The 45,436-nt window shown below is 56.6% G+C and carries 45 protein-coding genes, 1 tRNA gene and 1 pseudogene (1 of these 47 running past the window's edge); 18 read left to right on the top strand and 29 right to left on the bottom strand.

Translation table 11 applies throughout. The annotated features are described in order from the left end of the window. Positions 1–370: 370 nt before the first annotated feature. Positions 371–943, bottom strand: coding sequence for a plasmid pRiA4b ORF-3 family protein (locus PHQ58_RS08425; protein WP_300109741.1), 573 nt, complete (start codon positions 941–943; stop codon positions 371–373). Positions 944–1,290: 347 nt separating this feature from the next. On the opposite strand from PHQ58_RS08425, the gene PHQ58_RS08420 reads away from it, so the two are divergent. Continuing rightward, positions 1,291–1,443, top strand: coding sequence for a hypothetical protein (locus PHQ58_RS08420; protein ID WP_300109738.1), 153 nt, complete (start codon positions 1,291–1,293; stop codon positions 1,441–1,443). Between the two features lie 94 nt (positions 1,444–1,537). Here the strand turns inward: PHQ58_RS08420 and PHQ58_RS08415 are convergent, their stop codons facing one another. After that, on the bottom strand, positions 1,538–1,660 hold the full coding sequence (locus PHQ58_RS08415; protein WP_300109735.1) for an AlpA family transcriptional regulator: 123 nt from the start codon (positions 1,658–1,660) through the stop codon (positions 1,538–1,540). 153 nt (positions 1,661–1,813) lie between these two features. Between PHQ58_RS08415 and PHQ58_RS23635 the strand changes: the two genes are divergently transcribed. Both PHQ58_RS23635 and PHQ58_RS08410 read left to right on the top strand, forming a co-directional pair. Beyond that, positions 1,814–2,107 carry a helix-turn-helix transcriptional regulator gene (locus PHQ58_RS23635; RefSeq protein ID WP_367187289.1) on the top strand — a complete coding sequence of 98 codons (294 nt, stop codon included), beginning with the start codon at positions 1,814–1,816 and terminating at the stop codon, positions 2,105–2,107. Between the two features lie 23 nt (positions 2,108–2,130). Continuing rightward, positions 2,131–2,475, top strand: a complete 345-nt coding sequence (locus PHQ58_RS08410) for a hypothetical protein (protein ID WP_300109732.1) — start codon at positions 2,131–2,133, stop codon at positions 2,473–2,475. Positions 2,476–2,776: 301 nt separating this feature from the next. Here PHQ58_RS08410 and PHQ58_RS08405 read toward each other — a convergent pair. The 5 genes and pseudogenes from PHQ58_RS08405 to PHQ58_RS08385 all read right to left on the bottom strand — a co-directional run bounded on the left by PHQ58_RS08405 (position 2,777) and on the right by PHQ58_RS08385 (position 5,398). After that, positions 2,777–2,852 (bottom strand) — tRNA-Lys (locus PHQ58_RS08405). 102 nt (positions 2,853–2,954) lie between these two features. Beyond that, a pseudogene (locus tag PHQ58_RS08400) lies at positions 2,955–3,311 on the bottom strand (IMP dehydrogenase); the annotation flags it as partial. A 250-nt stretch (positions 3,312–3,561) separates the two neighbouring features. Then, positions 3,562–4,143, bottom strand: a complete 582-nt coding sequence (locus PHQ58_RS08395; protein ID WP_300109730.1) for a PEP-CTERM sorting domain-containing protein — start codon at positions 4,141–4,143, stop codon at positions 3,562–3,564. Positions 4,144–4,343: 200 nt separating this feature from the next. Then, the gene (locus PHQ58_RS08390) at positions 4,344–4,778 is read right to left on the bottom strand and encodes an SHOCT domain-containing protein (RefSeq protein WP_300109728.1); all 435 of its coding nucleotides are present in this window, start codon (positions 4,776–4,778) and stop codon (positions 4,344–4,346) included. A gap of 14 nt (positions 4,779–4,792) precedes the next feature. Then, complete coding sequence (locus PHQ58_RS08385) at positions 4,793–5,398, bottom strand: hypothetical protein (RefSeq protein WP_300109725.1); 606 nt, start codon at positions 5,396–5,398, stop codon at positions 4,793–4,795. A gap of 310 nt (positions 5,399–5,708) precedes the next feature. On the opposite strand from PHQ58_RS08385, the gene PHQ58_RS08380 reads away from it, so the two are divergent. Together PHQ58_RS08380 and PHQ58_RS08375 are read left to right on the top strand one after the other, a co-directional pair. Next, entirely contained in the window at positions 5,709–6,158 is a 450-nt protein-coding gene (locus tag PHQ58_RS08380) for a tyrosine-type recombinase/integrase (RefSeq protein WP_367187290.1), read from the top strand. A 290-nt stretch (positions 6,159–6,448) separates the two neighbouring features. Then, entirely contained in the window at positions 6,449–8,143 is a 1,695-nt protein-coding gene (locus tag PHQ58_RS08375) for a hypothetical protein (protein WP_300109722.1), read from the top strand. Between the two features lie 404 nt (positions 8,144–8,547). Here PHQ58_RS08375 and PHQ58_RS08370 read toward each other — a convergent pair whose 3' ends face one another. Both PHQ58_RS08370 and PHQ58_RS08365 read right to left on the bottom strand, forming a co-directional pair. Beyond that, positions 8,548–9,525: a GMP reductase gene (locus PHQ58_RS08370; protein WP_300109719.1), complete on the bottom strand. Its 978-nt coding sequence runs from the start codon at positions 9,523–9,525 to the stop codon at positions 8,548–8,550. A gap of 199 nt (positions 9,526–9,724) precedes the next feature. Next, a complete protein-coding gene (locus tag PHQ58_RS08365) occupies positions 9,725–10,435 on the bottom strand; it encodes a hypothetical protein (protein ID WP_300109716.1) in 711 nt (236 codons plus the stop codon). A gap of 66 nt (positions 10,436–10,501) precedes the next feature. On the opposite strand from PHQ58_RS08365, the gene PHQ58_RS08360 reads away from it, so the two are divergent. Together PHQ58_RS08360 and PHQ58_RS08355 are read left to right on the top strand one after the other, a co-directional pair. Beyond that, on the top strand, positions 10,502–12,919 hold the full coding sequence (locus PHQ58_RS08360) for a UvrD-helicase domain-containing protein (protein WP_300109713.1): 2,418 nt from the start codon (positions 10,502–10,504) through the stop codon (positions 12,917–12,919). Positions 12,920–13,032: 113 nt separating this feature from the next. Then, complete coding sequence (locus PHQ58_RS08355; protein ID WP_300109710.1) at positions 13,033–13,878, top strand: GNAT family N-acyltransferase; 846 nt, start codon at positions 13,033–13,035, stop codon at positions 13,876–13,878. A gap of 19 nt (positions 13,879–13,897) precedes the next feature. On the opposite strand, the gene PHQ58_RS08350 is transcribed toward PHQ58_RS08355, so the two are convergent. The 5 genes from PHQ58_RS08350 to PHQ58_RS08330 form a co-directional block, all read right to left on the bottom strand. Beyond that, positions 13,898–14,188, bottom strand: coding sequence for a zf-TFIIB domain-containing protein (locus PHQ58_RS08350; RefSeq protein ID WP_300109707.1), 291 nt, complete (start codon positions 14,186–14,188; stop codon positions 13,898–13,900). Between the two features lie 72 nt (positions 14,189–14,260). Beyond that, positions 14,261–15,004: a cytochrome c3 family protein gene (locus PHQ58_RS08345; protein WP_300109704.1), complete on the bottom strand. Its 744-nt coding sequence runs from the start codon at positions 15,002–15,004 to the stop codon at positions 14,261–14,263. After that, positions 15,001–15,579 (bottom strand): hypothetical protein, encoded by a 579-nt coding sequence (locus tag PHQ58_RS08340; protein ID WP_300109701.1) that lies wholly within the window; start codon positions 15,577–15,579, stop codon positions 15,001–15,003. The genes PHQ58_RS08345 and PHQ58_RS08340 overlap by 4 nt, the downstream gene beginning before the upstream one ends. Further along, positions 15,580–16,860: a 2Fe-2S iron-sulfur cluster-binding protein gene (locus PHQ58_RS08335; RefSeq protein ID WP_300109698.1), complete on the bottom strand. Its 1,281-nt coding sequence runs from the start codon at positions 16,858–16,860 to the stop codon at positions 15,580–15,582. A gap of 169 nt (positions 16,861–17,029) precedes the next feature. Further along, entirely contained in the window at positions 17,030–17,779 is a 750-nt protein-coding gene (locus PHQ58_RS08330; RefSeq protein ID WP_300109695.1) for a 1-acyl-sn-glycerol-3-phosphate acyltransferase, read from the bottom strand. Between the two features lie 210 nt (positions 17,780–17,989). Between PHQ58_RS08330 and PHQ58_RS08325 the strand changes: the two genes are divergently transcribed. Then, positions 17,990–19,945, top strand: a complete 1,956-nt coding sequence (locus PHQ58_RS08325; protein ID WP_300109692.1) for an alkaline phosphatase PhoX — start codon at positions 17,990–17,992, stop codon at positions 19,943–19,945. An 81-nt stretch (positions 19,946–20,026) separates the two neighbouring features. On the opposite strand, the gene PHQ58_RS08320 is transcribed toward PHQ58_RS08325, so the two are convergent. Genes PHQ58_RS08320 through PHQ58_RS08310 form a run of 3 tightly spaced genes read right to left on the bottom strand, consistent with a single transcriptional unit; the run spans position 20,027 to position 22,105 of the window. Then, entirely contained in the window at positions 20,027–20,818 is a 792-nt protein-coding gene (locus PHQ58_RS08320; protein WP_300109689.1) for a BPSS1780 family membrane protein, read from the bottom strand. Next, the gene (locus PHQ58_RS08315) at positions 20,815–21,810 is read right to left on the bottom strand and encodes a homoserine kinase (RefSeq protein ID WP_300109687.1); all 996 of its coding nucleotides are present in this window, start codon (positions 21,808–21,810) and stop codon (positions 20,815–20,817) included. Before PHQ58_RS08315 ends, PHQ58_RS08320 begins: the two co-directional genes overlap by 4 nt. A gap of 4 nt (positions 21,811–21,814) precedes the next feature. After that, positions 21,815–22,105: a hypothetical protein gene (locus PHQ58_RS08310; protein ID WP_300109685.1), complete on the bottom strand. Its 291-nt coding sequence runs from the start codon at positions 22,103–22,105 to the stop codon at positions 21,815–21,817. A gap of 53 nt (positions 22,106–22,158) precedes the next feature. On the opposite strand from PHQ58_RS08310, the gene polA reads away from it, so the two are divergent. The 3 genes from polA to PHQ58_RS08295 all read left to right on the top strand — a co-directional run bounded on the left by polA (position 22,159) and on the right by PHQ58_RS08295 (position 26,064). Beyond that, positions 22,159–24,999 (top strand): DNA polymerase I, encoded by a 2,841-nt coding sequence (gene polA, locus PHQ58_RS08305; protein ID WP_300109682.1) that lies wholly within the window; start codon positions 22,159–22,161, stop codon positions 24,997–24,999. Between the two features lie 26 nt (positions 25,000–25,025). Continuing rightward, positions 25,026–25,688 carry a hypothetical protein gene (locus tag PHQ58_RS08300; RefSeq protein ID WP_300109679.1) on the top strand — a complete coding sequence of 221 codons (663 nt, stop codon included), beginning with the start codon at positions 25,026–25,028 and terminating at the stop codon, positions 25,686–25,688. 154 nt (positions 25,689–25,842) lie between these two features. Continuing rightward, complete coding sequence (locus tag PHQ58_RS08295) at positions 25,843–26,064, top strand: hypothetical protein (protein WP_300109677.1); 222 nt, start codon at positions 25,843–25,845, stop codon at positions 26,062–26,064. Between the two features lie 26 nt (positions 26,065–26,090). Here the strand turns inward: PHQ58_RS08295 and panC are convergent, their stop codons facing one another. From panC to PHQ58_RS08270, 5 genes are all read right to left on the bottom strand, one after another. Further along, a complete protein-coding gene (gene panC, locus PHQ58_RS08290; RefSeq protein ID WP_300109674.1) occupies positions 26,091–26,939 on the bottom strand; it encodes a pantoate--beta-alanine ligase in 849 nt (282 codons plus the stop codon). Positions 26,940–26,996: 57 nt separating this feature from the next. Then, complete coding sequence (gene panB, locus PHQ58_RS08285; protein WP_300109671.1) at positions 26,997–27,896, bottom strand: 3-methyl-2-oxobutanoate hydroxymethyltransferase; 900 nt, start codon at positions 27,894–27,896, stop codon at positions 26,997–26,999. 56 nt (positions 27,897–27,952) lie between these two features. Continuing rightward, positions 27,953–29,584, bottom strand: a complete 1,632-nt coding sequence (gene nadB / locus PHQ58_RS08280; protein ID WP_300109668.1) for an L-aspartate oxidase — start codon at positions 29,582–29,584, stop codon at positions 27,953–27,955. Between the two features lie 18 nt (positions 29,585–29,602). Next, complete coding sequence (locus tag PHQ58_RS08275) at positions 29,603–30,451, bottom strand: ScpA family protein (protein WP_300109665.1); 849 nt, start codon at positions 30,449–30,451, stop codon at positions 29,603–29,605. A 70-nt stretch (positions 30,452–30,521) separates the two neighbouring features. Continuing rightward, a complete protein-coding gene (locus PHQ58_RS08270) occupies positions 30,522–30,731 on the bottom strand; it encodes a DUF3460 family protein (RefSeq protein WP_300109662.1) in 210 nt (69 codons plus the stop codon). Positions 30,732–30,863: 132 nt separating this feature from the next. Here PHQ58_RS08270 and hyfB point away from each other — a divergent pair, with 132 nt between their 5' ends. From hyfB to PHQ58_RS08240, 6 genes are read left to right on the top strand one after another with little or no spacing between them, the layout of a single operon-like run. Continuing rightward, positions 30,864–32,888 carry a hydrogenase 4 subunit B gene (hyfB, locus tag PHQ58_RS08265; protein ID WP_300109659.1) on the top strand — a complete coding sequence of 675 codons (2,025 nt, stop codon included), beginning with the start codon at positions 30,864–30,866 and terminating at the stop codon, positions 32,886–32,888. Continuing rightward, positions 32,885–33,835: an NADH-quinone oxidoreductase subunit H gene (locus PHQ58_RS08260; RefSeq protein WP_300109656.1), complete on the top strand. Its 951-nt coding sequence runs from the start codon at positions 32,885–32,887 to the stop codon at positions 33,833–33,835. The genes hyfB and PHQ58_RS08260 overlap by 4 nt, the downstream gene beginning before the upstream one ends. Then, the gene (locus tag PHQ58_RS08255; RefSeq protein WP_300109653.1) at positions 33,832–34,491 is read left to right on the top strand and encodes a formate hydrogenlyase; all 660 of its coding nucleotides are present in this window, start codon (positions 33,832–33,834) and stop codon (positions 34,489–34,491) included. The genes PHQ58_RS08260 and PHQ58_RS08255 overlap by 4 nt, the downstream gene beginning before the upstream one ends. 2 nt (positions 34,492–34,493) lie before the next feature. After that, positions 34,494–35,948 carry a hydrogenase 4 subunit F gene (locus PHQ58_RS08250; RefSeq protein ID WP_300109650.1) on the top strand — a complete coding sequence of 485 codons (1,455 nt, stop codon included), beginning with the start codon at positions 34,494–34,496 and terminating at the stop codon, positions 35,946–35,948. A gap of 4 nt (positions 35,949–35,952) precedes the next feature. Beyond that, positions 35,953–37,536, top strand: a complete 1,584-nt coding sequence (locus PHQ58_RS08245; RefSeq protein WP_300109647.1) for an NADH-quinone oxidoreductase subunit C — start codon at positions 35,953–35,955, stop codon at positions 37,534–37,536. Then, positions 37,536–38,051, top strand: a complete 516-nt coding sequence (locus PHQ58_RS08240) for a formate hydrogenlyase (RefSeq protein WP_300109750.1) — start codon at positions 37,536–37,538, stop codon at positions 38,049–38,051. Before PHQ58_RS08245 ends, PHQ58_RS08240 begins: the two co-directional genes overlap by 1 nt. A 149-nt stretch (positions 38,052–38,200) precedes the next feature. Here the strand turns inward: PHQ58_RS08240 and PHQ58_RS08235 are convergent, their stop codons facing one another. Beyond that, a complete protein-coding gene (locus tag PHQ58_RS08235) occupies positions 38,201–38,860 on the bottom strand; it encodes a PEP-CTERM sorting domain-containing protein (RefSeq protein ID WP_300109644.1) in 660 nt (219 codons plus the stop codon). Positions 38,861–39,234: 374 nt separating this feature from the next. Here PHQ58_RS08235 and PHQ58_RS08230 point away from each other — a divergent pair, with 374 nt between their 5' ends. Continuing rightward, positions 39,235–39,426: a hypothetical protein gene (locus PHQ58_RS08230; RefSeq protein WP_300109639.1), complete on the top strand. Its 192-nt coding sequence runs from the start codon at positions 39,235–39,237 to the stop codon at positions 39,424–39,426. A 389-nt stretch (positions 39,427–39,815) separates the two neighbouring features. On the opposite strand, the gene PHQ58_RS08225 is transcribed toward PHQ58_RS08230, so the two are convergent. The 6 genes in view from PHQ58_RS08225 to PHQ58_RS08200 are tightly spaced (at most 51 nt apart) and all read right to left on the bottom strand, a layout consistent with a single transcriptional unit that may run on beyond the window. Next, positions 39,816–40,580, bottom strand: a complete 765-nt coding sequence (locus PHQ58_RS08225; RefSeq protein ID WP_300109635.1) for a 4Fe-4S dicluster domain-containing protein — start codon at positions 40,578–40,580, stop codon at positions 39,816–39,818. A gap of 51 nt (positions 40,581–40,631) precedes the next feature. Beyond that, positions 40,632–42,260: an NADH-quinone oxidoreductase subunit C gene (locus PHQ58_RS08220; RefSeq protein WP_300109632.1), complete on the bottom strand. Its 1,629-nt coding sequence runs from the start codon at positions 42,258–42,260 to the stop codon at positions 40,632–40,634. Positions 42,261–42,264: 4 nt separating this feature from the next. Continuing rightward, on the bottom strand, positions 42,265–43,743 hold the full coding sequence (locus PHQ58_RS08215) for a proton-conducting transporter membrane subunit (RefSeq protein WP_300109629.1): 1,479 nt from the start codon (positions 43,741–43,743) through the stop codon (positions 42,265–42,267). Beyond that, positions 43,740–44,369: a hypothetical protein gene (locus tag PHQ58_RS08210; RefSeq protein ID WP_300109626.1), complete on the bottom strand. Its 630-nt coding sequence runs from the start codon at positions 44,367–44,369 to the stop codon at positions 43,740–43,742. Before PHQ58_RS08210 ends, PHQ58_RS08215 begins: the two co-directional genes overlap by 4 nt. Next, entirely contained in the window at positions 44,366–45,298 is a 933-nt protein-coding gene (locus PHQ58_RS08205; RefSeq protein WP_300109623.1) for an NADH-quinone oxidoreductase subunit H, read from the bottom strand. Before PHQ58_RS08205 ends, PHQ58_RS08210 begins: the two co-directional genes overlap by 4 nt. Then, on the bottom strand, positions 45,295–45,436 hold the 3' end of the coding sequence (locus PHQ58_RS08200; RefSeq protein ID WP_300109620.1) for a proton-conducting transporter membrane subunit. The gene runs 1,877 nt beyond the window's last position; the window shows 142 of its 2,019 coding nt (coding positions 1,878–2,019); its start codon lies off the right edge, out of view — the gene reads right to left on this strand; it ends in the stop codon at positions 45,295–45,297. Before PHQ58_RS08200 ends, PHQ58_RS08205 begins: the two co-directional genes overlap by 4 nt.

Below are 45,436 nucleotides of genomic sequence, written 5' to 3'. Positions count from 1 at the left end.
CACTCCAACAACTGCGGCACTCCCCGCGGTTTCCTCCCCCGAGGCTTGTACGACGCCTGCCCTTAGGTTTACGTGAACTCATCCACGCCAGTGCTCACGGGCAGGCATCCTACAAACCTTAACTTTATCGGCTGCCGCTATCAGCGAATTCGATACCATATTGCTGACTGTCAGGCTACTGGAGTGACTGACTGGTCTGGAGCGAGCATTTCGGGCAGACCTATGTCAGGAACCGCTGCACTGCCGAAGTACATCTGGCTCCAAAGCTTCCACTGATTTTGCGGGTCGAGTTGTCATATAGGGGCACAGATCAATGACCTTGATTGCCAATTGAGGCCATCACTGAACGTGATTACAGAATAAGGGGTTGTCATTGCCCTTGGTCTGTGCCACCGATCACGATCCAGTGATTCCAAAACATGTGTGCGATGGCCGCGTTGGCCGCATTTCGGTCAAAACGCCCTGGGTCAAAGTCCATTCCAACCCACTCTTTGAATTCAATTGCTTCAGTTTCGTCTGGTGCTTCAGTGATGTCTTTGAGAAAATCCTGGTATGTCCAAATGCCACCGCAGTTCTCGGGCGGGCAGGCCCTTTGGCTATCCTCAATCCAGGCGCTACCCACATCACAGGTGGATTTGGTCGACGGTGTGACAGCCACAACGGTGAAACTGTGCCGCCAGCCATCACCAAAGTCGTACATGTACATGTAGGTTTTGCCTTCTTTGAACAAGTCCTTGAGCGTGAACAGTGATTCGTCCAGGGTATTCTGGAAATCGCCGAATTCGTCGTCTTCCATATTGGCATAGCGTTTGCCTTCTATTTCAAATTCGTGCAAGTGCGAGTCTGTCCAGCCCACGGCTGCATGCAAAACATGATGCAGCACATCCAGCGTGGCACGACCACCAGTGGTGCGTTGGCTGTGGATGATCTGATCAAGCGCCATTACGGACTTGGCCAATCAATATGCAACCTATCTGGCGATGTGGCTTGGAAACCCTGGCCATGGTCACAACGTGAGCCTGTCACCGCCAAAAAATCACCCAAACCACTGGTGCAAATCACAGTCTTGCAGGCTCACATCCTGATTGCCTGGGGCGTCACACTTGTCGCCATACAGCGGCCACCCGCTTCTGTGTGATGTAACCCGCCGAAAAAGGAGAACCCCATGACACAGCCCACAATTATGTTTTCGCCCCGCACCTCCGCCATCTCCGCCCAGGGTGGCGTGCTTGACTTATTGGTCCGTGTGCAGGCTCCCAGCCTGCACACACCAAAACCACAGTGACTCCGATGCGCCTGGCTCTGGTGGTAGACCGCTCTGGCAGCATGGTTGGCCAACAGGCCGTTGCCCGCGACATCACGCTGTTGATGCCTGTGTCGGGCAGCTTTTTGGGTGCGGCTGACGCGTTTGTAGGGATCGAGGTCGAGGTCCGGGTGACCTGACCTACCTATCAGGCTCTCGTACAGATCACCTGTGGGCAGTGCCCGATTTGCAGTGGGTAGGGACATGCTGCTTCGCTTGATTAAAACGAAACCATCAAAACCTGAATATTTGAATATTTCCAGCAAGCAACCCACTTGTTAGCTTGATCGGCGGTGGGAATTTTCCCTCTGCTATTCCGGCATACCAATGTGATCTGGAGGCTGGAATTAGCTGCAATACTTAACCGAGTTCACTTGAGAAAGGGACATTTCATCCCTGCATGCCTGCACCTGAGTTCAATACAATCCCATATCACACTCAAGGGGGTAGAGCCACATCGTTCCGACAAGTGCAGGTAGCAAGTCCCTTAGTCAGCAACCATGGCTGCGCATGAAAAGCATCTATATCACGAATTCGGAAAACAGCGATGAAGTTATCGAAACGGGGTCAATCCTATTGTCAGAAGCGCAAGCTTTAGAGTTGCTGAACCTTGGTCGAACCACATTCCGCGAGGGTATCAAAAAAGGCTTGTACCCACCACCAGTGCAAGTTGGTGCGCGCCGCGTAGCTTGGCGGTACAGTGACCTTTACGATTGCGTTCAAGCTTTGCCCGAAGTTGAGTGGAGAGGGCTAAAGCCTGGTGAATTCAGATTTGTAAAGAGACCAGCACCTATCATCGGTTAAGCCACTGCCACACATGCTGATAGTTGCTTGGCATCGACACCAAAGAGGTAGACGATGAACTACTACGCTACGGTATCAAAATCGCAGAACGCATTGAGAACGTCCACCACGTCGATAAAGACGACTACGAAAACCGGGGCATAAAAGACCCGCAAATCGGTCTAGTTTGCATTGATCTGCATAAACGCGGAAAACCTATCAGCGCGAATAAAGTCATAGACGAAATAAATTTTTTGCTGCGAACGGGGGTTGCTGAATTCGATTGTGGTGCCACCAAACAAAGAATTTTTGATCGCTTGGCTGTCCTCAGAGCCAACGGTCAAATTTCGGATGCCATGAAGGCGGGTAGGCCACCAGCACCAATATAGGCACCGCAACCGGCACCGGTTCAGGTACAGAAGGAACCTCAACCGATTGAAGTCATCAAAGTCACCGATTGGCAAGATGAGTTTGTTCAAGAAGAACGTGCGCTCAATGCACTGACTAAAGATGCTGCCGCCAGTCTGGCAACAGAAAATTGGTTGCCAGACGGAAAACCGTCTTTTTTAATTCATTCTGCTACTGCTTCACCTTGAAATAACGGTCTGGCAATAGTCTGGCAATGAATAAATCCAGAAGTAAAAAAGCACTTGCCAGTTTCCTGTAAGTGCTTGTTTTTATTATGTTTTTTGGTGGGAACTGAGAGATTCGAACTCTCGACCTACGGATTAAGAGTCCGCTGCTCTACCAGCTGAGCTAAGTTCCCATTCGCAACGATTTAAACGTTTATCGAAGCTCTAAATTATAGCGACAAATCAGGGCTTAAATGACCACGGGATTTCGACGCCAAGAGCGATTCAGGGTGCATCTACATCAGCAAATGTTCACCGGCGTTGTCACCGCCGAGCGTGACGTAATTCACCTTGCGGATGTCCATCAGCTTTTTGCCGCCTGAGTAGCTGATGGAGCTTTGCACGTCTTGCTCCATCTCGGTCAGGGTGTCGGCCAGTTTGCCCTTGATGGGCTCCAGAATGCGCTTGCCCTCCACATGCTTGTACTCACCCTTGTTGAAGTCGCTGGCCGAGCCGTAATATTCCTTGAACAGCTTGCCATCCACCTCCACAGTCTGGCCGGGGCTTTCCTCAAGGCCGGCAAAGAGTGAGCCAATCATCACCATGGTGGCGCCAAAACGAATGCTCTTGGCAATGTCGCCGTGGTCACGGATGGCTCGCAGTTTGCCCTTGTACAAAGCGCTGGGTATATCCGTTGAAGTCACAAGTCGGCTAAGTCAATCGGGGCAGGCTTCAAGGGTCCGGCCGCGCTGTTGGTGAGGGCTGTGTTCTGTATGCCGTGAGGATACGGGGAGAGTAATCAAAAGGGTGTGATAGGTAGGGCCAAGATGCTTAATCGAAATACTCTCCATCAAGACCGAATACATTCTGGATCATGGTCTTGATTCGATGATCGTGTTTGGATTAACCCAGATTCCGCTGCTTGCGTCTAGTGAACAAGCCAACCATCGTCAGTCCAATCAGAAAAAGCACAATGGTCTCTGGTTCGGGAACTGTGATTATGTTGAACTTGAGTTCAGCTGGCGCCCATAGGGAACTGAATTGCAACTCGAAGCTGTTTGGACTCGTTAAAGTGATCGTATTCAAGCCAGATCCGCAACAAAAATAGTCGCCTGTGTAAGTGAGGCTATCAAAGCTGACACTACTGATAGTTGTTGATGCAAAACTGTAGTCAACAACGAACATAGGGGTCACACCGGAACTCCAAACGCCGTGATACCCGAGAATAATCGTCAGGCCATTGTCACTGAAATCGCTGTAAACAGTAGTCCCCGTTCGAGACAAGCTCGGTGTGAACTCAAATCCAGGTCCGATAATCGCTGAAGCGGAATCAGGCGACGGGTAGCCTAATACAAAAAGGTTTCCCCGATAGGAAGCCGTTACTGTGTCTCCAATTAGTCCCGCACTGGTGGTTATCGGAAGAAGAATGAATAAACCCGAAAATAACAGTGTCTTGAAACGGATGGTCAGCGCAGATAGTTGCATTTTGTTATTACTCCTTTAAGGCGGGCCGTAACATTAGCGGCACTAAATTATTCGGTTCCAAGATCGGTTTGCCTTCAGCCTGCGGTTACGCCCTCCGGTGTCGACGTGTTGAAGCTGTTAGGTTCGGAGTTGGTTCGGTGGGAATGTTACCTAACAAGTACTAATGTTGAAAGACAGCACATTAATCACAAGAGGTCGAATCAAGCAGTCCCTAAGATTGTTCCCTTTTGTGTATCGAACTCTTCTTGAGTAAGCGCTCCTGATTCCCTTAATTTCGCTAAGGCTGTGAGTCTATCAATTGAATCACTGGAGGGATGTGGCGAAGCTTGACTGATGGTTGAATTGCTCGTTGATTTTTGACTAGACTCATGCTGACTTTTAGTTAAGTAGCCTTTTTTTAACAATGATTTTTTATGTAATTCATTCCCCATGAATCCATAAACAATCCAGAGAACTGGAATGGCAAAGCCAGCTGTGACGATTGATATTATTATGGATATAACTGCTTGGGCATATAAACCTTTAATAAGCATCCAAATAATCCCAAAGAAGAATGCAGGCCAAGAAAAACCATACCATGTTTCCTCTTGAGTACCATTTATAGGATGAAATAGATTGTCGCTCTTCGTTGACATTTTATACCTTAATTTTAGAGTTTGGCATTACTTACTCTTTCCAGTAGTCTCTCTAATACTTCTTTTGTGGCCTTTGTAAAAGACTCTCCGGCCAAATTTCCTGCTTTGTCACACATTGACCCTGCTTCACCCTCGGCGCTTCGACTTGAATTTGCAGCAGTATTAACAAGAACTTTTCCGGAATTATCTTTCACGACTACATTCATGCCAATTTCAGTTGTTGCTGTGCAATTTATTGCCCAAAAGCTTTGATTGCAACTAAGTCTTGTTTGAAAATCTTCCAAGCGATAAAAAATAGAACCTGAAAAATCCGCCAATGGTGCGCCGCTGTTGCTGACTTCAGAAGCTTGTTCAAAAGCCGAACGGGTGGCATTTCTAATTGATTGCGTCAACGGATCACCAACCGCCATCGGGTAGGTATGAGCACTGCAGGCATGGCTTGACATTTTTATTTCTTTAGTGATGCTTTTTATATTATCATCAATTATCAAATTGTATTTTCCTGGAATTTTCGCATCTCTAGTTGTGTATACATTCACACTGCTTACACTAGCTGGATCAATTCTGTGTGCGCAGCCAACCATTGTGATACTAAATAAGCTTAGAGCTAAAATTTTCAACATTATCTTCCTTAGAATATACTAACCGGAGTTGCATAAATTGCATTTGATTAATCAGATGGTATCTGATGCTTTTTTTGACCACCATTTCGATCAACGGTGACACTTAGGACGTAACCTTTTTTAGGATACAAAGTAGAGGTTGAGTTTGTACCTGTTATTGGCTATTGGATATCCCCCAAATGGGGGGTATTGATAACTCATTGAATGTTTATTGATCTTGATCAAGTCTTTTTGTCTTTAGGAATAGCTGGCCATCACCTACTGTCCCTCACCATTGACCATGTACTAACCACGATCATCATCTCAGCTGACGCCACGGCACGCTGACCTGAATATGGAAAATCGCACCATCAGCATTCCCGCCAGCAACAACAAAAGCCGTCGCCTGAAAACCATCCCCATGGGTGACTTGGCGGCTCAGGCCATCTTGAGTCAAGCCGCCACCAAAGGCGATTGCGAATTCGTGTGGATCAACCCCAAGTCCGGCGACCGGTACAAAAACATTAACAAGGCATTTGATGTGTTGCGCAAGAAAGCAGGTTTGCCGACGTTTAAGCTGCATGGATTGCGTAGGACCTTTGCCACCACGCTGGCCAACGCTGGCACGTCGATCAATGTTATCCAGCAGTTGCTTACCCATGCCAGTCCTGTTACGACAGATCGCTACATCAGGGTGTCGGCAAGCAATTTACTGGCGGCGACTCAAGGCGTGAGTTTCGTGTTGCAGTCAGCGATGGCGGGGGCAGTGGCACCGTAGCTGGTCGGGGTTGGGGGCGGGAGTGTGGTGTGCAGCGGTCCCGAGGTGACCCATGGTGGCCCCAGGTGGTGCGTTTTGGGGCGAGGTATGGGGGTGGTCATCGGGAGGGGCACCCGGCTGGCCATGGTGCCCAATTTTAGGGAGGTGGGGCTAGTCACTTTTTTTGAGAAATATACGGACAGGAGCAGGTGACGTAGCCGATTTATCCCAAAAAAAAATAGATGTGATACTTGTCCTTCTGGGTTTGAGTTGTTTTCAAAAAACCCAGGAAACTTAGATGAATCCACTCAATGAAAAACCTTGTCGGAACTGTTGTCAGATGGATGCTCCACCACTTCCTTACCTTGCTGTTGATATTTTCAGTACTCATTGTTGGCAAGGTAGCTTTGTCCGAATGGGACACCTTTCAGTCTTTACGTGCAGAGTTCGCCCTCCTTATTAAATCGGACCAAAGCATCAGCGCTAAGGTCGCAGACATGGTTAAAGCTGCGACAGAGCGAGGGAATGGTATGCGGAATGCTTCACTTCAGATGCTCCAGCAACGTGTTTCGGAGGTCGATCAGCAGATCAACGTCAAACGATTGGAAAAGCAACAGTTCAGCCGCTTTGGGCAATTGTTGGCGGGAACGCCTATCGTTCAGACGCAATTGGAGGGGATGCGCGTTGATACAGAAATCCGCATTCTCGAAATTGAACGTTCTTACCTGCTAGACCTGAAGTCGCGGTTAGTTGCAGAAAACACAGACCGTGAAAACCGCGAAAAACTTGCGGCGGTGCATCAAGCTCATAAAACGTTCTACCAGAGATGGCAGCAGATCGGGGCTGAAATAGATGCATTCGATAAGCTTCACCCATGGGCCAAATTCACAATTGGATCAACTGAATTCATTAAGCGCGGAGAGCTAGAGCAACAACAATCGATATATCTAAATCGTACCAAAGAAGCTGATTTAGTTTACCAACAGTTAAACACAATAGTATTAAACACTCGGCCATTAGCGCAATTTCCAGCATTCAAAATAGACAAGAAGCAGGTCGATGTCATTTTGCAACCAATTCGCACTAGGCTCGATGAACTGAATCTGCACCTCGCAAACAACTGGTTCGAAAAACTAATGAAACCGATTGAAGAGGTCGCACCTACGGCGTTCTTGATCCTCTTTTCAATCATCCTCACCCCGTTCGCGATCAAGGCACTGTTCTATTTCGTGTTGGCACCGCTGGCATCACGTCGTCCGCCGATTTGCATGCTGCCTGACTCTGCCGGAGGGTTGGTGCTGGAGGCAGGTCATTCTTCAGTCTCGCGAACGATAACGGTGAATGGTGAGCAAGAACTACTGATACATCCCGAGTTTCTGCAGAGTTCATCGATTCAAGGCGAGAAAGACACACGATGGCTACTTGACTGGAGATATCCGCTTACCAGCCTGGCATCGAATATGGTTGCGCTAACACGTATCCGAACCAATTCACCTGCAACCTTTGTACTCTCGGCAACAAACGATCCGTTCAGTGAAATTGGCATCTTGTCGATTCCTAAGGGATCAGCATTAGTAATGCAACCGCACAGCTTGGTGGGCGTAATACAGCCAAGGGGTACGGTAGTTCGCATTACGTCGCATTGGCGACTCAATAGCATACACGCTTGGTTAACCTTGCAGTTGCGATATTTGGCGTTCCACGGCCCTGTGGATTTGATATTACAAGGCTGTCGTGGAGTACGCATAGAAAAGGCAGATTCCGGGCGTAGTATTAACCAGGCAGCGACGATCGGCTTCAGCGCGAATTTGTCATATGCGACGCGTCGCTGTGAAACTTTTGGTGCTTATTTCCTGGGCAAGCAAGAACTGCTAAATGACACATTTAAAGGCGAGAACGGGTTCTACGTGTACGAGGAAATGCCCCATTATGGGAAAAAGACAGGGTTGACTGGTCGGGGATTAGAAGGACTCACCGATTCATTGCTTAAGGTACTTGGGATCTGACGTTGTTGTTTTGAAAAGGCTAAAGCAGCTTCGCAGCATTGCTCTTCAAGTGGAGGTGAAATGCCTGTTTCGGTGTGGTGTGAATGTTTCTTGTCGGTATGAAAAAGTCACTTCGGTTCCGAATGGAACTTATCCAGACTACTCGACGCACTCATCACATTCCCGACCACAAAGAGTTGTGATGCAGCAAGTAGTTCTGAAATGAGTTCGGGAGGAGACTGCACAGAGCGGTGCAGTTAAAGAATGGGAACGGACTCTAGCGTCTTAAGAGTCCGCTGCTCTACCAGCTGAGCTAAGTTCCCATTCGCAACGATTTGAACGTTTATCGAAGCTCTGAATTATAGCGACAAATCAGGGCTTAAATGACCACGGGATTTCGACGCCAAGACCGATTCAGGGTGCATCTACATCAGCAAATGTTCACCGGCGTTGTCACCGCCGAGTGTGACGTAATTCACCTTGCGGATGTCCATCAGCTTTTTGCCGCCTGAGTAGCTGATGGAGCTTTGCACGTCCTGCTCCATCTCGATCAGGGTGTCGGCCAGTTTGCCCTTGATGGGCTCCAGAATGCGTTTGCCCTCCACATGCTTGTACTCGCCTTTGTTGAAGTCGCTGGCCGAGCCGTAATATTCCTTGAACAACTTGCCGTCCACCTCCACGGTCTGGCCGGGGCTTTCCTCAAGGCCTGCAAAGAGTGAGCCAATCATTACCATGGTGGCGCCAAAACGAATGCTTTTGGCGATGTCGCCGTGGTCGCGGATGCCGCCGTCGGCAATGATGGGTTTGGTGGCCACCCGCGCACACCACTTCACCGCGCTCAATTGCCAGCCACCGGTGCCAAAACCCGTTTTGAGCTTGGTGATGCAGACCTTGCCTGGGCCAATGCCCACCTTGGTGGCGTCCGCGCCCCAGTTTTCCAGGTCGATCACGGCCTCTGGCGTGGCCACATTGCCGGCAATGATGAAGGTGCCAGGAATTTTTTCGCGCAGGTAACCAATCATGTTTTTCACGCTGTCCGCATGGCCGTGCGCGATGTCGATGGTGATGTACTCGGGGGACAGACCCTGGGTCACAAATTGGTCAATCGTGTCGTAGTCAGGTTGTTTGACGCCCAGCGAGATTGACGCATACAGCCCAAGGGCCTTCATGTTTTTCACAAAGGCCACGTTGTCCAGGTCAAACCGGTGCATCACGTAAAAGTAGCCGTTTTGCGCCAGCCAGATACAAGTGGCCTCGCTCACCACGGTCTTCATGTTGGCAGGCACCACCGGGATGCGAAAGCGCCGCGGGCCCAGTTCGACACTGGCATCGCACTCGGATCGGCTCTCCACGCGGCATTTGCGGGGCAGCAGAAGGATGTTGTCGTAATCAAAAATTTCCATTGGATCAGGCTCCTTGCGTGACGCCCCATCAAGGGCCACAGAAGGTGGCGCGGTCAGGGTGGCGTCGGGTTGAAAGAGAGCGCTTGGAATGCCGTGCCGGTCATTCAGCCCAAGTACTGTTAAAAACAGACAGGCAAAAAAAACCGGGCTGCAATTGCTTGGGCCCGGTGTCTGATTCTATCGAGGTTATGCGCCGGGGCTACTGTTTATCTTCAGGCGGGCAGGTAGACTCTGCAGCCAAGAGCACGCGGCCAACGGCATCCTGTACCCAGCCCACCACGCGCAGGCGTTCAGGCCTGGCGCCCTGGGGAATGTTCATGGGCCGTAGCTCCTTGTAATTTATTTGCTCTGTATTTTGTAGTGGGTCACGCATTTTCCATGAGGGCTGCAGCACGTTTCTTGCCAAATTTCTCGGTACTGGCGAGTTTTCATAAGCTTGGGGCAAGGTTTCCACCATCACCAACCAGGCTTGCAATGGTGTTGCCACCTGAACACCTGGCGGCAGGGTGAGTTCAATGGAGGCGCCCAGATAACCACTTACTGCCGGGCCATGTGCCACGCGCAGAGTGGCGCCTGGTAAACCGGACACGGTGGTGATTTGGCTGCTCTGGGTTTTGGGCGGTGCATGGTTCAACTCTGTCAGCCGCATCAAGGCGTCGCTGTTGGCGGCTGGCGCCAGTGCCGCGTCTTCACCCTGCGAGCCCGGCACGATCCAGTCCATGGCCAGCACGCCAGGCGCAGCTATCGGGGTCGCGGGATCAACCCAGCAGGACTCGCAATTGGCGTTGATGAAGCGCTCAAGCAGTGCCGTGGGCGCTGGCTGGCCGTCGCTGCTGCAGGAAGATTGACTGTGCGCCAGGGGCGAGCCCAGTAACAGTGCGGCCAAAAGACCAGTCACTCGCCAGGTCACGGCAAAGGAGTGGGGTTGGTGATTTAGCGGGTGTGTTGTCATCAAGCGGCTTTCTACAATGAACCCATGTTTTCTGCAATTACACAACAAAGCCCCCCGGACGCCGGCCTGCTACACAACCTTAACCCTGAGCAGCTTGCGGCTGTCACGCTGCCCGCTGAGCACGCGTTGATTTTGGCTGGGGCCGGGTCCGGTAAAACACGGGTGTTGACCACCCGCATTGCCTGGCTGCTGCAAACTGGGCAGGTGTCGCCCGGCGGCATTTTGGCGGTGACCTTCACCAACAAGGCCGCCAAGGAGATGATGACGCGTCTGGGTGCGATGCTGCCGGTGAATGTGCGTGGCATGTGGATTGGCACGTTTCACGGCTTGTGCAACCGGTTTTTGCGTGCCCACTACAAACTGGCTAATTTGCCGCAGAGTTTCCAGATTCTCGACACGCAAGATCAGCTTTCCAGCATTAAACGCCTGTACAAGCAGTTTGGTATTGACGATGAACGGTATCCAGCCAAACAAATGCAGTGGTTTATTGGCGGCTGTAAGGAAGACGGCCTGCGCCCCAGTGCGGTAGAGGCGCGTGACGACGAGACGCGGAAAAAAACCGAGATATATCAGCTCTATGAGGAACAATGCCAGCGCGAAGGTGTGGTCGATTTTGGCGAGCTGATGTTGCGCAGCTACGAACTGTTGCGCGACAACGATCCAATTCGTGAGCATTACCAGCGGCGCTTTCGCCACATCCTGATTGATGAATTTCAGGACACCAACAAGCTGCAATACGCCTGGATCAAGATGCTGGCGGGCACCGGTGCACACAGCAGCGTGGAGGGCGCTTTTACGCCCAGCGGTTGCGTTCTGGCAGTGGGTGACGATGACCAGAGCATTTACGCCTTTCGCGGTGCACGCGTGGGCAACATGGCCGACTTTGTGCGTGAATTCCATGTGCAGCACCAGATCAAGCTGGAGGAAAACTACCGCAGCGGCAGCAACATTTTGGACAGTGCCAACGCGCTCATTAGCAACAACAGCAAGCGCCTGGGCAAGAATTTGCGCACCGCGCAAGGGCCGGGCGAGCCCGTGCGCGTGTATGAGGCTTCCAGTGATTTCGCCGAGGCCAATTGGATGGTCGATGAGATGAAGCAGCTGGTGCGCGAAGGCCATGAGCGCAAGGAAATCGCGGTGCTGTACCGCAGCAATGCCCAAAGCCGGGTGATTGAAACCGCGCTGTTCAATGCAGGTATGCCGTACAAGGTGTATGGCGGCCTGCGCTTTTTTGAGCGTGCTGAAATCAAGAACGCGCTGGCGTATCTGCGCCTCTTGGAAAACCCGCGTGACGACACCAGTTTCATGCGCGCGGTGAACTTTCCGCCGCGCGGCATCGGTGCACGCAGCCTGGAGCAGTTGCAGGATTTGGCGCGCGCCACGGGTTGCGCCTTGAGCGATGCCGTCAGCGGCCTGAGCGGCAAGGCTGGTGCCAACATTGGCGCGTTTCTGGCAGGTATTGACGTGCTGCGCGAGCAAACTGAAGGCTTGAGTCTGCGCGAGATCATGTTGGCCACGCTGGACCACAGCGGTCTGATCACCCATTACAAGGCTGACCGCGAAGGTGCCGACCGTGTGGAAAATCTGGAGGAACTGGTCAACGCGGCTGAAAGTTTTGTCAGTATTGAAGGTTTTGGTCGCGATGCGGTGGCGCTGCCGGTGGATGAGCTGGGCAATGCTTTGACTCAATCACCTGCTTCGCAAGGCCTGGACATGAACCAGCCGGTGCTGGATGTTCCCGCGCCCGATGCCGACACCGGTGAAACCTTGTCGCCGTTGGTGGCGTTCTTGACCCATGCCGCCCTGGAAGCCGGTGACAACCAGGCGCAAGCCGGGCAGGACGCCATTCAATTGATGACGGTGCACGCCAGCAAGGGTCTGGAATTTGACTGCGTGTTCATCACCGGCATTGAAGAAGGCCTGTTCCCGCACGAAAACTCGATGAACGACCGTGATGGCCTGGAAGAAGAGCGCCGCCTGATGTACGTGGCCATCACCCGCGCCCGTAAGCGTTTGTACCTGAGCCACTCGCAAACCCGCATGTTGCACGGCCAGACGCGTTACAACATGAAAAGCCGCTTTCTTGAAGAGCTGCCTGAAGACGCCTTGAAATGGATCACGCCCAAGCACCCAGGTTTCAACAAAACAGCCAGTTTTTCTGATGCTATGCATTCTGGAGCTGGTAGCGCTTATTCCAAAAGGGCTACAGGCCAATTTGGTACTGATTATTCAAAATACACCGCCGCGCCACCAGTGCCACCACAAAAGGCGTCACCCGGTGGGCTGCAGATCAAGCAAAAAGTGTTTCATGCCAAGTTTGGTGAGGGCAGTGTGCTGAGCCTGGAAGGCAGTGGGGATGATGCCCGTGCACAAATCAACTTTCCACGCCATGGCATCAAGTGGCTGGCACTGAGTGTGGCGAAGTTGACGCCGGTGCCTTGATCGGGCAGTGAGGTGGGCGCTGGTGGTGCCCTTGTCACAGTTTTGCCATCAAACCGCCATGAAGCTGTCACTGGCCACAGAGATCATCACGTCGTTCAACCAAGGAGTACGACATGAGAGATCTGCCCAACCCCACCTTTGCCTTGTCCCCGGTGTCCATGCCCAGGGGGTCACTTCATCGACCTGATACCAGTCCACTTAATGCGATTTCTACGGTTGCCAAGCAGGAGCGCGGCGGACTGTCGGTGTCATGGGCACGCCACGGCGATGAAGTTCTGGAAGCGCAGCGCCTGAGATACCGCGTGTTTGTCGACGAGATGGGGGCGCGTCTGACGACGCCGCTGGCTGGGCATGACATTGATTTGTTTGACAACTATTGCGAGCATTTGCTGGTGCGCGATGCCGCCACACAAGAAGTCATTGGCACCTACCGCGTGCTCACCCCTGCGCAGGCCAAACGCGTGGGCAGCACCTATAGCGACACTGAATTTGATTTGACCCGCTTGCGCACCTTGCGTGAGCGCATGGTGGAGTTGGGTCGCAGCTGTGTGCACCCGGACCACCGCCACGGCGGCGTCATCATGGCGCTGTGGGGCGCTTTGGGTGAATTCATGGTGCGTAACCAGCTTGACACCATGATTGGTTGCGCCAGCATTCCAATGCTGCACAACGGCATGGTCAGCGGCAATGTGGCCGCCAGCATCTGGCAGCAGCTTAAAACAACCCACCTGGCGCCGATTGATTTTCATGTGCGCCCGCGCTTGCCACTGCCAGTGGAGCAGCTTGATGGCAGCCTGATCGTGGAGCCGCCCGCGCTTATCAAGGGCTATTTACGCCTGGGTGCCAAGGTGCTCGGGGCGCCGGCCTGGGACCCGGATTTCAACACCGCAGATTTGCCGATGCTGATGCGCATCCACGACCTGCCTGCGCGTTACCGCAAGCATTTTTTGGGTGCTTGAGGCAAGGCTATGACGGGTGTCAGTCAAATAGCTCTTTCCAGATCGATTTTTTCTGATGGCTTCTGTGGCTGTCATGGTGGTTGCCGTGATGGCCGTGGCTGTTGTCGTAGTACTGGGGCACCGGTCGTATAGGCGTTTGCGGCACGGGTGCTTGGGTCGGTTGGGTTGTCTCGCGCATGCTGCGCTCAATGATCTTGTCCAGCTCACCGCGGTCCAGCCAAACGCCTCGGCACAGGGGGCAGTAGTCAATCTCAATGCCAGAGCGCTCTGTCATTAACAGGTCTGGGGTGGTGCATGTCGGGCATTTCATAGGAAGTCCTTTTGATAAATGGGTGTCACTGACGGTGGTTTCCAACGGATGATGGCGTGAACACGGCGCAGATCAATCCCGCTCGCGGTCGCCTTTGCGATCTTTCCCGCCTTTCTCTTGGCCGCCTCTGATGTCGTCTTCATCGGCGCTGCGGTGGCATTCCACGCAGTTGTCAAATTTACTGATGCCTTCTTCAATGTGTTTACGCCGGATGTTGTCAGGTGTGTGCTCGTGGCAGCTGTAGCAGGTGTAGCGGCTGTAGTCGTTGCGCACATGGCAAGTCACACAGCTGCTGTTGTGGTCTTTGTCCAGCACGAAGAACTTGTTGTGCTCAAACGTGGCGGGCGTCCACTTGGTCTGGGTATGGCATTGCAGGCAGTTGCCGGAGATTTGCTGGTGCAAGGTGTCGGTAGGTGGCTTGTGGCACGCCTGACATTGGTCAAGGGTTTCTTTTGCCAGCAAGGCGTGGTTGAAGTTGCCCTTTATTTGATAGCGCCTGACACCGGCATGGTCGCTGTGGCAGGCCACACAGTCCTGACTGATCAGTTTTTGATGAAATGGCGTGGACGATTGTGGTTTGCTCAAGGGCAAACCTGCGGAACTCAGGCGGCCAATGTCGGCCGGCTTGTGACAGCTCACACATTTGGGTGAGTTGGCGCCGGTGAACGCGGTGTGGCAGGCAAAACAGTCGCTTTCAAGCTGTTTGTGGCCAGCGATCAGTTTGCCTGGCCCGACCATCAGGTTGGGGTAAACAAAGGTCAGCACGGCAAGCCCAATCAGGTTGATGGCCAGCAGGAGTTTGATGACGCGGCTCATACCCAACCCCAGAATAAAAAGACACTCAGGATATGGCCCAGCGCCAGCACCGCAAACACCACAAAAATCGGGATATGCACCTTGCGCCACTGCGTCATGGCATTCAGCATCACCGCGTCCCAAAACAGGCTTTGCTCAACCTCGGGTTTGGACAGGCCGCGCAATTGAAAGCGCTCACGTTCACCTTGCACATGGCGGCGCGCGTGGGCCAGCAAAATCTTGCCCACCATGCCACTGACCACATTGACCGACATGGCAAACGTGGCCAACCAGGGAAGTATGGCGTTGAAGTGGATGCCCGAATGAATCAACACCATCACCGACCCCAACCAGGCCGTGAATTCATGCATGCGCAGCAGGTTTTTGGGGTCGCCGGATGTGATGTACTTGCGTTTGCGCAGTGAATAAATCAGTGAGCCGATGATCAGCAGGCTGCCCGATATGCCCAGATAACGCCCGACCCACACCAGGTTGAGTCGATGCAGCAGGTAGTCACCTGCGAAAGTGGCCGCTGCCAGTAGCGCCAGGATCAGGGTAAAGGGCAGAATGTGCTCGCGCCACAATGAGTTTTTCATCTAGGCCTCCAGGGTCAGACTGGACTTGGGGGTGCACACGCACAGCAAGCAGTTGCCGGGTTCGGGGTCAAAGTCGGGCGTCTGCCGGTAAGTCACTTCACCCGATGTGATGGTGGTCTGGCAGCTGCCACAACCACCGGCTCGGCAGCCCGAGTCCACGTGGATGCCATTGGCTTCGGCAAAATCAAGCAAGGAGCCAGCATCCACATGCCAAGCCACTTGTGTGCCTGATTTGGCAAACGTCACCATGATGTCGGATGCCACATACGCCTCATTTGACGCGCCAGAATGTGACAGTGAGGCCGTTTTTTTGCGCTGGATCGAAGCCGGGCCAAACGCCTCATAGTGGATGCGTGAATCCTGTACACCCCAGTCTTCCAGCGCAGGTACCAGGCTTTGCAGCATGGGTGTGGGGCCGCAGATGTAGTAGTGGTAGGGTTTGAGGGGCAGCAACGCGCGCAGCAGCGCCACATCCACGCGACCACGCAGGTGGTACTTTTGACCCGCAAGCGCTTCAGGGTCGGTGTCGCTCAGGCAAAAATGCAGGTGGAAATTGGGGTGGGCTGCTGCCAGTGTTTCAAGCTGGGTTTGCATCACCAACTCCTGGCTGTGTCGCACGCCATAAAACAGCCAGACTTCGCGCCCGGGTTGTTGGCTCAGGCACCAGTGGAGCATGCTCAGCATGGGGGTAATGCCAACCCCGCCGCCAATCAGAACCACCGGCGCATCGTCACGGTCAAGGTAGAAATGCCCAGCGGGTGCCCGCACTTGTAACAGGCTACCTTCCACCACATGGTCATGAAAGAAATTGGACGATCGGCCAGCCGGAAGCTGGGTGTTGGCAGGCGCTGGCGCAAGCTTGATTGACACACGGTAATGCGACGGGTCAGGCGCATTCGAGATTGAATAGCAACGCACCACAGGCTGGGTCGCGCCCGATTCCGTGGGAATGTCAAGGCTGAAGGTTAAAAATTGCCCAGGCAAAAACGGTTTCAAGGCTTGCCCGTCTTGCGGCACCAGCTCGAAAGAACAGATGGTTTGTGCGGTGTCCTCCATGGTTTTGCGGGTCACCCGGAAGGCGCGCAATCCGGCCCAGGCGGCTGGCAAGGCTTCGGTGGCGGACGCCACCTTCAGTGGGCTGACCGCCACTTCAAGGTCAACAATCTTGTGGCGCAGCGCCAAGTACTCTGCCCAATGTCGCCAAAACCCAATGCCGAGGTAGATCGCCAGTTGCAGCAGAATGCTTCCGGTAATCCAGGTCAGTAGTTGTAGGGAACTCATGTTTTCGGACATTCAAGATGCATAGCTTCAATGTAGCCAGCGCGTCTTAATGAATGCTTAACGCAGACTGTCAGATACAAACCGGTGAGATGCAGCTATTGTCGGGTTCGATACATCATTGCTGAGTTTTTGCGTGTGTTCTGTGCGTTGGGACACATAACAATGTGGGTCAACAATGGCCGGCGAGCCGCAAACCGTCTACTGCTGCACGCATTTCCGTCGCCAGTGCCCGGCGGTCGCGACCCAGTGGCAGCTGAGTTGCGCCAAAGCTGAGCGTCGCACGCAGTGGTGGCGCTTTCAGGGTGCGCCAGATTGACCCCAACAGCGTGTCCTGATCTATGTAAATGGGCGCCAGGCTTGGCTGCCCCGTGGCTTCATCTGAAAAACGCATCGCGACTGGCTGCACCGGTACATTGGCGGCAATGGCGGCCTGAAACAGATTGGCGTGAAAGGGCAGCAACTGCAGACCGTTGCTGGTGGTGCCTTCGGGAAAGATGGCCAGCGTGTCACCGGTTTGAAGATGCTCGGTCATCTGGCGCACCACCCGCACGGCATCACGCGGCGATTGGCGTGAGATGAACAAAGTGCCAGTGGCAGCAGCCAGCCGTCCCACCAGCGGCCACTGCCGAACCTCGGATTTGGCGACAAATCGGCAGGGGCAGGTGGCCAGGATGACGTACACGTCCAGCCACGAGATGTGGTTGGCTGCCAGCAGCATGGGGCCTTGCCGGGGTGTTTTGCCATTTACTACCAAGTTGATAGCTAGTCGCACAAGTAGTACTTGAGCCCAAGCCTGAATTCGTTGTGTCTTTTGTACCGGTTCCAGTTTCGGAAATACAAAGGTGATGGTGACCAAACCGCGGACCATGTGCAGGGCCACACGGGTCAGTTTCCAGCTGGCACTTAAGGTATTTTTCATTCATTGACTCATGGGGCAAGTGCAACATCATGTGTCAAATGAATGTCAGTTTGATGACCATTGCATGGGTGGTTTCAGACGCGTCAGCTTACGCGTCGATTTTCACAAAAATGTCACATGACGTTCTTACCATTGGACAAGGTTCGCCGCTGGCGCACCCGCGGCGCGAGCGCCCGGAACCTTACGATTAACTTCTGGAAAACCATCACCATGTCCAATTTGCCTCAACCCTCACGCCGCCAGGCGCTTAAGTTTCTTGCCAGTGCGCCCATGCTGCCACTGGGTGCCATGTCGGTCAGCTCTTTGATGGCCGGCTGCGCCACCTCAGGCGCAAGCACTGCGCCCATGGCCGGATCGTTCGCCTCAGCGGCGTTCACGTCGATGGCTGCACCCAGCCTGGCCAATGCGGCCGCGATGGCCACCACCACGGTGGCGTCCAGCCTGCAAGTCTCCATGAAAGATGGCAGCACCCGCGCCTTCAAGCTGGCTTATCAACCCTTCTTCATCACAGGTGACCGCGTGCCAGACGGCAAGGGTGGCACCGTGCTGGCAGGTGGTTATGTCGACATCGTGAATCGTCCCATCATCGACAAATCGGTGTCCGGTAAAGAGCGCCAGTTTTTCTCGGATTGCCCGGATGGCACGTCGCTTTTGAAGCTGGATCACCCCAAGGTGTCTGGCATCAAGGGCAAGGCCGTGTTTGCCGTGGTGCAGTTTGAATATGCCAATGCGGACCTGAGTGGCGCTGATGCCTATGGCACCTTGCCATCACCCATTGCAGTGCTGACGCTTGATCAGGACCAGTCCACCGGCGCGCTGTCGCTGGTGAAGTACAGCAACGTTGACACGTCTGCCGTGCAAGGCCTGTGGATTACCTGCGGCTCTAGCCTGTCGCCCTGGAATACACACTTGTCCAGTGAAGAATACGAGCCTGATGCGCCCTTTATTGCGGACAACAAGCAGTTCAAGGCTTTCAGCAAAAACCTGTTTGGTGACGAGAGCGTGGCCAACCCCTACCACTACGGTCACATGCCCGAAGTGACGGTGAAACCCGATGGCACCGGCGCCATCGCCAAGCACTTTTGCATGGGCCGCATTTCTCATGAATTGGTGCAAGTCATGCCCGACAACCGCACCGTGCTGATGGGTGACGACTGCACCAATGGCGGTTTGTTCATGTTTGTGGCAGACAAGGAAAAAGTGCTGTCTGCCGGTACGCTGTACGTGGCCAAAATCCAGGGCAAGTTCTCGATCAACCCATCCGATGCCAGTGCCAAGCTCGGCTGGATCAAGCTGGGGCACGCCACCAGCAAAGACATCGAAAAGCTGGCTGACAAGCTCAAGGCATCCGACATCATGGATGTGCGCTTGAAAGACCCAGCCGATGCCAGCTTCACACAGATTTTCGTCAACGGTAAAGCCAATTGGGTCAAGCTCAAGCCGGGCATGGAAAAGGCAGCTGCTTTCCTGGAAACCCACCGCTATGCGGCTCTGATGGGCGGTAGCCTGGCGTTTACCAAGATGGAAGGCACCACGGTCAACATCAAAGACAAAGTGGCGTACTCTGCCCTGGCTTACATTCAGGACTCCATGGTCAAGGGTGGCAAGGGCTGGACTGCACAAGCCGGCATCACGCTGGACAAGGCGCTGCTGGCTGGCGGCGTTTTGTCGCACACCCTGAGCGGCGGGCAAGTGGATCACACCGGTGCAGCTATCGCCAGTGAGTGGGTGCCTGCAGCCATGCGCACGTTGCTGACGGGCGAAGACATTGCTCCTGACGCGCTGGGCAATCTGGCCCACCCCGACAAAATTGCCAACCCCGACAACCTGAAATTCTCTGAAAAGCTGCGCACCCTGTTCATTGGCGAAGACAGTGGCATGCATGTGAACAATTTCCTTTGGGCTTACAACGTGGACACCAAACAACTCAGCCGTGTGATGTCGGTGCCTTCCGGCGCTGAGGCCACTGGCCTGGGTGCGGTGGACGATATGAATGGCTGGATGTACATCACCAGCAACTTTCAGCACCCGGGTGACTGGAGCAAAAAGCTGCATGGCAAGGTGCAAGCCACGCTGGACCCACTGGTGCGTGCCAATTACAAAGACCGTTTTGGTGCGGCTGTGGGCTATTTGACGGCTGACCAGACGGGTATCAAGCTGGGTTGATCCGGCTGACTTGTCAATAAGTAAAAAGCCCGGCCAGATGTTTCTGGTCGGGCTTTTTAATTGGGTAGCCTGGACAGTGGTTCAGTCAGCCGGCAATTTGGCGTCAGGCACATCCACCTCAAAACTGTCATGGTAGGTGAAATACAGGGAGGTAAAAAACATCGAGGCTACCAGCATCAGCGCGGGGAACAGCAGCACGCCTGCCAGCCCGGGGTTGCCCATCAGGGAAGACACCGCAGTGATGGCCAGCACCATCAGCACCATCACCCCCATCCACGCGGCAGCAAACACTGTGAACGCCAGAAAATTGCGAAAGCACGCCACGATGCTGAAAAACATGCTTTTAACAGCAGGCAAATCCTGCCAGTAGACCAGGGCCGGTGCGTGCCAGAACATCAGCGACAGCGGCAGGTGCAGGCCAATGAAGGTCCACATGGCAGCCATGAATTCGCTGGACGCCATCAGCTCTTTGTCTGGCACCTGGCCACCGAGGTACATGTGGGCAAAGCCACCGCCATCGACCAGGTATGACACCCCCATAGCGCACATGAAGCCCGCTGCGTACATGGCACCCAGGGTGAGCATGGCGCGGGCTTTGCGTGAGTCAGAGCGCAGGCCGGTGAGCAGAATCAACGGCATGGGGAACTTGCCCTGGGTTGCTTCGCGGGTGGCGGCCATCAGTCCCAGCGTCATGGCAGGCAGCACCGTCATGGCGATGGGCAAGCCGATCATCGGCACCATGCTGGCCACCGACATGATGGCCATGAACATGAAAAACAGCCCAATCAGTGCCAGGGGCTGTTTGCCAAAGGTTTGAATGCCTAGCTTGACCCAGGTGGCGCCCCGGAGCGCCGGAACAATGTTGAGTTTCATGCGGTGACCGCCAGGATGTCAAAGTGGCACACGTCAGTGGCGCGGTGGCGCAGCACACGCTCGAAATGGCTGGGGTCATGGGCTTGCAGCACGCTGGCTTCGCGCGGCAGGTAATAGTCCCACAGCCTTGAGAGCCAGAAGCGCAGGGCACCCGCACGCAGCATGGCCGCCAGCAACTCGCGTTCAGCCGCCAACAGGGGACGTTCAGCCTCGTAGGCTGCTATGAAACTCTGAGCGCGTTGCGAATGATGTGCGCCAGTTTCAAGGTCAATGCACCAATCATTCAGGCACACCGCCAAGTCAAAAGCCCAAGTGTCTACACCCGCAAAATAAAAGTCAAAAAAGCCACTGAGCAGCGGCTCGCCGCTCACCGTGTCAAACATCACGTTGTCGCGAAACAGGTCAGCGTGGATCGGGCCACGGGGCAGGGCGGCGTAGCTGGATTGGGCCGCCACATGGTTTTGGTAGGCCAGCTCTTGTGTGATCAGGTCACTTTGGGCTTTTGTCAAAAAAGGCAGCACCACTGGCACCGTCTCGTTCCACCAGTCAAGGCCGCGCAGGTTAGGTTGGCTCAGCTCAAAGTCACGCCCGGCCAGGTGCATGCGGGCCAGCATGGCGCCTACTTGCGCACAGTGGGCCGGGGTGGGCGCAAGCTCGCTTTTGCCGCGCAGCTTGTCAACCACGGCGGCAGGTTTGCCTTTGACTTCAAACACCAGCGTGCCTTTGGCGTTGGCCACCGGCTCAGGCACCGCAATGCCACGCTGTGCCAGATGCTTCATCAGCCGCAGGTAAAACGGCAGTTGCTCAAAGCTGAGCCGCTCAAACAGCGTCAGCACGTAGTCGTGGGTGACACCGTTCAACTCGGTGCTGGCAAAGTAATTGGTGTTCTCGATGCCGCCAGCGCAGCCCTTCAGGCTGATCAGTTCACCCAGTTTGAGTTGCGCAAAGAGCGTGTGTGCTTCAGCTGTGGAGACTTCCGTGTAGACCGCCATGTTGTTAGAACCCCAGGACTTTCCAGGTGCGTTCGCCCGTTTTGGGCGCAACCTGGTAGGCCGGCATGCCACTCTTGGGCTGCACGGTGATGGCTTGTGTTTCGCCGCCCACGCGTAATTCGTCAATGCGTGCGGCCGAGTCTTCCACCTGAATGTGTTCAACGCGCGGCTCCACGCCAGCGCGGGCACTCTTGGGCACACTGGCCGCTGTTGTGGCGGGTGCTGGGGCAGGGGTTTGGCTCCATGCCAGGCCACAGGCCAGCAGGAGGGGAAGGATAAGGTGAATTGAGCGCATCTTTTGATTGTAGATAAAGCGGCTTTGAAGGCAGGCACAGGCAAAATGCCGGCATGAACAATGTCCCCAAAAAAACCTTGCTGCTGGTCGATGGCTCCAGCTACCTGTACCGTGCCTTTCATGCCATGCCAGACCTTCGTGCCGTGCCGGGCGACTCAAGCAGCGCGCCCACCGGGGCGATCCGCGGCATGATCAACATGCTGGAGCGCCTGCGCAAGGATGTACCGGCCGATTTTGCCGCCTGCGTGTTTGATGCCAAAGGCCCTACCTTTCGGGATGACTTGTACCCTGAGTACAAGGCGCACCGATCGCCCATGCCGGACGACTTGCGCGCTCAGATCGAGCCGATTCACGAAGTGGTGCGCCTGATGGGCTGGCGGGTGCTGGATGTGCCTGGTGTCGAGGCCGATGATGTGATTGGCACGCTGGCGGCCACGGCGGCAGCCCAAGGCATTGAGGTGGTCGTAAGCAGCGGCGACAAGGATCTCGCGCAACTGGTGAACGAACACGTCACCATCATCGACACCATGAACGGCCGTGTGCGCGATGTGGCTGGTGTCACGGCTGAATTTGGTGTGCCACCCAGCCTGATGGTGGATTACCAGACGCTGGTGGGGGATGCCGTGGACAACGTGCCCGGCGTGCCCAAGGTGGGGCCAAAAACTGCGGCCAAGTGGCTTACCGAGTTTGGCTCGCTGGATGCCATCGTGGCGCAGGCCGACAGCATCAAAGGCGCGGTGGGGGAGAACCTGAGAAAGTCGCTGGACTGGTTGCCTACCGGACGCAAGCTCTTGACCATCAAGACCGACTGTGACCTGAACGGCTGGGTTCCTGAGTTGCCAGCTATGGAGTCAATAGCTGTCGGCGCAATGAATACGGAGGCTTTGGCTGTATTTTATGAAAAATTTGGGTTCAAGGGACTGGCCAGGACCTTGGGTGCGGCGGTCAACGCGTCGGGCGCATCCGCCCAACGAACCGCAAACGGCGCTGACGCCAGTGCCCAGCGCAACCCAGCGCGTGAACGCGATTTATTTGACGAGCCAGAGGCGCCACTCGCAATCGACGACACCGCCGCCGCCAAACCGGCCAGCACGCTGCGCTATGACACGATTCAAACCTGGGAGGCGTTCGCGCATTGGCTGAGCAAACTTGAGGCCGCCGAGTTGGTCGCCATCGACACCGAAACCACCTCGCTCGATGAGATGCGTGCGCAAATTGTCGGCATATCCTTCAGCGTGACACCTGGGGAAGCCGCCTACATTCCGTTGGCGCACGCTTACGCCGACGCACCTGCTCAGTTGCCGCTCGTTGACGTTCTGGCCAAGCTCAAGCCCTGGCTGGAAAATCCGGCAAAACACAAGCTCGGCCAGCACATCAAGTACGACCGCCATGTGTTCGCCAACCATGGCATCGAGGTGCAGGGCTACCTGCATGACACCATGTTGCAAAGCTACGTGCTTGAAGTCACCAAGCCGCACGGTTTGGCCAGCCTGGCTGAGCGCCATCTGGGGCGCAGCGGCATCAGTTTTGAGGACCTGTGTGGCAAGGGCGCCAATCAGATCTGTTTTGACCAGGTTGATGTGGCCAAGGCCGCCGAGTATTCGTGTGAAGACTCCGACATGACACTTGATGTGCACCGTGTGTTGTGGCCGCGACTGGAAGCAGACGCCAAACTGCGCTTCATTTACGAGCTGGAAATCAAAAGCAGCGAGGCGCTTTACCGCATCGAACGCAACGGCGTGCTGATTGATGCGCCCATACTTGCCGCGCAAAGCCACGATTTGGGCACGCGCATTTTGCAGCTTGAAAAAGAGGCGCATGAGCTGGCTGGCCAGCCTTTCAATCTGAGCAGTCCGAAGCAAATTGGCGAGATTTTCTTCACCAAACTCGGTCTGCCCGTGGTCAAGAAAACGCCTACCGGCTCACCCAGCACCGACGACGAAGTGCTGCAAAAACTGGCCGAAGACTACCCGCTGCCAGCCAAGATTCTGGAGCACCGGGGCCTGTCCAAACTCAAGGGCACCTACACCGACAAATTGGCCCAGTTGGCCAACCCCCGCACCGGGCGCGTGCACACGCACTACGCGCAAGCCGTGGCCGTCACCGGGCGCTTGAGCAGCAACGACCCCAACCTGCAAAACATCCCGGTGCGCACGCCTGAAGGCCGGCGTGTGCGCGAGGCCTTTGTGGCACCCATGGGTTACCAAATAGCCAGCGCCGATTACAGCCAGATCGAACTGCGCATCATGGCGCACATCAGCGGCGACGCGGCCTTGTTGCTGGCTTTTCACGACGGCATGGATGTGCACCGTGCCACGGCGGCCGAGATCTTCAATGTAGAGACTGCACAGGTCAGCAGCGAGCAGCGCCGCTACGCCAAGGTCATCAACTTTGGCCTGATTTATGGCATGAGTGCTTATGGTCTGGCCAAGGCTTTGGGCATTGACAACACCGCAGCCAAAAACTACATCGCACGTTATTTTGAGCGTTATCCGGGCGTGAAAAACTACATGGACCACACCCGTCAGTTGGCCAAAGCGCAGGGTTATGTGGAAACCGTGTTTGGCCGGCGGCTGTACCTGCCCGAGATCAATTCACCCAATGGCCCGCGTCGAAGCGGTGCTGAACGCGCCGCCATCAACGCGCCCATGCAGGGCACGGCGGCAGATCTGATCAAGCTGGCCATGGTCAAGGTGCAGCAGGTGATAGATGCCGAGCAACGTGCCACCAAGATGATCATGCAGGTGCATGATGAACTGGTGTTTGAGGTGCCAGACGCAGAGGTTGACTGGGTTCGCCACGAAGTGCCTCGGTTGATGGCCGGCGTGGCGCACCTCAAGGTGCCTTTGCTGGCCGAGGTAGGCGTTGGGCTGAATTGGGACAAAGCGCATTAATCGAAGGATATTGAACAATGGAGCCGATGACGATTTTTGCGATTTCAGGCTGTCTGCTGACAGCTGGTTTGGTGTATGTGGTGTTGCAGGTGCGCCATTTTGGGGAAAAGCAGGTCGGCAGTGACAAGCTGTTGAAAGCCCAAACTGAAACCGCACAGGTGAAGAAAACCCTGCAAGGCTACACCCGGTATGGTGAGTGCCTTGACGCCGGCAGGCAAGCGCTGGTGGCGCAACTGACGTCGCCTGTTGCCAAAGTGGTGCGTGAGTATGTGCACGTGGCGCAAGTTCCCAAAGAGTCGTTCAAGCTGGCCGCTGATGTCACGGTCATCATCAAGTACACGGTGGACTTCAGCTTCTCCATGGATGTGAGCGCTGCGGGCTTGGAGGTGATTCACGCGGCCAATGGTGTGGGGCTGAAAATCAGCCGTCCGGTGCTGATCAATGACCCCGTGGTCAAGATGTTGTCGCACCAAATGGTGAGTGCCATCCCCTTGGAAGACGGGAAACCGGTGTTGGATGACGCCCACGCCAAATTCGTGGTGCAGGCCAAGCGCTACGGCCTGGCCATTTGCACCGAAGACAGTTTGCGGGCGCTGTGTAAGATGAAGGCGCTGGAAGGTATGCGTGATTCACTGGCCAAGCAAACAGGCGTGCAGCATGTGCCGGGCATTTTTGTGGATTTCAAGTGAACGGAAACAATGTTTTTGGACGCACCGCAAGTGGTGCCATGGTGGCGTAAGTCAGCCAGATTCATGGCCCTGGCGTGTTTTAATGAACCGCATGTCAAACACCTTGATGCCGTTGGTGTCGAGGTTTGTGTGAGAATTTTTACAAGGTGAATCCATGAACTCAATCAAACTTGTCGGTGTTGTTCTGATCGTCCTGGGTGGTTTGGGGCTTGTCTACGGTGGCTTCAGCTACACCAAGGACACCACGGCCGTGAAGCTGGGTCCGCTTGAGTTGACGGTGCAAGAGAAAGAAACCGTCAATGTGCCTTTGTGGGCTGGCATTGGCGCCATCGTAGTCGGTGGCATGCTGCTGGTGATGGGCGGCAAGAAAGGCTAGTTTTGAGGCGAATTGAGGTCTGCCCCTCAGACCTCAAGGTTGTCGATCAGGCGGGTCGCGCCAAGGCGGGCGGCGCCAAGTACGACCAAGCCCTGGTTGTGGGTTAGCTCAGGGATGTCGCCAGTGGCGGGTGGCTGCAGGTCAGCGCGGCGGCGCACCACCAGGTAGTCGGGCTGCCAGCCTCGGGCAGTCAAATGGGTCATGGCTTGGCGCTCCAACGCGCTGATGTCAACGGCGCCTTCGCGCAGGGCTTGCGCCATGGCCTTGAGCGCTTGAGACAAGTGCACCGCCTCGGCACGGTCACCAGGGCTTAGGTAGTTGTTGCGCGATGACAAGGCCAGGCCATCGGCGGCACGCAGCGTGGCACCACCAATGACGTCGATGGGCAGTGCAAACTGCTGCGCCATGCGCCGGATCACCATCAACTGTTGGTAGTCTTTTTGACCAAACACGGCCACGCGGGGTTGTACACAGTTAAACAGCTTGAGCACCACGGTGCACACACCGACAAAAAACCCGGGACGAAAATGCCCTTCAAGCAGGTCTGATAACTCAACTGGTGGGTGCACCTTGAAGCCTTGTGGCTCGGGGTAAAGCTCTTTCTCGGTGGGCGCAAACAGCACATCACAGCCAGCGGCCTCTAGGGCTGCGCAGTCGGCCTCCCAGGTGCGCGGGTAAGTGTCAAAGTCTTCATGCGGCAGAAATTGCAGGCGGTTGACAAAAATGCTTGCCACCAGCACGTCGCCCAAGGGCTTGGCCTGACGCACCAGCGTCAGATGCCCCTCGTGCAGATTGCCCATGGTGGGCACAAAGGCCGGGCGCTTGAAGTGACTTAGGTGGTCACGTAATTCAGTGATGGTTTTTATTATTTTCATAGCATTTAGCGCTTTATTTATAAGGGCTAGAGGTCTATTTTGTCTGTAAAAGTCTGTTTACCAGGCGTGCAGGGCGTTGTCGGGGAAGCGGCCATTTTTGACCGCCTCAACATAGGCTTGCATGGCTTCCTTGATGCCGTGCTGGCCTTGTACGCCAGGCAGATCGGCCATGAAGTTACGCACAAACTTGGGCATCTTGCCCAGGTTCAGCCCCAGCATGTCATGCAACACCAGCACCTGGCCAGCGGTGCCGCTGCCCGCACCAATGCCAATGGTGGGGCAGCGCGCCAACTCGGCGGTGAGCTCGGTAGACAGGGCGGCAGGCACCATTTCAAGCACCAGCAGCGACGCGCCTGCATCTTGCAATTCATGCGCGTGGCGCTTCATGATGGCAGCGGATTCCAGGGTTTTGCCCTGCACCCGGTAGCCGCCCAGCGCGTGCACGGTTTGGGGGGTGAGCCCCAGGTGGGCGCACACCGGAATGCCTCGCTCCACCAAAAAGCGCACGGTGTCAGCCGTCCAGCCGCCGCCCTCTAGTTTGACCATGTGGGCGCCGGCCTGCATCAGCACCGCCGCGCTGCGCAAGGCTTGTTCTTTGGACTCGTGGTACGTGCCATAAGGCAGGTCACCCACAATCCAGGCCGTACCCTGAACCCGGCGCACGCCACGGGTGACGCTTTCCACGTGGTAACGCATGGTGTCAAGTGAGACGCCCACGGTGCTGGACAGCCCCTGGCACACCATGCCGAGCGAGTCGCCGACCAGAATACAGTCGACACCAGCGGCATCGGCTACTGCAGCAAAGGTGGCGTCGTAGGCCGTGAGCATGGTGATTTTTTCACCCCGGCCGTGCATTTCAAGCAGCCGCGGCAGACTCACCGGCTTGCGCAGGGCTGGGTTGCTGGTGGGTGGCAAGGTGCCGTAAGGTGAGGCGCTTTGGGCTGAGGGCTGATTCATACGGTGTTCCCCAAAAAATGTGGCGCGAGTCTAACGCAGGCTCGTCGCAGTTGGCCTCAGGCGTGCGGGTCCAAAATGGTGGGTAGCGCCTGGTCCAGCAGGTTGGGGTAGTCACGGCTGAAGTGCAGCCCGCGGCTCTCATGGCGCGCCTGGGCGCTGCGCACAATCAAGTCAGCCACCATCACCAAGTTGCGCAATTCCAGCAGGTCACGGGTGACATGAAAGTGGGCATAAAACTCCTGAATTTCACCTTGCAGCAAGGCGATGCGGTGGGCGGCACGGTCCAGGCGCTTGTTGGTGCGCACGATGCCCACATAGTCCCACATGAAGCGGCGCAATTCGTCCCAGTTGTGCGAGATCACCACGGTTTCATCGGCATCGGTGACCCGGCTGTCGTCCCAGGCGGGAAGGGCCGGGGCGGCAACGCCTGCGCTGTGCACGATGTCTTGCGTGGTGGCCTGGGCAAACACCATGCATTCCACCAGCGAGTTGCTGGCCAGTCGGTTGGCGCCATGCAAGCCGCTGCAAGCTGTTTCGCCAATGGCGTACAAGCCCGCAATGTCGGTGCGGCCATGCAGGTCCGCCAGCACGCCGCCGCAGGTGTAATGCGCTGCAGGCACCACTGGAATGGGTTGTTTGGAAATATCGATGCCCAACTCAAGACAACGCGCATAGATGTTGGGGAAGTGTTCTTTCAGGAAACTCAGGGGCTGGTGCGAGATGTCCAGGTAGACGCAGTCAAAGCCACCTTTTTTCATCTCAAAGTCAATCGCACGCGCCACCACATCGCGTGGCGCCAATTCTGCGCGCGGGTCATGCGCGGGCATGAAGCGGGTGCCATCGGGCAGCAGCAGGCGTCCGCCTTCGCCACGCACGGCCTCACTGATCAAAAATGACTTGGCATGTGGGTGGTACAGGCAGGTGGGGTGAAACTGGATGAACTCCATGTTTTGGACCCGACAGCCAGCACGCCACGCCGCCGCAATGCCGTCACCGGTGGCGGTGTCGGGATTTGTCGTGTACAGGTAGACCTTGCCCGCACCACCGGTGGCCAGAATGGTTTGTGGCGCCTCAAAGGTGAGCACTTGGTCGGTGTCGCTGTCGAGCGCGTAAAGCCCCAGGCAGTGGTTGCTGTGCACGGCACTGTCCATCGGGCTGCTGCGGTGTGTGGCCAGCTTGTCACTGGTGATCAGGTCAATCAGGGTGTGGTTTTCGAACAGGGTGATGTTGGGGGTTTTTTGCACCTTGTCGATCAACGTGCGCTGCACGGCGGCGCCGGTGGCGTCGGTCACGTGCACGATGCGCCTGGCGCTGTGGCCACCTTCCCGAGTCAGGTGCAGGTGGCCGTCTTCCTCGGAAAATGGCACGCCCATGGTTTGCAGCCAGGAAATGGCTTTGGGCGCGTTTTCCACCACAAAACGGGTGGCTTCCAGGTCGCACAGACCAGCGCCCGCCACCAGGGTATCGTCCACATGGGCCTCGAAGCTGTCGTCTTTGCTCCAGACCGCCGCAATGCCACCTTGCGCCCAGCCGCTCGACCCCTCGGACACTGCACGTTTGGTAATCACTGCCACGCGTTTGTCGGCGGGCAGTAGCAGGGCGGCGCTCAGGCCTGCCAACCCGCTTCCCACAATCAACACGTCAAAGTGCAAGGGGGCAGTCGTAGGTGTGGTTTGACGTGAATTCATGAAAACTCCGGAATGGGTTTAAGACGGTGTGTAGGCCAGCCGCACGTAAATGGGTGCAAAAGCTTCGGCCTGGGTAATTTCAATCAAGGTTTCTTTGGCAAGTTCCAGCAGGGCAATGAAGGTCACCACCAGCACGGCAGCGCCTTTTTCTGCGTTGAACAGGGCTTCAAACTCGACGAAGCGTTTGCCCTGCAGTCTTTTCAACACCATGGTCATGTGTTCTCGCACCGACAGCTCTTCGCGGGTGATCTTGTGCCGTTGCACCAGTTTGGCACGTTTCAGAATGGCTTGCCACGCGTCTTGCAGCTCGCTCACGCTGACATCCGGAAACCTTGGTTGCAGCGCTTGCTCGATATAAACCTCGGCGTGCAAAAAATCCCGACCCAGCTGGGGCAGGTTGTTGAGTCGGGCGGCCGCCAGTTTCATTTGTTCGTATTCCAGCAGGCGGCGCACCAACTCGGCGCGCGGGTCATCGGCCTCCTGGCCGTCAGCCACGTGCTTGGGTGGCAGCAGCATGCGTGACTTGATCTCGATCAGCATGGCCGCCATCAGCAGGTATTCGGCCGCCAGCTCAAGATTACGATGGCGAATTTCTTCCACATAGCTCAAATACTGGCGCGTCAGCCCTGCCATGGGAATGTCGAGAATATTGAAGTTTTGTTTGCGGATCAGGTAGAGCAACAAATCCAGCGGTCCTTCAAAGGCCTCCAGAAATACCTCCAGCGCATCTGGCGGGATGTACAAGTCCTGTGGCATGGCAAACAGCGGTTCACCATACAGACGCGCCACGGCGACCTGGTCGACCACGGTAGGCGTACTGGGCAAGTTCTGGTGTTTGCTGCTGACCAGCGTGGCTGCGTCAACCATGTCGCTCTGAAAAAACTATCGAATAAATAGCAGTAGATGCTTATTTATAAAAAGCTAGAGGCTGAAACGACTATTCATCGCTTTCGGTCTGGTAGACGTAGGGCTTTTGGCTGACTTGCGCCGCACGGTACTCGGCCCAGGCTTCACGGTCGACCGGTTTGTCCCAAAGCAATTCACGCCCTTGGCGCTGTTTCGCCTCCAGCTCAGGGTCTTTGGCTTTCAGTTCGTCGATGAACTGGGTGGCAACGGATTGGTACTGGGGACGGTAGAAGATGTTCATGGTGTGACCTTTTGGGCTATTTTAGCCCGGCATCTCAGGCCGCCACAAAGGGTCTTGGATCCGGTCTGATGGATTTCTTGAGGGTGTAATATTGCCGCCGCTCACCAGCATCAAACCCACCCCCCTAGACCCATGAACAGCTTCATCCATCCCGCCACCTGGGTCCATCTGGATTGGGTGTTGGTCGTGGTGGTGGCGTGGCTTCTGATCGGTTTCCTGGGCATCGCCGCCCTGCGGCGTTTTCGTTTTGTGGCCGTTGTGCTTTTCCCGGCAGGTGCGGTTTTTTCGCTGCTGTTGATGGCCGTGGCCTTGAGCGCTGTGTTCAGCAGCCCTGAAACTGCTGTGTTGCCGTTGGGTTTGCCACAGTTGCCCTTTCATTTGCGTCTTGACAGCTTGTCGGCGTACTTTTTGCTGCTCATTGGTGGCGTGGCAGCAGGCGTCTCGGCCTTTGCCGCTGGGTATTTTCGCCAGGGCGAAGGCACGCCGCCCGGCTTGATTTGCCTGGAGTACCACGTGTTTCTGGCCAGCATCGCCATGGTGGTGTTGGCTGACGATGCCTATGTGTTCATGGTGGTGTGGGAAACCATGGCGTTTTCCTCGTTCTTTTTGGTGCTGGCCAACCACCGCATTCCCGAGATTCGCAACGCTGGCTACATCTACATGCTGGTCGCGCACATCGGTGCGCTGGGTATCTTGCTGTGTTTTGGCCTGTTGCAGGCCAACACCGGGGACTACACCTTTGCCAACATGCGTCAGCAACACCTGACACCTTTCTGGGGCTCGGTGGCCTTCTGTCTGGCGGTGTTCGGTTTTGGCGCCAAGGCAGGTCTGCTGCCCCTGCATGTCTGGCTGCCCGAGGCGCACCCGGCCGCGCCTTCACCCTTTTCCGCCTTGATGAGTGGCGTGATGCTCAAGATCGCGCTGTATGGCATTTTGCGGGTGGGGTTTGATTTGCTGCAAGAGCAAATCTGGTGGTGGGGCGTGTTGCTGATGGCCATTGGCCTGGCCACGGCTTTGTTTGGCGTGGTGTTCTCCACCGTGCAGGTTGAGATGAAACGCCTGCTGGCTTATTCGTCGATTGAGAACATTGGCCTGATTTGTGCCGGCATGGGTTTGTCGCTGTTGTTTTTTGCGTATGGCATGAAAGCTTTGTCGGCGCTGGCGCTCACCGCAGCCATGTACCACATGCTGGCGCACGCATTTTTCAAGAGCCTGCTGTTTTGCAGCACCGGTGCGGTGATGCACGCCACTGGCGAGCGTAGTCTGGGCAAGCTGGGTGGGTTGATGCGCACCATGCCCTGGGTGGCCTGGCCCACGCTGATTGGCGTGCTGGCGTGTGCCGGGTTGCCGCCGTTTGGTGGCTTTGTGGCTGAATGGTTGCTGTTGCAAAGTTTTTTGTTCACCACGGGTCTGCCCAGTTCTTTTCTGGACATGCTGGTGCCAGTGATGGCGGCGCTGATTGCGCTGATTGCTGCGCTTTCAGGCTTCACCATGGTCAAGTACTACGGTGTGATTTTTCTTGGGCAGCCACGTGAAGAAAAATTACAACATGCGCATGACGCCGGGCGCTGGGAGCGCCTGGGCATGGTGTGGCTGGTGATCGGTTGTGTGGGCTTGGGCCTGTTCCCCAACCAGGTGATTGCCTTGATTGACCCGACGACCCAACTGCTGGTGGGGGCTGGTTTGGCGCACACGGTGGCCGACAGTGGCTGGCTGCTGGTGCCGGTGAGCATTGAGCGGGCCAGCTACGCGCCTGCCATCTTTTTACTTGGCGTGTTGGCCAGTTTCACGCTGGTCTTCCTTTTGGTGCGCAAGCTCTACCACGGCCGCATGCGCCGGGTGCCACCTTGGGACTGCGGCTACCCCTGGCAAACCGCCCGCATGCAGGACACGGCAGAGGGATTTGGGCAGCCGATCCGGCAGATTTTTGAGCCATTTTTCCGGATGACGCGCAAGCTACCCTCGGCGTTTGATGAGCATCCCAGCTACAAGGTCAGCGTGGAAGACCCGCTGTGGTACTGGTTGTATTTACCGGTGGCCCATCTGGTGGAGCGGGTGTCCAAGATCATTGGTCTGTTGCAGCAGGGGCGTATTGCGGTTTACCTGATGTACAGCTTTGTGACCCTGATCGTGGTGTTGCTGGTGGTGAAGCGATGAGTCTGCTGGGCGTCTTTTCGCAACTGCTGGCGCTGATCACGGCCTTGGTGTTGGCCCCTTTGCTCACGGGCTGGATCAACCAGTGGCGTGCTCGGCTGCAAAATAAATCAGCGCCGGGCTTGTTGCAACCCTACCGCATGCTGCACAAGCTTTTCAACAAAGAATCTGTGATGGCCGAGCACGCGTCGCAGCTTTACCGAACCGCACCCTATGTGATCTTCAGTTGCATGCTGCTGGCCAGCGCCATCATTCCGACGATCTCTACCGATCTTCCACTGTCGCCTGCCGCCGATGCCATCGCGCTGGTGGGTTTGTTTGCCCTGGCCCGGGTGTTCATCTCGCTGGCAGCAATGGACGTGGGCACGGCGTTTGGGTCTTTGGGCGCGCGCCGCGAAATGCTGGTGGGGTTTTTGGCCGAGCCAGCGTTGTTGATGGTGCTGTTTTGCGCCTCGATGATCACCCGCTCGACCTCGCTGACTGCCATTGTGGAAACGCTGGCGCACCGTGAGTTGGCCATTTACCCCAGCATGTTGCTGGCCGGTGTGGCATTCACCATGGTGTCGCTGGCCGAAAATGCCCGCGTGCCGGTGGACAACCCCGACACCCATCTGGAGCTCACCATGATTCACGAGGCGCTCATTCTGGAGTATTCAGCGCGTCACCTGGCGCTGTTGGAGTGGGCGGCGAGCCTGAAACTCTTTGCCTATTCCTGCATCGGGCTGGCGCTGTTTTTCCCGTGGGGTGTGGCAGAGGCCAATTCGCCGCTGGCTTTGCTGCTGGCTCTGCCAGTGTTGGCGCTCAAATTGGCGGTGGGTGGCGTGGTGTTGGCTGTGATTGAAACCCTGAGCGCCAAGATGCGGATTTTTCGCGTACCTGAGTTCTTGGGTACAGCTTTCCTGATTGCCGTGATTGGTTTGTTGGTCAACGTCTTGCTGGGGGTGGCATGATCAAATTTGCACCGCAGCTGATCAACCTGTTTGCCACCCTGATTCTGTTGCTGTCCTTTGCCATGATTTCGCAGCGGCGCATTGTCTCGCTGGTCAACCTGTTCATGATCCAGGGGGCTGCACTGGTGGCCACGTCTTTTTTGATCGGGTATGCGACGAACCAGCCGGATCTGTACATTTCAGGAGGCTTGACGCTGCTGCTCAAGGTGGTGTTGATCCCATGGATGCTGCACCGCATGATCCGCAAGCTCAATGTGCGCTGGGACATTGAGACCCTGCTCAACATACCCACCACCATGTTGGTCGGTATTGCGCTGGTGATCTTCTCCTTCAGTCTGGCACTGCCGATTTCACGACTGTCAGACTCGATTGCAGGCGGCTCTTTGGGGATTGCACTGGCCTGCGTGTTTTTGTCATTCATGATGATGATCACGCGCTCCAAGGCGATCCCGCAAGTGATCGGGTTCTTGTCGATGGAAAACGGACTGATCTTTGCCGCCACCGCTGTGACCAATGGCATGCCGATGATTGTCGAGTTTGGCATTGCGCTGGACGTGTTGGTGGGTGTGTTGATCTTGGGTGTGTTCATGTTTCAGATTCGCGAAAAGTTTGACAGTCTGGACATTCATCACCTTGAAACGCTCAAGGAAGATTGAACATGAACGCCCTGTCTTTTGTCCTGGGTGCACCGTTGCTGGGCGGAGTGGTGCTGGCCTTGACTGGGCACCGTTCCTATGCCCGTGACATCAATGTGTTGTTCAGTTCGCTGACTTTTTTGGCAGCGTGTGTGCTCACCGCGCAGGTGGTTAACCAAGGGTCACAGCTGCTGTGGCATGACCAGTTTTTCATTGACCCGCTGAATGTCTTTATGGTCACGCTCACTGCTTTTGTGAGTTTGACCACGGCCATTTTTTCGCGCCCCTACATGCGCGTCGAGCAAGACCACGGCAAGATGACACCCCCGCGCATGCGCCTGTACCACAGCATGTACCAGTTGTTCAGCTTCACCATGTTGCTGGGCTTTACCACCAACAACCTCGGGATCATTTGGGTGGCGATGGAAGCCGCCACCTTGACCACCGTGCTGTTGGTTAGCGTGTACCGCACGTCGGCCAGCCTGGAGGCGGCCTGGAAGTATTTCATCTTGTGTGGCGTAGGCATTGCGCAGGCCCTGTTTGGCACGATCTTGATGTACATGGCGGCCGACAAGGTGCTCGGCCCCGAGCACGCCACTTTGTTGTGGACCAGCCTGAACGACATCAAGGGCCAGCTGGACCCGACCATCGTCACCCTGGCGTTTGTGTTTTTGCTGATTGGTTATGGCACCAAGATTGGCTTGGTACCCCTGCACAGCTGGCTGCCCGATGCGCACGCTGAAGGCCCCACGCCGGTGTCGGCCGTGCTCTCGGGCTTGCTGCTCAATGTGGCCATGTACGCCGTGCTGCGCTGCAAGGTGCTGACCGATGGTGCACTAGGGACACCGATGGCGGGCCAGCTGATGATGGGTTTTGGCCTTCTGTCGGTGACGGTGGCGGCATTTTTTCTGTCGCGCCAAAAAGATGTCAAGCGCATGTTTTCCTACTCCAGCATTGAGCACATGGGCCTGATCACGTTTGCCTTTGGCATGGGTGGCCCAGTGGCCAACTTTGCGGGTTTGCTGCACATGACGGTGCATTCGCTGGTGAAATCCGCCATCTTTTTCACCGTGGGCCATGCGACACAAAAAGCCGGCACCCAGGTCATGAGTGAGATTCGTGGACTGATCAAGGTGAATCCTACCGTCGGCTGGGGCCTGATGCTGGGCGTGATGGCCATTTTGGGCATGCCGCCGTTTGGCGTGTTTGCCAGCGAGTTCTTGATTTTGACCACCGCCATGCGGGAGCAGCCTTGGGCGGCGCCTTTCCTGTTTCTGGCCTTGGGCGTGGCGTTCGCGTCCATCCTGATTCGTGTCTTGCCCATGGTATTTGGCGACACCACGCTGAAAGCTTTGTTGCACCCGCCGGCCTTGGTTCCGGTGTTTTTGCACCTGGCGTTGGCGCTGGTGCTGGGGCTTTATATTCCGCCTTATCTGAACGGCTGGTACGTGCAGGCGGCAAGCCTGTTGGGGGGCTAAGACCATGCAAATTCCCGGACTTGACCTTGAATTTGATGCATTGCCCGCGCCCGTGCCGATCTGGCACGCTCTGGTGACGCCGCAACAATGGCAAAGTGTTGCCACCGCCGTGCGTGACGAAGGTGGCCGCCTGCTGGCGCTTTGGGCCGGGCCGATGGGCCAGGGCGGGCATGACGATTTGGCGCAAGAGCCGGCTTGCATGTGCGCCGCCTATGTCACGCTGGAGGGTACTTTCTGGTTGTCCCTGCCTCTGATGGAAAAAGCCGGGCAGCTGGTCTACCCGGATATCTCCACCATATTTTTGCCCGCAGCGCGCATGCAGCGAGCGGCCGCTGATTTGTCAGGGGTGCAGGCCCAGGGTGCACAAGATGTGCGCCCGTGGCTCAACCACGGCGCCTGGCCGGTTGACCATTTCCCGCTGCAACAAAACCCGCAACAGCTGCCGGCAGTGGCACCGACGGCGTTGCAAAACTACCCATTTGTGCATGTGGATGGCGATGGCGTGCACGAGATCGCCGTCGGCCCAGTGCACGCCGGCATCATCGAGCCGGGTCATTTCAGGTTTTCTGTGGTCGGTGAAAAAGTGCTGCGGCTGGAGCAGCGCCTGGGCTACACCCACAAAGGCATCGAGCAGCGCATGACCCAGTTGCCGCCCATGGAGGCGCATCGTTTGGCCGGACGGGTGTCTGGGGACAGCACCGTGGCCTACGCCTGGGCTTATTGCATGGCGCTTGAGTCGGCCTGTGGCTGCGTGATTCCGACGCGGGCCGCCTGGTTGCGCGCCTTGCTGGCGGAGCGTGAGCGCATTGCCAACCACTTGGGAGATTTGGGCGCCATTGGCAACGACGCCGCGTTTGCCTTTGCGCTGGCACAGTTCTCCAGGCTGAAGGAAGACTGGCTGCGTCTGCATGCGCAGGTGTTTGGTCACCGCTGGTTGATGGACCTCATCGTGCCGGGCGGTGTGGCATGTGATCTTGACCGTGCACAACGCGATCTGCTGTCGAACCAATGTGATGTGATCGAGACTGAGGTTAGAAGGCTTTTTGACATCTTTGAATCCCATGCCGGCTTGCAAGACCGTTTGATGACCACCGGGCGTGTGCTGCCCGAACTGGCCTCGCGTTTGGGCCTGACTGGCCTGGCCGGGCGCGCCAGCAGCCAAACCTGGGATGTGCGCTGTGACCACCCGTTTGTGCCCTATGACACGCTGACCGTGGCCATGGCGACCCACCACAATGGCGATGTCTCAGCACGGGTGTTGGTGCGTTTTGACGAAGTGTTTGAGTCCTTGCGCTTGATCCGGCTCATGCTGCGCGACCTGCCGGTGGGCGACATTCACGCGCCGCTTGCCTTGCCGAAAAAGCCCAGCCGCGGTGCCGGTTGGGTTGAAGGCTGGCGTGGTGAATTGTTTGTGGCCCTGGAACTGGGGGGCGAAGATCAAAACCACCGAATTCAGCGTTGCCACCTGCATGACCCCTCCTGGCAAAACTGGCCGGTGCTGGAGCACGCCATCATGAACAACATCGTGGCCGACTTTCCCATCATCAACAAGTCGTTCAACCTGAGCTATTCGGGGCAAGACCTATGATTTGGAAAGTTGTTCATCAGATCGTCAAGACCGGTGTGTGCACGGAGCCCGCGCCTGACATTGGTGAGGCGGCGCAGGTAGAGGCCGCGCGTATTCAAGCCGAGTTGCTGGACATTTTGGGCCAGGCCCTGACCATTCGCGAGGTGGATGCAGGCTCCTGCAATGGCTGCGAGCTTGAAATCAACGCACTCGGCAACCCTTACTACAACCTGGAAGGTCTGGGCATCAAGTTTGTCGCCAGCCCGCGCCATGCCGACATGTTATTGGTGACCGGCCCGGTCTCGCGCAACATGGAAACTGCCTTGAGGCGCACATTTGAGGCCACGCCGGAACCCAAGCTGGTGGTCGCAGTAGGCGACTGCGCGTGTGACGGTGGCATTTTTGGTGAGAGCTACGCCACCTGCGGGCGTGTGTCAAACGTCATTCCGGTGGATGAAGTCATCTCTGGTTGCCCTCCACCACCGCTGGCCATTTTGCGTGGCATTCTGAAGGCGGTGCGGCGGCGGGTGGTGTAGTCGAGCCGACGGAGGTCCTGAGAGATAAAACGAGTCTTTTATAGCAGTTTTTGTGAATCGGAGGTGTCCTGTCGAGGAGGTTAATCCTGCGCCGATGAACTGAAGCTAAAAACCCCGCCAAAGCGGGGTTTTTAGTGCATACGCTGAAATTACTTGCGGCGAGCGGCCACCAAGCCAACAAGTCCAAGTCCAAGCAGGGCGAGCGAAGTAGGCTCTGGGACTTCTTGGCGGGTGTTGTTCAGTGTGACTGAGGCTGAGTGGCTTTGATTGTTCGCACTTAGGTTATCAATAAACTGAAGCGTGACGCCATTCGAATCCTTAAACGAGATGTCGTAGATATCACGAAAGCTGCAGCAGTCGGTGCGCCCGAAAATATTGAAAGACAACAGTTCCTGCACAGTGCTGAACGTAATGGTTAGCGTCTCCGTAGGGCTGAGCGAATCAGAATGGAAAATGCTGGGATAACTGCCCAAGGTGCTGCCATCAATTGCTTTGGCCGCAACCGCCAAGCCACCGGTGTATACCCCGGTGTCTGTAGCCACGCCACCATTGGCGCTCGCAGCCACATTGACGTTTGCCCCATTGAAAGCCCTGAATTCTGCAACCTGCAGCCATCCGTCCGATGCCGCGGCATTGTTGATCTGAACGGATTTGACGCCAACCAACCCGGCACTGGCGCCAGATGCAAAGCCAAGGGTCAAGGCTAAGGCTGAAAGAATGTGGTTAAGTTTCATTTGATTGGACTCAAAGATAAATGAATTGAAGATGTAGAAACCAAAGCAAAATCCAGGCCAATTTATTTTTGTCATGAAATAGTGATAATAATCAATAAGTTATGAAAAATTTCAGTTTGTCGATGGAAAATTATCTGTTGCCCTGTCAACTTTTCCGACACTTCTTTTCGAAACTAATGGAGGGTCGTGAATTGCCCGCGATAGCGAGCAAGCAGACTAGCGCAATTGCTTGCTCCGTGATCGCAGGGTGCGCCACATGGTTGTTGCCACGCGTCTCAAGAAACCCCGCCGCCATCATGCAATTCACTAAGGACTTGTCATGCTAAATGAATTGGTAGTATTATTTTCGGATGAGTCAAACTTATGGTATCGAATCACCTCAATCGCACATACGGACCCTTCATCGCAGGCCTGTGCGTTACCTTGTTGTGATTGATTCGGGCGGGTCTATGATTGCTCGGCTGTTACTGGAGACGCGCGAGATGGTGAACGAGATGGATGCAGCAGTGGAAGAAGTCGCTTCAATGACTGCTGGTTTGATTCCAGTTGTAGGTGCGATGGGCTCCGAATGGGATGCCGCTTTGGCGGGGCACAACCTTGCTGAGCGGGCAGATGCAAAGGTCTACACACTCGCCGTTTGACCATATCGGTAGAACTTCGAACTGACCGTCCGGTCCTTGTCTCGAACTGTTCAGCAGACGACAAAAGCCATGGCCCAAGGTGAATGAAACCGTGGCAAGTCGCAGAGTCTCAGCGGAAATAATTGACTTCGCCGATCGACGTGAAAAATTGCAGGCTGTCTCGACGCGCACTGATGAAGAAAAAAACAGCTGTTCAGCTGCCCAAAAAGTAGCCGGTTAAGCGGTTTCAACTGAACTGGCACCTCCGAATTCTTCCAGTGCTACCTCATGACATTTTCCGTCACGTTGCGCAGCGAGATCGACGATGACACCGTCAATCTCGTTATCCGCCTGCATCTTGCGCAGCCACCCCAGTATCTCTGGCAAAGGCACGGGCTCGCAATTGCAATTTACGCCGCAATCCCCAACAAATCCATGATGCCGCTGATGAAGGTGAGCGGGTGTGCCGGGCAGCCGGGTACGAAAAGACTGGGCGGGTAGTTGTCCAGAAACTCTCGCTGTAGCGCGTTACTTTCGGCAAACACGCCACCAGAAATTGCGCAGGCGCCCACGGCAATCACCAGTTTGGGTTCAGGGATGGCATCCCAGGCGATTTGCAGGGCGGCCATCATGTTGCGGTTGAGCACACCTGTCAGCACGATGCCGTCGGCATGGCGCGGGCTGGCGACCATGTCGATGCCGTAGCGGCCGATGTCAAAGTTCACATTGCCCCAGGCGTTGACCTCCATCTCGCAGCCGTTGCAACCGCCGGCCGAGACCGAGCGCAGTTTCAGGGAGCGGCCAAAGCGTTTTTTCAGGGCGTCGGACACCTGAATCGGGTCGATGTTGGGGCGAGCCGCTGTCACCACCAAGGCTTCGCGGGTGGTGGTGCTCAGTTTGACGTCGTTGTTAAAGCTGAGTTTCTGACTGGGGCACACGGACGCACAGTCGCCGCATATCACGCAGCGCCCCAGGTCGATGGCCACCGGGTCTGCGCCAGCGATGTTGAGCGCCACTGCATTTGATGGGCAGACCTCGGCGCAGGCAACGCAACCTGGCGTGCAAGCGGTCTGCGCAATCACCGGCTTGCCACGAAAACCACCCGGCTGGGCGGCATACAGGTCAGGGATGTACTGCGTGCCCTGAGACTTGCGGACGGCGATGCTTTTGAACATGGGTGAGGTGGGGGTGAGGTAAGGGTGAGTTGGTCGTACGGGCTTTCAGTCTTACAGGTCGTTGCCGCAATATGAGAGGTCAAAACTCTTGTTGCAAATGGGGAAGTCTGAAATTTGCTGATTGCGCAGCGAAAACGCCAGGCCGAACCAGTTGGCGGCTGAGGGGTCTTGCACCTTGGCGTGGATCAGCTGGCCTGCGGCATCGGTTTCCAGTGCCACCATCACCGGGCCACGTACGCCTTCGACCAGTGACACGCACAGCGTGTTTGGCTGCAGCGCCCAGCTTACGGTGCCGGCCGACCCACCTTGCTGTGGGAACGGTGGCGGGGTGTCCTTGAGGTTCAGCGCCGTGTCGGCCAGCAGGTCGATTAGCCATTGTGTGCTGGCCTCAGCTTCCAGCATGCGTTGGCTCATGCGCGCCCAGCAGTCGCCACTGGCTTGCTCCGCTGGTTTGCGCGGCTGCATGGGCTGTTGTATCGGTTGCACTGGCTGAACTGGGTAATGACCATACAGGTTGCCGGCCAGCGCGTGGCGCAAGTCCAGCCCCAGGCCGCTGGCACGCGCCACCACACCGGTCAAGCCCAAATCACGAGCTGCTTGGGCGCTGACCGTGCCCACGCCACGAAGCCGGGCTTGTGCGCTGCGGCTGCTGCAAATCAAGGCGTTAACCTGCACAAAATCAGGAAGAAACGCGCGCAGCGTGGCGAGCAAGTCCTGGCGCAGTTCATCTCCAATCGGCGCCGCCGCACCCGGGCGAATCCAGCCACGGCCAAAGCGGTTGCCGCAGACGCGTTGGCTGGCATTGATGATGGCGGTGCGCAGCCGCCCGTAGGTGGCGGCGGGCTGCAGGTAGGCCATGTCGGTGGCAAGGCCGTTCAATGTGCCCAAGTGCATGGCGAGGCGCTCAAGCTCTAAACCGATAGCACGTGACGCAATGGTTGTGATGGCTACAGTCTGATTTGCCATATATTCCAGGGCGCTGTTGAAGGCCCAGGCATAGGCCAGCACCGAATCGCCCACGATGGACTCCACCAGCGGCGTGAGCCGCTCAGGCGATCTTTTCAGCAGCAGGGCTTCCACCCCCCGGTGCTGGTAGCCGAGCTGAATTTCCAGATGGTGCACCTGCTCGCCATGGCACATGAAGCGAAAGTGCCCCGGCTCGATCACGCCGGCATGGATGGGGCCGACACCCACTTCATGCACCTCAGCCCCACGCACCTTGAAAAACGGGTAATCAGCCATCAGTCCCTGTCGTGCACCTTCAAAACGCACGGGTTTCAGCCAAGGGTGGCCTTGTGGCACCAAGCCGGTTTGCTCCCAAAGTTCACGCTCGAAAATTTGCGCAGCAGGGAAACTGGCGGTCAGACTGGGGTAGTTTTGCCCCGGTGCGGCATAGGCGCGCAGTACCTGCAGCGCCTGACCGGGCGGCAACAACACGGCCGTCACCATCACACCTGGGGGTTCATCAGGCAGGGCCTTGCGGCCAAACAGAGAAATTAATAAGAAATTAGCCTCTAGCCCTTTTGCTATTTGCGTAAGTAGCTCTGAAAGTGAGAGCGTTTCTTGCGCACTCAGGTCACAGTGCGCCAGTGGCTGCAAATGGTTGGCGGGCGGCGCCAGGCTTGTTGCAGGGGTGGCGTTCACATTCTGGGGCAGGGCGAGGGTCACGGCGTTAGTCATCAACTCAACCCCCAATCGACACGGCCACGGCGCGCAGCAGGTCAGTCAATGGTTCAGGTGTGTAGGTGCCCAGCATCACCAGCACGGCCACAAAACCCAGTTTGGGCAACAGCGTGACCCAGGACTGCGGTGGCGCCGTGACCGTGACCTTGGGCGCCCCCCACAACATGGGGAACACGGTGCGCCCGGTGGCGACAAAAATCACCGTCAGCATCACACACATCAGCGTGAAAGCCAGCAGGTTGCCGGCCTGCACAATGCCGGACAGGATCAACATTTCGGCCAAAAAGCTGGCAAACGGCGGAAAACCCAGCAGCGCAAAAATGCCCAGGGTGAACAACGACCCGGCCAGCGGCAGGGTGCGGATGACACCGCTCAAAGGCCCCACCTCGTTGGTGCCATAGACAGCGCGCATCCGCCCGGCGGTGAGAAAAAGCAGCGACTTCACGAACGCATTGCTCACGATGTACAGCACCACGCCGTACGCCGCCGCCTTGCCCACCGACAGTCCCAGTGCAATCACGCCAGATGAGCTGACGCAGGCGTAGGCAATCAGGCGCTTGTAGTTGGTGCTTGCCATGATCTGCACCGCCGCCACCACCAGCGAGATGTAGCCCATGACCAGCAGTTCTTGCGACACAAACCCGGCCTCAAACCCATGAAAGATCTGAAGAATGCGAAACACCGCCACCACGCTGACGTTGAACTGCACGGATGCCAGCAGCGCGCTGGTGGTGGTGGGCGCCGCCTCATAGGTCTCAGGCAGCCAGCCATACAGCGGCGCCAGTCCCAGTTTGCCGCCCAGCCCGAACAGCATGAACGATAGCCCCAGGCGCTGCCAGCCATCCGGCTCGCGGGTGAGCGATTCGCCCAGTCGGTCCACCATGAAACTCACCTCCACACCACGCAAGTGGGCCGATTGGGTCAGTGCCATGAAGCCCAGAAAGGTGATGGCCAGTGTCATGGCGGAGTACAGCATGTAGCGCCAGGCCACTGCGCGCGGGTTGGTGGCATCACCGCGCGCCACCAGTGGCGCGGCGCACAGGGTACTGACCTCGATCAGCGCCCACAGCAACACCAGGTGGTTGGCCATCAGACCGATGTTGATGACGGCCATGAACAGCAGCATCAGCGCGGCGCGTGAGCGGATGTCACGGGCCAGCGTTGGCGTGTGGCGCTCGCGCGAGTACAGGTACACACAAATGCCCAGAAACACGGTGTTGATGACCACGATGAACAGCAGCGAGGTGGCGTCCAGCACCAGGTATCGCCGAGCGAAATACAGCGGTAACTCTGTCAGGGGATGCGTCAGAAAAACGCCCATGGCCGCCAACCACATCACCAGCGCCAAGCTCACCAGCGCCGGCGACACCCAGTGCGTGCCATGAATGAACTCTTCAGCCACACTCGTTGAGTGTTTGGCGGCGGCTACCGCCGGGCTGGCTGCGGGGTTTTGGTTTGCTATTGAAGATGTAGCTGTCATCGCACGTCTTCCTTGGGTTGAGGTATCAAAACGCTCAAAACGGATTGTCCCCGTATCAGCCAGCTGCCCACCGCCACCGTGCCCACATAAACCACACTGATGGCAATGTGCACCGGCAGCGGCCAGGGTTCGGGCATGAGCGACTCAAACAGCGCCAACGCGTTTTCCATGAACAGCAGCGCCACCAGTTGTGCCACTGGCTCGCGGTTGCTGGCCAGCACGAGAAAGGCCACCGTGACGGTGGCGGCAACCACGCCCAGGGTGAGCGCGCGCACATCGGCCCGGGCGCCATCGCCAAACTTAAAAGCCAGAATGATCAGCGCCACGGCTGCACCCCAGGCAAACAGGTTGGAGGGCATCACATCAAGTTCCGCCGCTTTGCCGGCTTGAAGGGTGCGGCGCAGCAACTGTGGCACCAGCCAGGCGCGGATGATCAAAATTTCCAGCCCGGCGGCCAGCGCATGAAGGTTCAGCGTGTCGTGCTGGTTCAGGGTGATCCAGCCCAGTGCCAACGCCTGCAGGCTGAGCCAGGTGGGGGTCACAGTCAGCTTGCCAAAAAACACCGGGATCAGGGTGGCGATCAGGCAGGCGATCAGCGGCAGGGTCGGGTTGCTGGCAACGTTCACAGTCCGACTCCTGTGACACCGATCACCACCGCTGCGAGCGCCACCAGCCAGCCGGACAACCACACATAACGTGGTACCCAGGGCAGTGGCAAACGTGCCATCACAGACTCAAAACATCCCACCACCACGGCCACCCCCAGCATCAATGCCACGGACACCGCTACAGCGGCCAGCGGTGTGCGCCAAGGGTCCAACGGGTTGAGCAGGGTGGCGATCAGCCCGGCGTAGAGCGTCATCTTCAGCCCGGCGGCGTACTGCATGGCGGCCAGCTCTGGGCCGCTATGGTCCAGGATCATCACTTCGTGAATCATGGTGAGTTCCAGGTGCGTTGCGGGATCGTCCACCGGCACGCGGGCGGCCTCGGTTTGCAGCAAAATCAACAGGGCCAGCGCCAGCGGCAACACAATCAACCCGTAGGAGGGCGTCTGGTGCAAATGCCCCAACATGCCGGCAAAACTGCTCATGCCTGTGGCGACACCCACCGTGCCCAACAGCAAAAACAGGGCCGGCTCGGCAAAGGCGCCATACATGGCCTCGCGCGATGCCCCCATGCCTTCAAACGGGCTGCCAACATCCATGGCTGAGAGCATCAACACCAGGCGCGCCAGCCCCAGGATGTAGGCCACGGCGACAAAGTCGTGCGCAAACGACAGTGGCGCAAACTGGCCCAGCAGCGGCACAAAGGCCATCGCGGCCAGCCCACACACCAGCACCACATAAGGCCCCAGCCGGAACAGCGGTGTGGCGGTGTCGCTCACCACCGGGCGTTTGCGCAGCAGGCGGCGCAGGTCGTGGTAGGACTGGAACAGGCCTGGCCCCTTGCGTGCTGCCCACCAGGATTTGGTGCGGTTGATGACCCCCACCAGCAAAAACGGCATCACCAGCGTGATGATGGTGTGTGCCAGCGTCAATTGCAGCAGGGTTGTCATGGCAGCGCACCTTCGGCGAGCACCACCAGTGCGGCAATGGCCACCACGGCCGCCAGCCCGAGGGCAAAGGCCAGGCGCGGGTCATCCTCATGCATCAGTTTGGAGATCAGGCTGGCCGACTCATCGCCGTGGCCGATC

Source organism: Rhodoferax sp. (assembly GCF_028688795.1).
In the GTDB taxonomy this organism is placed as follows: Bacteria; Pseudomonadota; Gammaproteobacteria; order Burkholderiales; family Burkholderiaceae_C; genus Rhodoferax.
The sequence above is the reverse complement of the archived record's forward strand: the minus strand, read 5'-3'. Positions and strand labels throughout refer to the sequence as shown.

Excerpts from the sequence above, each read along its gene's own strand:
- PHQ58_RS08425 (WP_300109741.1), bottom strand. The coding sequence starts at position 943 with ATGGCGCTTGATCAGATCATCCACAGCCAACGCACCACTGGTGGTCGT.
- PHQ58_RS08420 (WP_300109738.1), top strand. The coding sequence starts at position 1,291 with ATGCGCCTGGCTCTGGTGGTAGACCGCTCTGGCAGCATGGTTGGCCAA.
- PHQ58_RS23635 (WP_367187289.1), top strand. The coding sequence starts at position 1,814 with ATGAAAAGCATCTATATCACGAATTCGGAAAACAGCGATGAAGTTATC.
- PHQ58_RS08395 (WP_300109730.1), bottom strand. The coding sequence starts at position 4,143 with ATGCAACTATCTGCGCTGACCATCCGTTTCAAGACACTGTTATTTTCG.
- PHQ58_RS08390 (WP_300109728.1), bottom strand. The coding sequence starts at position 4,778 with ATGTCAACGAAGAGCGACAATCTATTTCATCCTATAAATGGTACTCAA.
- PHQ58_RS08375 (WP_300109722.1), top strand. The coding sequence starts at position 6,449 with ATGAAAAACCTTGTCGGAACTGTTGTCAGATGGATGCTCCACCACTTC.
- PHQ58_RS08370 (WP_300109719.1), bottom strand. The coding sequence starts at position 9,525 with ATGGAAATTTTTGATTACGACAACATCCTTCTGCTGCCCCGCAAATGC.
- PHQ58_RS08360 (WP_300109713.1), top strand. The coding sequence starts at position 10,502 with ATGTTTTCTGCAATTACACAACAAAGCCCCCCGGACGCCGGCCTGCTA.
- PHQ58_RS08355 (WP_300109710.1), top strand. The coding sequence starts at position 13,033 with ATGAGAGATCTGCCCAACCCCACCTTTGCCTTGTCCCCGGTGTCCATG.
- PHQ58_RS08350 (WP_300109707.1), bottom strand. The coding sequence starts at position 14,188 with ATGAAATGCCCGACATGCACCACCCCAGACCTGTTAATGACAGAGCGC.
- PHQ58_RS08345 (WP_300109704.1), bottom strand. The coding sequence starts at position 15,004 with ATGAGCCGCGTCATCAAACTCCTGCTGGCCATCAACCTGATTGGGCTT.
- PHQ58_RS08340 (WP_300109701.1), bottom strand. The coding sequence starts at position 15,579 with ATGAAAAACTCATTGTGGCGCGAGCACATTCTGCCCTTTACCCTGATC.
- PHQ58_RS08335 (WP_300109698.1), bottom strand. The coding sequence starts at position 16,860 with ATGAGTTCCCTACAACTACTGACCTGGATTACCGGAAGCATTCTGCTG.
- PHQ58_RS08330 (WP_300109695.1), bottom strand. The coding sequence starts at position 17,779 with ATGAAAAATACCTTAAGTGCCAGCTGGAAACTGACCCGTGTGGCCCTG.
- PHQ58_RS08325 (WP_300109692.1), top strand. The coding sequence starts at position 17,990 with ATGTCCAATTTGCCTCAACCCTCACGCCGCCAGGCGCTTAAGTTTCTT.
- PHQ58_RS08320 (WP_300109689.1), bottom strand. The coding sequence starts at position 20,818 with ATGAAACTCAACATTGTTCCGGCGCTCCGGGGCGCCACCTGGGTCAAG.
- PHQ58_RS08315 (WP_300109687.1), bottom strand. The coding sequence starts at position 21,810 with ATGGCGGTCTACACGGAAGTCTCCACAGCTGAAGCACACACGCTCTTT.
- PHQ58_RS08310 (WP_300109685.1), bottom strand. The coding sequence starts at position 22,105 with ATGCGCTCAATTCACCTTATCCTTCCCCTCCTGCTGGCCTGTGGCCTG.
- polA (WP_300109682.1), top strand. The coding sequence starts at position 22,159 with ATGAACAATGTCCCCAAAAAAACCTTGCTGCTGGTCGATGGCTCCAGC.
- PHQ58_RS08300 (WP_300109679.1), top strand. The coding sequence starts at position 25,026 with ATGACGATTTTTGCGATTTCAGGCTGTCTGCTGACAGCTGGTTTGGTG.
- PHQ58_RS08295 (WP_300109677.1), top strand. The coding sequence starts at position 25,843 with ATGAACTCAATCAAACTTGTCGGTGTTGTTCTGATCGTCCTGGGTGGT.
- panC (WP_300109674.1), bottom strand. The coding sequence starts at position 26,939 with ATGAAAATAATAAAAACCATCACTGAATTACGTGACCACCTAAGTCAC.
- panB (WP_300109671.1), bottom strand. The coding sequence starts at position 27,896 with ATGAATCAGCCCTCAGCCCAAAGCGCCTCACCTTACGGCACCTTGCCA.
- nadB (WP_300109668.1), bottom strand. The coding sequence starts at position 29,584 with ATGAATTCACGTCAAACCACACCTACGACTGCCCCCTTGCACTTTGAC.
- PHQ58_RS08275 (WP_300109665.1), bottom strand. The coding sequence starts at position 30,451 with ATGGTTGACGCAGCCACGCTGGTCAGCAGCAAACACCAGAACTTGCCC.
- PHQ58_RS08270 (WP_300109662.1), bottom strand. The coding sequence starts at position 30,731 with ATGAACATCTTCTACCGTCCCCAGTACCAATCCGTTGCCACCCAGTTC.
- hyfB (WP_300109659.1), top strand. The coding sequence starts at position 30,864 with ATGAACAGCTTCATCCATCCCGCCACCTGGGTCCATCTGGATTGGGTG.
- PHQ58_RS08260 (WP_300109656.1), top strand. The coding sequence starts at position 32,885 with ATGAGTCTGCTGGGCGTCTTTTCGCAACTGCTGGCGCTGATCACGGCC.
- PHQ58_RS08255 (WP_300109653.1), top strand. The coding sequence starts at position 33,832 with ATGATCAAATTTGCACCGCAGCTGATCAACCTGTTTGCCACCCTGATT.
- PHQ58_RS08250 (WP_300109650.1), top strand. The coding sequence starts at position 34,494 with ATGAACGCCCTGTCTTTTGTCCTGGGTGCACCGTTGCTGGGCGGAGTG.
- PHQ58_RS08245 (WP_300109647.1), top strand. The coding sequence starts at position 35,953 with ATGCAAATTCCCGGACTTGACCTTGAATTTGATGCATTGCCCGCGCCC.
- PHQ58_RS08235 (WP_300109644.1), bottom strand. The coding sequence starts at position 38,860 with ATGACAAAAATAAATTGGCCTGGATTTTGCTTTGGTTTCTACATCTTC.
- PHQ58_RS08230 (WP_300109639.1), top strand. The coding sequence starts at position 39,235 with ATGATTGCTCGGCTGTTACTGGAGACGCGCGAGATGGTGAACGAGATG.
- PHQ58_RS08225 (WP_300109635.1), bottom strand. The coding sequence starts at position 40,580 with ATGTTCAAAAGCATCGCCGTCCGCAAGTCTCAGGGCACGCAGTACATC.
- PHQ58_RS08220 (WP_300109632.1), bottom strand. The coding sequence starts at position 42,260 with ATGACTAACGCCGTGACCCTCGCCCTGCCCCAGAATGTGAACGCCACC.
- PHQ58_RS08215 (WP_300109629.1), bottom strand. The coding sequence starts at position 43,743 with ATGACAGCTACATCTTCAATAGCAAACCAAAACCCCGCAGCCAGCCCG.
- PHQ58_RS08205 (WP_300109623.1), bottom strand. The coding sequence starts at position 45,298 with ATGACAACCCTGCTGCAATTGACGCTGGCACACACCATCATCACGCTG.